Annotated in this window: 54 protein-coding genes (2 of these 54 cut by a window edge); 13 read left to right on the top strand and 41 right to left on the bottom strand. The window is 48.8% G+C overall.

The features are described from left to right. Window positions 1–87 carry the 5' portion of an enoyl-ACP reductase FabI gene (locus AC2YIT_RS28370; protein WP_430850289.1) on the bottom strand. It extends 744 nt beyond the left edge of the window, so only the first 87 of its 831 coding nucleotides appear in the window; the start codon lies at window positions 85–87; its stop codon lies beyond the left edge, outside the window. Between the two features lie 111 nt (window positions 88–198). Further along, the gene (locus AC2YIT_RS28365) at window positions 199–1,218 is read right to left on the bottom strand and encodes an alpha/beta hydrolase (RefSeq protein WP_487281412.1); all 1,020 of its coding nucleotides are present in this window, start codon (window positions 1,216–1,218) and stop codon (window positions 199–201) included. A gap of 174 nt (window positions 1,219–1,392) precedes the next feature. On the opposite strand from AC2YIT_RS28365, the gene AC2YIT_RS28360 reads away from it, so the two are divergent. The 3 genes from AC2YIT_RS28360 (at window position 1,393) to AC2YIT_RS28350 (ending at window position 4,856) form a co-directional block, all read left to right on the top strand. Then, complete coding sequence (locus AC2YIT_RS28360; protein WP_430850293.1) at window positions 1,393–2,079, top strand: response regulator transcription factor; 687 nt, start codon at window positions 1,393–1,395, stop codon at window positions 2,077–2,079. 184 nt (window positions 2,080–2,263) lie between these two features. Next, on the top strand, window positions 2,264–3,247 hold the full coding sequence (gene hemB, locus AC2YIT_RS28355; RefSeq protein ID WP_430850295.1) for a porphobilinogen synthase: 984 nt from the start codon (window positions 2,264–2,266) through the stop codon (window positions 3,245–3,247). 88 nt (window positions 3,248–3,335) lie between these two features. Then, a complete protein-coding gene (locus AC2YIT_RS28350) occupies window positions 3,336–4,856 on the top strand; it encodes a M28 family peptidase (RefSeq protein ID WP_430850297.1) in 1,521 nt (506 codons plus the stop codon). Between the two features lie 72 nt (window positions 4,857–4,928). Here the strand turns inward: AC2YIT_RS28350 and AC2YIT_RS28345 are convergent, their stop codons facing one another. The 4 genes from AC2YIT_RS28345 to AC2YIT_RS28330 all read right to left on the bottom strand — a co-directional run bounded on the left by AC2YIT_RS28345 (window position 4,929) and on the right by AC2YIT_RS28330 (window position 9,821). Beyond that, complete coding sequence (locus AC2YIT_RS28345) at window positions 4,929–7,109, bottom strand: S9 family peptidase (RefSeq protein ID WP_487281411.1); 2,181 nt, start codon at window positions 7,107–7,109, stop codon at window positions 4,929–4,931. A gap of 55 nt (window positions 7,110–7,164) precedes the next feature. Then, a complete protein-coding gene (locus AC2YIT_RS28340; protein WP_487281410.1) occupies window positions 7,165–7,347 on the bottom strand; it encodes a type II toxin-antitoxin system antitoxin in 183 nt (60 codons plus the stop codon). A 1-nt stretch (window position 7,348) separates the two neighbouring features. Next, window positions 7,349–8,212: an SPFH domain-containing protein gene (locus tag AC2YIT_RS28335; protein WP_487281409.1), complete on the bottom strand. Its 864-nt coding sequence runs from the start codon at window positions 8,210–8,212 to the stop codon at window positions 7,349–7,351. A 133-nt stretch (window positions 8,213–8,345) separates the two neighbouring features. Beyond that, window positions 8,346–9,821, bottom strand: a complete 1,476-nt coding sequence (locus tag AC2YIT_RS28330) for an energy transducer TonB (RefSeq protein WP_487281408.1) — start codon at window positions 9,819–9,821, stop codon at window positions 8,346–8,348. Between the two features lie 173 nt (window positions 9,822–9,994). Between AC2YIT_RS28330 and AC2YIT_RS28325 the strand changes: the two genes are divergently transcribed. Together AC2YIT_RS28325 and AC2YIT_RS28320 are read left to right on the top strand one after the other, a co-directional pair. Further along, window positions 9,995–10,861, top strand: a complete 867-nt coding sequence (locus AC2YIT_RS28325) for a UDP-2,3-diacylglucosamine diphosphatase (protein ID WP_487281407.1) — start codon at window positions 9,995–9,997, stop codon at window positions 10,859–10,861. A gap of 2 nt (window positions 10,862–10,863) precedes the next feature. Next, the gene (locus AC2YIT_RS28320; protein WP_487281406.1) at window positions 10,864–11,985 is read left to right on the top strand and encodes a glycosyltransferase family protein; all 1,122 of its coding nucleotides are present in this window, start codon (window positions 10,864–10,866) and stop codon (window positions 11,983–11,985) included. A 19-nt stretch (window positions 11,986–12,004) separates the two neighbouring features. Here AC2YIT_RS28320 and AC2YIT_RS28315 read toward each other — a convergent pair whose 3' ends face one another. From AC2YIT_RS28315 to AC2YIT_RS28290, 6 genes are all read right to left on the bottom strand, one after another. After that, the gene (locus AC2YIT_RS28315; protein ID WP_487281405.1) at window positions 12,005–12,478 is read right to left on the bottom strand and encodes an META domain-containing protein; all 474 of its coding nucleotides are present in this window, start codon (window positions 12,476–12,478) and stop codon (window positions 12,005–12,007) included. A gap of 12 nt (window positions 12,479–12,490) precedes the next feature. Further along, complete coding sequence (locus AC2YIT_RS28310) at window positions 12,491–13,069, bottom strand: hypothetical protein (protein WP_487281404.1); 579 nt, start codon at window positions 13,067–13,069, stop codon at window positions 12,491–12,493. 1 nt (window position 13,070) lies between these two features. Further along, complete coding sequence (locus AC2YIT_RS28305; RefSeq protein WP_430850315.1) at window positions 13,071–14,357, bottom strand: LVIVD repeat-containing protein; 1,287 nt, start codon at window positions 14,355–14,357, stop codon at window positions 13,071–13,073. 192 nt (window positions 14,358–14,549) lie between these two features. Next, complete coding sequence (locus AC2YIT_RS28300) at window positions 14,550–15,782, bottom strand: serpin family protein (RefSeq protein WP_487281403.1); 1,233 nt, start codon at window positions 15,780–15,782, stop codon at window positions 14,550–14,552. A gap of 98 nt (window positions 15,783–15,880) precedes the next feature. After that, window positions 15,881–17,218: an outer membrane beta-barrel protein gene (locus AC2YIT_RS28295; RefSeq protein WP_430850319.1), complete on the bottom strand. Its 1,338-nt coding sequence runs from the start codon at window positions 17,216–17,218 to the stop codon at window positions 15,881–15,883. A gap of 157 nt (window positions 17,219–17,375) precedes the next feature. Then, window positions 17,376–17,945 carry an RNA polymerase sigma factor gene (locus tag AC2YIT_RS28290; RefSeq protein WP_090385172.1) on the bottom strand — a complete coding sequence of 190 codons (570 nt, stop codon included), beginning with the start codon at window positions 17,943–17,945 and terminating at the stop codon, window positions 17,376–17,378. 248 nt (window positions 17,946–18,193) lie between these two features. Between AC2YIT_RS28290 and AC2YIT_RS28285 the strand changes: the two genes are divergently transcribed. Then, on the top strand, window positions 18,194–18,490 hold the full coding sequence (locus AC2YIT_RS28285) for a muconolactone Delta-isomerase family protein (RefSeq protein WP_090149248.1): 297 nt from the start codon (window positions 18,194–18,196) through the stop codon (window positions 18,488–18,490). A gap of 71 nt (window positions 18,491–18,561) precedes the next feature. On the opposite strand, the gene AC2YIT_RS28280 is transcribed toward AC2YIT_RS28285, so the two are convergent. Beyond that, entirely contained in the window at window positions 18,562–19,047 is a 486-nt protein-coding gene (locus AC2YIT_RS28280) for a GAF domain-containing protein (protein ID WP_430850322.1), read from the bottom strand. A 146-nt stretch (window positions 19,048–19,193) separates the two neighbouring features. On the opposite strand from AC2YIT_RS28280, the gene purU reads away from it, so the two are divergent. After that, a complete protein-coding gene (gene purU, locus AC2YIT_RS28275) occupies window positions 19,194–20,027 on the top strand; it encodes a formyltetrahydrofolate deformylase (protein WP_430850324.1) in 834 nt (277 codons plus the stop codon). A 141-nt stretch (window positions 20,028–20,168) separates the two neighbouring features. On the opposite strand, the gene AC2YIT_RS28270 is transcribed toward purU, so the two are convergent. The 17 genes from AC2YIT_RS28270 to ilvD form a co-directional block, all read right to left on the bottom strand. Beyond that, window positions 20,169–21,323 (bottom strand): 2-isopropylmalate synthase, encoded by a 1,155-nt coding sequence (locus AC2YIT_RS28270; protein ID WP_430850326.1) that lies wholly within the window; start codon window positions 21,321–21,323, stop codon window positions 20,169–20,171. A gap of 262 nt (window positions 21,324–21,585) precedes the next feature. Next, window positions 21,586–22,656, bottom strand: a complete 1,071-nt coding sequence (gene leuB, locus AC2YIT_RS28265) for a 3-isopropylmalate dehydrogenase (RefSeq protein WP_430850328.1) — start codon at window positions 22,654–22,656, stop codon at window positions 21,586–21,588. A gap of 51 nt (window positions 22,657–22,707) precedes the next feature. Beyond that, window positions 22,708–24,270 carry an alpha-isopropylmalate synthase regulatory domain-containing protein gene (locus AC2YIT_RS28260; protein ID WP_487281402.1) on the bottom strand — a complete coding sequence of 521 codons (1,563 nt, stop codon included), beginning with the start codon at window positions 24,268–24,270 and terminating at the stop codon, window positions 22,708–22,710. Between the two features lie 76 nt (window positions 24,271–24,346). Continuing rightward, the gene (gene leuD / locus AC2YIT_RS28255) at window positions 24,347–24,943 is read right to left on the bottom strand and encodes a 3-isopropylmalate dehydratase small subunit (protein WP_430850332.1); all 597 of its coding nucleotides are present in this window, start codon (window positions 24,941–24,943) and stop codon (window positions 24,347–24,349) included. Between the two features lie 27 nt (window positions 24,944–24,970). Beyond that, on the bottom strand, window positions 24,971–25,336 hold the full coding sequence (locus tag AC2YIT_RS28250; protein ID WP_430850334.1) for a four helix bundle protein: 366 nt from the start codon (window positions 25,334–25,336) through the stop codon (window positions 24,971–24,973). A gap of 51 nt (window positions 25,337–25,387) precedes the next feature. Next, entirely contained in the window at window positions 25,388–26,791 is a 1,404-nt protein-coding gene (leuC, locus tag AC2YIT_RS28245) for a 3-isopropylmalate dehydratase large subunit (RefSeq protein WP_430850336.1), read from the bottom strand. A gap of 181 nt (window positions 26,792–26,972) precedes the next feature. Continuing rightward, window positions 26,973–27,266 (bottom strand): type II toxin-antitoxin system RelE/ParE family toxin, encoded by a 294-nt coding sequence (locus AC2YIT_RS28240; RefSeq protein WP_487281437.1) that lies wholly within the window; start codon window positions 27,264–27,266, stop codon window positions 26,973–26,975. A 1-nt stretch (window position 27,267) separates the two neighbouring features. Next, window positions 27,268–27,474, bottom strand: coding sequence for a hypothetical protein (locus tag AC2YIT_RS28235; RefSeq protein WP_430850338.1), 207 nt, complete (start codon window positions 27,472–27,474; stop codon window positions 27,268–27,270). A gap of 59 nt (window positions 27,475–27,533) precedes the next feature. Continuing rightward, window positions 27,534–28,382: an AraC family transcriptional regulator gene (locus tag AC2YIT_RS28230; RefSeq protein ID WP_430850340.1), complete on the bottom strand. Its 849-nt coding sequence runs from the start codon at window positions 28,380–28,382 to the stop codon at window positions 27,534–27,536. A gap of 10 nt (window positions 28,383–28,392) precedes the next feature. Next, the gene (locus tag AC2YIT_RS28225) at window positions 28,393–29,559 is read right to left on the bottom strand and encodes a hypothetical protein (protein WP_487281401.1); all 1,167 of its coding nucleotides are present in this window, start codon (window positions 29,557–29,559) and stop codon (window positions 28,393–28,395) included. Between the two features lie 7 nt (window positions 29,560–29,566). Continuing rightward, window positions 29,567–30,823 carry a threonine ammonia-lyase IlvA gene (gene ilvA, locus AC2YIT_RS28220; RefSeq protein WP_487281400.1) on the bottom strand — a complete coding sequence of 419 codons (1,257 nt, stop codon included), beginning with the start codon at window positions 30,821–30,823 and terminating at the stop codon, window positions 29,567–29,569. A gap of 89 nt (window positions 30,824–30,912) precedes the next feature. After that, the gene (gene ilvC / locus AC2YIT_RS28215; RefSeq protein ID WP_430850346.1) at window positions 30,913–31,959 is read right to left on the bottom strand and encodes a ketol-acid reductoisomerase; all 1,047 of its coding nucleotides are present in this window, start codon (window positions 31,957–31,959) and stop codon (window positions 30,913–30,915) included. A 64-nt stretch (window positions 31,960–32,023) separates the two neighbouring features. Continuing rightward, window positions 32,024–32,557 carry an acetolactate synthase small subunit gene (gene ilvN / locus AC2YIT_RS28210; protein WP_430850348.1) on the bottom strand — a complete coding sequence of 178 codons (534 nt, stop codon included), beginning with the start codon at window positions 32,555–32,557 and terminating at the stop codon, window positions 32,024–32,026. Window positions 32,558–32,575: 18 nt separating this feature from the next. Beyond that, window positions 32,576–34,336, bottom strand: a complete 1,761-nt coding sequence (gene ilvB / locus AC2YIT_RS28205) for a biosynthetic-type acetolactate synthase large subunit (protein WP_487281399.1) — start codon at window positions 34,334–34,336, stop codon at window positions 32,576–32,578. A 14-nt stretch (window positions 34,337–34,350) separates the two neighbouring features. Further along, window positions 34,351–34,815: a nucleotidyltransferase gene (locus AC2YIT_RS28200; RefSeq protein ID WP_223405924.1), complete on the bottom strand. Its 465-nt coding sequence runs from the start codon at window positions 34,813–34,815 to the stop codon at window positions 34,351–34,353. Next, window positions 34,815–35,027 (bottom strand): hypothetical protein, encoded by a 213-nt coding sequence (locus AC2YIT_RS28195; RefSeq protein WP_430850353.1) that lies wholly within the window; start codon window positions 35,025–35,027, stop codon window positions 34,815–34,817. The genes AC2YIT_RS28200 and AC2YIT_RS28195 overlap by 1 nt, the downstream gene beginning before the upstream one ends. A 13-nt stretch (window positions 35,028–35,040) precedes the next feature. Continuing rightward, complete coding sequence (gene ilvD, locus AC2YIT_RS28190; RefSeq protein WP_430850355.1) at window positions 35,041–36,726, bottom strand: dihydroxy-acid dehydratase; 1,686 nt, start codon at window positions 36,724–36,726, stop codon at window positions 35,041–35,043. Between the two features lie 327 nt (window positions 36,727–37,053). Here ilvD and murQ point away from each other — a divergent pair, with 327 nt between their 5' ends. Beyond that, the gene (murQ, locus tag AC2YIT_RS28185) at window positions 37,054–37,857 is read left to right on the top strand and encodes an N-acetylmuramic acid 6-phosphate etherase (RefSeq protein ID WP_487281398.1); all 804 of its coding nucleotides are present in this window, start codon (window positions 37,054–37,056) and stop codon (window positions 37,855–37,857) included. Window positions 37,858–37,859: 2 nt separating this feature from the next. Here murQ and AC2YIT_RS28180 read toward each other — a convergent pair whose 3' ends face one another. The 3 genes from AC2YIT_RS28180 to AC2YIT_RS28170 all read right to left on the bottom strand — a co-directional run bounded on the left by AC2YIT_RS28180 (window position 37,860) and on the right by AC2YIT_RS28170 (window position 40,889). Further along, window positions 37,860–38,870: a zinc-binding dehydrogenase gene (locus AC2YIT_RS28180; RefSeq protein WP_487281397.1), complete on the bottom strand. Its 1,011-nt coding sequence runs from the start codon at window positions 38,868–38,870 to the stop codon at window positions 37,860–37,862. A 97-nt stretch (window positions 38,871–38,967) separates the two neighbouring features. Next, window positions 38,968–39,756 carry an NIPSNAP family protein gene (locus tag AC2YIT_RS28175; RefSeq protein WP_487281396.1) on the bottom strand — a complete coding sequence of 263 codons (789 nt, stop codon included), beginning with the start codon at window positions 39,754–39,756 and terminating at the stop codon, window positions 38,968–38,970. A 101-nt stretch (window positions 39,757–39,857) separates the two neighbouring features. Next, the gene (locus AC2YIT_RS28170; protein WP_487281395.1) at window positions 39,858–40,889 is read right to left on the bottom strand and encodes a PorP/SprF family type IX secretion system membrane protein; all 1,032 of its coding nucleotides are present in this window, start codon (window positions 40,887–40,889) and stop codon (window positions 39,858–39,860) included. A gap of 337 nt (window positions 40,890–41,226) precedes the next feature. Between AC2YIT_RS28170 and AC2YIT_RS28165 the strand changes: the two genes are divergently transcribed. From AC2YIT_RS28165 to AC2YIT_RS28155, 3 genes are all read left to right on the top strand, one after another. Beyond that, the gene (locus tag AC2YIT_RS28165) at window positions 41,227–43,983 is read left to right on the top strand and encodes a PKD domain-containing protein (RefSeq protein WP_487281394.1); all 2,757 of its coding nucleotides are present in this window, start codon (window positions 41,227–41,229) and stop codon (window positions 43,981–43,983) included. 100 nt (window positions 43,984–44,083) lie between these two features. Further along, on the top strand, window positions 44,084–45,109 hold the full coding sequence (gene ruvB / locus AC2YIT_RS28160) for a Holliday junction branch migration DNA helicase RuvB (RefSeq protein ID WP_430850367.1): 1,026 nt from the start codon (window positions 44,084–44,086) through the stop codon (window positions 45,107–45,109). 88 nt (window positions 45,110–45,197) lie between these two features. Further along, window positions 45,198–45,623 carry a (deoxy)nucleoside triphosphate pyrophosphohydrolase gene (locus tag AC2YIT_RS28155; protein ID WP_430850369.1) on the top strand — a complete coding sequence of 142 codons (426 nt, stop codon included), beginning with the start codon at window positions 45,198–45,200 and terminating at the stop codon, window positions 45,621–45,623. Here the strand turns inward: AC2YIT_RS28155 and AC2YIT_RS28150 are convergent. Next, window positions 45,606–46,967 carry a dihydroorotase gene (locus AC2YIT_RS28150; protein WP_487281393.1) on the bottom strand — a complete coding sequence of 454 codons (1,362 nt, stop codon included), beginning with the start codon at window positions 46,965–46,967 and terminating at the stop codon, window positions 45,606–45,608. The two genes, AC2YIT_RS28155 and AC2YIT_RS28150, sit on opposite strands and share 18 nt — an antisense overlap. 77 nt (window positions 46,968–47,044) lie before the next feature. On the opposite strand from AC2YIT_RS28150, the gene AC2YIT_RS28145 reads away from it, so the two are divergent. Next, complete coding sequence (locus AC2YIT_RS28145) at window positions 47,045–47,737, top strand: ComF family protein (protein WP_487281392.1); 693 nt, start codon at window positions 47,045–47,047, stop codon at window positions 47,735–47,737. A gap of 54 nt (window positions 47,738–47,791) precedes the next feature. Here the strand turns inward: AC2YIT_RS28145 and gldJ are convergent, their stop codons facing one another. Next, window positions 47,792–49,048, bottom strand: coding sequence for a gliding motility lipoprotein GldJ (gene gldJ / locus AC2YIT_RS28140; protein ID WP_430850375.1), 1,257 nt, complete (start codon window positions 49,046–49,048; stop codon window positions 47,792–47,794). Window positions 49,049–49,170: 122 nt separating this feature from the next. After that, a complete protein-coding gene (gene mfd, locus AC2YIT_RS28135) occupies window positions 49,171–52,518 on the bottom strand; it encodes a transcription-repair coupling factor (RefSeq protein WP_487281391.1) in 3,348 nt (1,115 codons plus the stop codon). A 205-nt stretch (window positions 52,519–52,723) separates the two neighbouring features. Between mfd and pnuC the strand changes: the two genes are divergently transcribed. Further along, a complete protein-coding gene (gene pnuC, locus AC2YIT_RS28130; RefSeq protein ID WP_430850379.1) occupies window positions 52,724–53,338 on the top strand; it encodes a nicotinamide riboside transporter PnuC in 615 nt (204 codons plus the stop codon). Between the two features lie 224 nt (window positions 53,339–53,562). Here pnuC and AC2YIT_RS28125 read toward each other — a convergent pair whose 3' ends face one another. The 5 genes from AC2YIT_RS28125 to AC2YIT_RS28105 all read right to left on the bottom strand — a co-directional run. Next, window positions 53,563–54,009 (bottom strand): barstar family protein, encoded by a 447-nt coding sequence (locus AC2YIT_RS28125; protein WP_430850381.1) that lies wholly within the window; start codon window positions 54,007–54,009, stop codon window positions 53,563–53,565. A 70-nt stretch (window positions 54,010–54,079) separates the two neighbouring features. Further along, entirely contained in the window at window positions 54,080–55,000 is a 921-nt protein-coding gene (locus AC2YIT_RS28120) for a sugar phosphate isomerase/epimerase family protein (protein ID WP_487281390.1), read from the bottom strand. Window positions 55,001–55,136: 136 nt separating this feature from the next. Next, on the bottom strand, window positions 55,137–56,645 hold the full coding sequence (locus AC2YIT_RS28115; RefSeq protein WP_487281389.1) for a c-type cytochrome domain-containing protein: 1,509 nt from the start codon (window positions 56,643–56,645) through the stop codon (window positions 55,137–55,139). Between the two features lie 47 nt (window positions 56,646–56,692). Further along, a complete protein-coding gene (gene rhaM / locus AC2YIT_RS28110) occupies window positions 56,693–57,013 on the bottom strand; it encodes an L-rhamnose mutarotase (protein WP_487281388.1) in 321 nt (106 codons plus the stop codon). A gap of 35 nt (window positions 57,014–57,048) precedes the next feature. Further along, window positions 57,049–57,671, bottom strand: the 3' portion of a protein-coding gene (locus tag AC2YIT_RS28105; protein ID WP_430850389.1) for a DUF1501 domain-containing protein. 859 nt of this gene lie beyond the right edge of the window; 623 of the gene's 1,482 nt are visible here — the last part of the coding sequence; the start codon falls outside the window, past its right edge — the gene reads right to left on this strand; its stop codon occupies window positions 57,049–57,051.

Below are 57,671 nucleotides of genomic sequence, written 5' to 3'. Positions count from 1 at the left end.
TTTCAGCGCTACTTTCCAGGCAATGGAGTTTTCGTCCAATGCACCCGATATAATTCCTCTTTTTCCTTTTAATAAACCGTAAGCCATGTTTCCTTTTATTGTTGATTAATTAGGATGTCCGTTCAAGCCGGCAAAGTAAAGCATTTTTAGCGGCTTTAACCACAATATCCCTCGCCCCGATGCCTTTCCTGTACCCGTTCAAGGCTGGGCGACAGACTTTTCTACTGGTTTCAAATGCAGCTTTTCCTGAAAAAACCGGTCTGTGGCCTCGTACACACTCTTTACGTCCTTCGACCGTAACCGCGAGCCGATGACATGGTCGCCGGTCTCCGGAAATGCCATTTCCTCTTTAAGGTCCGCCGGCGTGCCCAATTCCTCAAACATTTTACGGATCGCCTTCACCGACACGACTTTATCCTGGTGCTCCTCATCTTTATAATAATATCCTACAAAAACCGGCATTTTCACTTCTGCAAAAATCTCCGGCCGGGCAATAGCATCGATCATCTGCTGCAACGTCGTGAGCCCGTTGGTATGGTAGCCCTGTAACCAGAATTGCGCCTGCGCGGGAATGGAATCCTTACCCATATTGTGTGTACCCATCACCTTATGCAGGATTTGCTGGCCCCACGGACCGGTCACGAGCTTCATCGCCGGGTTTGCAATGGCCATACACGGCGAGTAAAGCACCAATCCCTTGATTTCAGGATGGGTGGCCGCCAGGTAAACGGAGAGTAGTCCGCCCGCCGAAGTACCGATCACGATAACCGTATCTCCCAGGACCTTCCCGATCGCCAGCGCGCGCTTCGCTCCGGCCAGGAAATTGGCAGGAGTGAGATCGTCGAATGCGTTGGTATCGGCTATACCGGCGTCGTGCATACGCGAGAGGTAGAGATTGGCCCCATACTTTTTAGCCAGGTCCTTGTGAATGGGGTCACCCTCGGCCCAGCTCGCCCCGAACCCATGAATGTACACGACGCTGTAAGTCGTCTTCTGCTTCAAACTATCGTTTGCCCACACGATCCGCGCCTCGTTGTCGGGCTTCAAAAGCGGTGTGGCCTTTTCGGTGCGGTTTATTTCCTCTTCCAGTTTCACAAGATCGCTGGTAACGGTTGGTAAAACAGGCGTAAGGCGTGCTTCCGGCACTTTTGGCCCGGAAATGTACACGATACCGAGGATCACGAGGATCGCGGCGACCCATAGGATGAACTTTAACATTTTTTATGAATTAAGAAGGTTTCACAGATACGAAAGATCGCTAGTTTTATCGGGTTAATTTACGCAGGATGTAACCATTCAGCAATTTTTACTGAATTCTGTTATTCATGGGTCAACCCACCCCACGCAGGGATGTCGTATCTTGCAAACCTAAACGATTTACCTCTTTTTCAAATGCCCAATCTTTTACTCGTTGAAGACGACGCCAACCTCGGAATGCTTCTTCAGGAATATCTGACGGATAAAGGCTTTCCTACTGACCTTGCTACTGATGGGCAAAAGGGCTGGCAGCACTTTGTGGATAAAGAATATGATTTGTGCATTTTCGATGTGATGATGCCCAAAAAAGACGGCTTTTCGCTGGCAAAAGAGGTACGTATGAGTGGGCGTGATGTGCCTATTATTTTTCTAACGGCGAAGTCGATGAAGGAGGATACGATGCAGGGTTTCCGGGTTGGGGCGGATGATTACGTGACCAAGCCTTTCGACCGTGAAGAACTGCTCATGCGGATCCAGGCCATTCTTAGGCGCTATACCCGGCAGACCGACCAGCCGGAAGAGGTCAAGGCATTCAGGATTGGCCAATATACCTTTGATTATAACCACCAGCAATTAGCCATCGGCGAGACATCCGCACGCCTTACCAGCAAAGAATCGGAGTTGCTCCGGCTATTCTGCCAGAACCTCAACCAGCCTATCAGCCGCAGTTTTGCATTGAAAACCATCTGGGGCGACGACTCCTATTTCAATGCGCGCAGCATGGACGTCTATATTACCAAACTCCGCAAATACCTCCGCGAAGATCCTTCGATCCAGATCATGAATTTGCATGGGGAGGGTTTTAAGTTGATGGTAGGGTAAATGGAGGAGAGGGAGGATGGAGGAAAGGAGAATGGACAAAAGGGCGGCCCGCGTAGAGAGAATGGTTAGGAAAAAAGGGGCGATTGGGAAACTCTGCGTTTCTTTGTGGGGTTTTCTTTAAAGTATTTCAATAAGCCTTTATAAAAGCCGACGGCCGAAAGCCGATCGCCGACTGTCCATTACCATGATCCAATTAGACCGTCGTCCCCGACGCAATAGAAAATCCGCAGGAGTGCGTGACCTGGTCCAGGAAACCAATTTGCAGGTATCCGATTTCATTTTCCCCATGTTTGTCGTAGAAGGAACACAGCAGAAGTCCGAGGTGAAGTCGATGCCCGGCATTTACCGCTATTCGCTGGACAACCTGCTCGAAGAGCTTAAAGAAGTGACTGACCTGGGTATCAGGGCGATCGACCTCTTCCCCAACTATCCCGAAAGCAAAAAGGACCGTTTCGCATCGGAAAGCTATCATGAAGATACTTTTTACCTCAAAGCCATTACCGCGGTAAAGGAGCAGTTTCCCGAGTTGGTGATCATGACCGATGTAGCCATGGACCCGTACAGTTCCGACGGCCACGACGGCCTCGTTGAGAACGGTAAGATATTAAACGACGCTACACTCGAAATCCTCGCTAATATGTCGCTGGCGCAAGCCAAAGCCGGTGCCGACATTCTCGGCCCGAGCGATATGATGGACGGCCGTGTGGGCTACATCCGCCGCCACCTCGATGCACACGGGTTTACCGACGTGAGCATTATGTCCTATTCTGCCAAATATGCGAGTGCGTTCTACGGCCCCTTCCGCGATGCATTGGAATCAGCACCGAAATTTGGCGACAAAAAGACTTACCAGATGAACCCCGCCAACAAGCGCGAGGCATTACTCGAAGCACAGCTGGACTTTGAAGAAGGCGCCGACATGCTGATGGTGAAGCCTGCATTGTCGTATCTCGATATTATCCGGTTGCTTGACGAGAACTTCGACATTCCTATCGCTGCGTACAACGTTTCGGGTGAATATGCGATGGTGAAAGCCGCTGCGCAAAATGGCTGGCTCGATGGCGACCGTGCAATGATGGAAGTGCTTACCAGCATCCGCCGCGCGGGAGCGAAATGCATCCTGACCTATTTCGCGAAAGAAGCGGCCGTGATATTGAACAAACGGTAGCGATTTCCGATTCGGCTAACATACAATGTGGAGATGTCTGATTATCTTACATCTTCACATTCTCTTTTTAAATCATCACAAAACAGTCATGAAACTACCTTTCCTCCTGCTACCGCTCGGGCTGGCTCTTGCAATCCCGGCCGATGCGCAGAAAAAGACATCCTCATTACCTGAATTCCAAATTAAAAAGTCGGAAACCGAAGCGCATATCCGCTTCCTCGCGGGCGACGAGCTTATGGGCAGGCGCACGGGCGAGCAAGGGAACTTCGTAGCAGCCCGCTACATTGCCGAGCAGTTCCGCAAGCTTGGCGTCGTACCCGTGCCAGGCAATTCAGAAACCGGTACTTCGAGCTATTTCCAGCGTGTGCCATTCGAAAAAATGGGCGCTAATGGCCCCGGCGAGATCGCGGCAGACGCCGAGATCATGAAGAGCGGCACCGACTGGCTTTTGATGGCCGGCGATGCGGTAGATTTGAAAGCGCCGATCGTTTACGCGAGCTTTGGTCTGGAAAATGCGGCTAAAAGCTGGGACGACTACAAAGGATTGGACGTGAAAGGTAAAATTGTGCTGGTAGAAAGCGGTACGCCGGAAACGCAGACGCCTTCTGAAATCATCGCTACTTCGACAGAAAAACGCAAAATTGCCCAAGATAAGGGCGCTATTGCGGTTATTGAGCTTTTCAATGCACCTATTCCCTGGAATACAGTAAGCAAGTTTTTTGCAGGAGAGAAAATATCGCTGGCCGAAGCTACCGCTGCCAAAACGATCCCGCATGCCTGGGTGAATGGAAAGGAGGCCAAATTCGCGCGTGCATTGCGTGCGGTGAAAGAAGTCACTTTCAAAACTTCCGGAAGGGTTGCGAAGCCTATTTACAGCTACAATGTGGCCGGCTACATCCCGGGCAGCGATCCTAAATTGAAAGAAGAATACGTCTTGCTTTCGGCGCATTACGACCATGTAGGTGTAGGCAAGCAAGGCGGGCAGTCGTATACGCCCGAGGACAGCATCTTCAACGGCGCACGCGACAATGCATTTGGCGTAACTGCATTGCTCACAGCAGCCGAGGCATTGGCTAAAAACCCACCCAAACGCTCTATCGTCATTGTCGCCTTGACTGGCGAAGAAGTAGGCCTGTTGGGCAGCAAATATTACGCGGCACATCCGATTATGCCTTTGAACAAATGCATTTTCAATATGAATTCCGACGGGGCGGGCTATAATGACACGACCATCGTTTCGGTAATGGGCCTCGACCGTACCGGCGCGCGCGCAGAGATCGAAACAGCCTGTAAGACATTTGGCCTGGGCGTTTATGCTGATCCTTCACCTGAACAAGGTCTTTTCGACCGTTCGGATAATGTGAGTTTTGCCAAAGAAGGTGTTCCTGCACCGACTTTCACACCAGGTTTCAAAGAGTTCAATGGGGATATCATGAAAAACTACCACCAGGTAACCGACCACCCAGAAACAGTGGATTTCAACTACCTGCTGAAATTCAGCCAGGCTTACACATATGCAACCCGCCTCATCGCCGACCGAAAAACGGCGCCGCAATGGAGTGCAGGTGATAAATATGAGCCGGCAGCTAAGAAACTCTACGGTAAATAAGGCTTTTAATACAAAAGAAAAGACCTCCGGAATTGTATTGCTCCGGAGGTCTTTTCTTTTACATATACCACATTATCTGGCTCCCGGAGGGCAATTCTTTCTCAAATAATCCGTAAAGAGCGAACGCAAATGCTGCGTGGTACCTTCACCTTCCGAGATGCTATGCGAACGATTCGGGTAAGGCATAAACTGGAACACCTTGTTGGCCTTGATCAGCTCATTGACGAGCATTTCGGCATTCTGGTAATGCACATTATCATCGCCGGTCCCGTGAATGTAGAGCAGGTTACCACGCAGATTTTTAGCGTAAGTAATCGGAGATCCCTTCACAAAGTCCTCACGATTCTCTTGCGGAATACCCATGTAGCGCTCTTGGTAAATGTTGTCGTAAGTAAGCTGGTTGGCCACAGCCGCTACCGCGATACCAGTTTTGAAATGCTGCGGATATTGGAATAGCAGGTTCAAAGTTGATGAGCCGCCACCGCTCCATCCGTGTACCGCCACACGGCTGGTATCGATGAATGCAAATTGTTTGAACATCGCTGTTGCCGCACCATCCATGTCTTTGATGTTAATGCGGCCAATGTTGCGATAGATCGCTTTGCGCCACTTGGCGCCTTTCGGCGAAGGTGTGCCGCGGTTGTCGATGGAAGCGTAGATATATCCGTCGTCGGCCATACTGCCTGCATATAACCGGTTGCGACCGGTTCCCCAAACGTCCTTAACCGTGCTTCCCGCCGCTTCACCGTACACCATGAATACGATCGGGTATTTTTTGCTGGCGTCAAAGTTGGTCGGTTTCACCATCCAGGCATCAACCTCCACGCCTTCGTCTGTTTTTACCTTAAAGAATTCAATATTGGCTTTCGATGAATTGATCTTGTCTTTGGATTGCGCGATGGAGTTGTTAGGGTCTATCGAAACGTGTTTCGGGAACGAGATCCACTCTACCAGAGGCGACGTTTTTGCATTCGAGAACTGGTGACGTCCGAATTTACCCAGCGGCGAAATGTCATAAGCATGCGTTCCGGCCTGATCAGCCGGGGTAATGCGCACCGGCGTGCCTTTTCCGTCCAGCGAAGTCTTGTACAGATAGCTCTGCGTCGCATTATCGGGCGATGCCATGAAGTAATAGGCATTGTTTTTCTCGTCGATGCGAACCGGGTTAATCATATCGAAATTACCCGCGGTAATGAGCGTTTCTTTCTTCCCGTCGCGGCTCACGCGATAGGTGTGGCGCCAGCCGTCTTTTTCGCTTACCCACAAAAATTCCTTCCCGCCGTTGATCCAATCCCAGCCCATCGGGTCGCTTTCCCAGCGGCTTTTGATATCGATCCAGGCTTCATCCTTTTCACTATAAAATGGTTTCGCGCTGCCGTCGGTGGTATTGATATAGAACAATGTGCTCTCGTTCTGCTTGCGGTTCAACTGCTGGATCACCAACTCATTCGGCATACCCGACCATTCCATGCGCGGAACGTAGGTATTCTGCGGGTCGCCGGGGATATTCATCCATTTCGTCTGTGCAGTAGCAACGTCTACCACCCCGATTTTGTAGGGCGAAGGCGTCTCACCTACCTTGGGATATTCCACCGGCACATTGAACGAGTAGATGGAATCCGTGGTGTTGATCATCAAAAAGTTGCGGATTTTGCGCGCGTCGAGCTGCCAGTAGGCGATGGATTTACTGTCGTCGCTCCAACGGAAACCGTCGCGGCAATCGAATTCTTCTTCGTAAACCCAGTCGAATGTACCGTTAATCACGCGATCGGTGCCGTCGGCAGTAATCTGCTTCACCGTGCTGGTTGCGAGGTCTTCCACATACACATTATGCTTGCTCACGTACCCGACTTTCTTGCCATCGGGCGAAAATTTCGCAAACATCAGCGACGACTCTGGCAATCCTTTTCCGAGTTGTTTCAGCGTTTTGGCAGTGATGTCATACACCCAGTAATCGCCGCGCGTATCGTAGCGCCACACGCGTTTGGTATTGGTATAAACTAAAACCTTATCCCCCGCTTTACTGATCGAATAACTCCGGATGTTCAGCGGCGAACCGCCCTGCGGCGTAAGCTGCGCGGATGATACAATGACTTTTTCCTGGTTGGCGGGCAATGTTACTTCCACGATCTGGCTATCGCTGGCATCGCGGTAGCCGCTGCCGTCGGGCAGCCATTGAAATGTGTCGGGAATCTGCGCAAAAAGCTGAAAGGAAAGGATTGTTAATGAAAGTGTCCTGAATATTTGCTTCATGTGAGCTTTAAAAAATTAGTACGACAACTATATAAGTGCAATGTTAACATTTTAATTAATCTTTTGCACCGTCCCTATCGTTTCCCTTTGATTTTGAGCGCCTTTGTTTTTTCAGCGCCTCGCTCAGTAAAAACTCAATCTGCCCGTTCAAACTGCGGAAATCCTGCTGTGCCCAGGTTTCGAGTTCCTTAAGCACATCAGGATTGATCCGCAAAACAAATGCTTTTTTCTCCGCCATATCATGGATACAAAGTACCGGCGTTCAAAATGGGTGTCGCCGCCTTCTCACCGCACAAAACTACCAACAAATTGCTCACCATCGCGGCCTTGCGCTCCTCGTCGAGCTCCACGATCTGCTTATCGGAAAGCATCGCCAAAGCCATATCCACCATTCCCACGGCCCCGTTCACAATCTGGCGGCGCGCAGCTACCACAGCCGATGCCTGCTGACGTTGCAGCATCGCTCCCGCGATCTCAGGTGCATAGGCAAGGTGACTAATACGCGCTTCCAGGACATCGATACCGGCCCGGCTCAGGCGCTCGGTCAGCTCGGCTTCGAGCATTTCGTTGATCTTTCCACTGCCGTCCCGCAACGTCACCTCCTGGGCGTTCGCCTCTTCATCTTCCATCGAATCGTAAGCATAAATGCCCGCTAAATGCCGCACCGCCGCTTCCGACTGGATTTCTACATATTTTACATAATCATCTACTTCAAAAGAAGCCTTGGCTGTATCGCCCACGCGCCATACCACTACTGCAGCGATTTCAATGGGGTTCCCGAGTTTATCGTTCACTTTCAGCTTCTGACCATTCAGGTTACGGGCACGCAGGCTGATCTTTTTCCTGCGGAAGAGCGGGTTTACCCAACGCAAGCCGTTTTGCTTCATTGTACCCATGTAATCTCCAAAAAAAGTAGTCACCACCGCTTCATTCGGGTTAATGACCGTGAGACCGATGAGAATGATAAATCCGATGACGGCAATGATAATCCCCGTAACCGGACTGCCAGTAGTTACAAAATATACAAAGCCGCCAAAAAGCAGCGCAAGGCCTATCACAAACAGCAGATAGCCTGAGATAGAGCGTAATTCCTTTTCGATCATAGCTGGTTTGGTTTGATATTAAATTGATATCACAATATTATCAAACTCCGCGCAACTTTCTAATGCATTTGGGACAAAAAAAATCCCGGAGCTTGTGACCGGCTCGGGGAAAGGATGGATGGTGGTACACCCATTAATATCTGTGAACGATCACCTGAGTACGGGTTTCCAACTGAAAGTTGACGGGCAGGTTGTACTTAACCCTAACCTTCTGACCACGCATCACGCCAGGCTCCCATTTTCCACTCATTAGCTTGACTACCCTCAGCGCTTCCTCGTCTATTCCATAGCCTACCCTGTTTTCTACTTTATAGTCGCACATCGAACCATCTTCACAAACCACGAACGATAGCATTACACGTCCTGCTACGCCGTTTTTAGCTGCACTAGGCGGATACCGGATATTGGACGCAAGGAATTTGTAAAACTCTTTCATACCTCCCTTAAACTCGGGATTGATCAGAGGCTTGGTATATTCCATTTGTGTTCCATTGACCCATGAAACGCCGGTTTTAAACTGGCCTAAATCGTAAACTTCCTCGTAGTATCGGGTACTATCGGCCAATTTGCCAATCCATTTGCCGTCTTTGATGCCATTCACAACAGTTCCCTCCTCAAACAGCCATTTGCCGTTCGGCGTTTCTCCAACCCCGCGCCAATAGCCTTCCCCGCTTTTTACATATTGCGCACCATCCGGCCCCCAGGCATTCAGCAGTAGCGGTTCTTCTTTAACGCCCATTTTGTTAACGGGAAAATCCCTGTGAGCTCTGATCTGACCGTTTGGATCCCAGTAAACGTCTGTCACCAGCGAGTCTGTCAGCAACTGTTGACGTCTTACCATACCATTCAAGTCATAGTCCTTGATCATCGAAGCCTTTCCATCGACGCCATATTCGACATATGAAAGCATTCGGCCAGCGGAATCGAATGTAACTTCGGCAGCGTGGCTAGCCTCATTGAAATCGCGGGCAGAGATACGATAGGCAGGTATCGAGTCCGCATTGAGATTCACAAAACGCGACTTGTAGCGAATCTCCTTCCTGGTAAATTTCGCCTCGCCCAGCTTCTTCCATTTTTTGCCCTTTGCTTCTTCGTAAGCTACGTCACCAGACACGAAGCCCTGGTCATCGACGGGCAATGTACGCCGGTATTTCGCCCGCGCTGAGTCTACCGGGATGAAATCGTTCGTGAAATAATCGACGAAAGCGTGCCGTGCAACGTCATAACTCGGCTTGGCATCCGCTTTGAATGCTACCGGGAAAAAGACCGTTTGCCGGACCCGTTGTCCACCCAGCATAGCCGGTTTCCAGGCCTTATACATCCCCAAGACTCGCACAGCCGCTGCATTGCACAAGGTGTCTATCCCGCGAGTCACTTCGATATTGCTCATGCTGCCATCCGGCTGCACCACGCCTTTGAGATAAACCCGCCCGTTTACACCTTTTACTGCGTTTGGAAGCGGGATCTGGAGATTGGAAGTGATAAATTGATTGAGTACTGTCAGGCCACCTGCCGGCTCTGCTTGTTTCTCTACTTCATGGGGCAAATACACCTGCTGAGCGAAGGCCTGTACACCTGAAAACAACAATAGAGTGAGTAGTTTTTTCATTAGGGCTGCTGAGTTATGCTAACAGTAAAAATGCTGTTTTTCTTTTAAAGAAACTCATAGTTACTCTGTAAATATTTCAAAAACGATTTGTAGAAGTAGTTTTTAGTACAAACTTAACCTACTGATAACCTGCGAATAATATCCAGGTAATATGAAATGAGAAAATTTGTATCATGGGAGATACAACTCACTTTCGGACTATCATCATTTCTGACGTTCACCTCGGAGCAGGAGGATCGAAAGCAGAAGAGGTCACCAATTTCCTGAAAAGCTACACGTGCAAAAAGCTTATCCTGAATGGCGACATTATCGACGCGTGGCAATTGAAAAAGTATGGCGTGTGGAAACGCAAGCATACACTGTTTTTCAAACGCGTGCTGAAAATGATAGAAGACAATAAGACGAAAGTGATCTACATTCGCGGTAACCACGACGATTTCCTTGATCAGATCATTCCTCTGCGCCTCGGCAAGCATTTCCAGATCCGCAAAGATTACGTATTAGCCTCCGGCGCACAACGGTTTTATGTGACCCACGGTGATGTTTTTGACTCTATCACTACCCATTTAAAATGGCTGGCTTACCTGGGCGATATCGGCTATACGTTCCTGCTTTGGGTTAATAAATTTTACAATAAATATCGCGCATGGCGCGGTCTCTCCTATTACTCTTTATCGCAACGTGTAAAACAGTCGGTGAAAATGGCTGTGAACTACATGACCGACTTTGAAGAGAAACTGACCGAACTTGCCCGCTCTCGTAACTGCGACGGCGTGATCTGCGGGCATATTCATCACCCGGCAATTCGTGAAATCGATGGTATCAAATACATGAATTCCGGCGACTGGGTTGAGACCCTGAGTGCATTGGTAGAAGATTTCGATGGAAACTGGAGCCTGCTTTACTACGACCAGCAGGAGATCATCGAGAAGCCTGTAAAAAAAACGAGTACCAAAAAAGTCGTTGAGAACTTCCCCGGCATCGAGAAGCAGGTGGCGTTCACCAGTTTTCTGACGGGGCGGAATCAGCGCTATCTATAATCATGAGAATCCTTTTTCTGGTTCAGGGAGAGGGCCGGGGGCATTTGACGCAAGCCATTTCGCTCGGCCAGATCCTGCGTAGTGCAGGACACAAGGTGGTGGGTGCGATGGTGGGGACGTCTCCGGGCCGGAATATTCCGTCTTTTTTTCAGGAGCAGATCTTCGCTCCGGTGCATCATTTTGCCGCGCCCAATATCATTTACAAAGCACACGGCGGCGGCATGAATGTGGGCAGGACGATCGCCACGCACCTGGCACATTTACCCAAATACCTCAAAAGCCTGCATCGCATCCACGAAACGGTGAAGCAAATCAACCCCGACCTGATCGTGAGTTTTTACGATACTTATGGCGGGCTTTACAATATGATCTACCGCTCAGGCATACCGATGGTCTGCATCGCGCATCAATACCTTTTGCTCCACCCAAAATTTATTTTTCCTGAAAACAGCCGGATCAACCAATTTCTGATCAATCTCAACTCCAAATCAACCTCCTGGCTTTCGGCGAACCGGCTTGCATTGTCGTTCCGTGAAATGCCCTCAGCGCCCGAGTTGAAAATCACAGTGGTACCACCATTGCTCCGCAAGGAGGTGACACGGCTTGCTCCACAAAAGGGTTCGTTTATACTTGTTTACATGACCCATCACAGCCTGAGCACTCAGGTAATCGACTGGCACCGAAAGCACCCGGATGTGCAATTACATTGCTTTTGGGATAATGCGGATGCTTCGGAAGAGTTTGTGTTTGACAATACACTCACTTTCCACCAGATCAACAGCGAAAAATATCTTCGGATGCTCGCTACCTGCCGCGCATTGGTGACGACAGCCGGTTTCGAATCGGTTTGCGAGGCGATGTATTTGGGAAAACCTGTGATGATGGTGCCGGTACCGAACCATTTCGAGCAGGAATGCAATGCGATCGACGGGGTGATATCCGGCGCTGGTGTAATGTCCAAGTCGTTTGACCTGTCGGTGATTTTCGATTATCTGCCGAAGCACATTGACCAGTCAGAGAAATTCAGAGACTGGTATAACCGCGGGCAACAGATGTTTATACGGGAAATCGCGGAGTTTGAGAAATCAATCAATATCAGGCGGAAAATTCAATCGGAGATCTGACATTCTCCGCCTGATGTACCTACTTCTCTTTTTTAAACACCAGCTGTTCGGGGTTTTGATCAAATTTAAGGATCAGTTTATCGGATTGCACGTGATAGTTCCCTTTGCCGCCCGTTGAATCCGATGGCAGCCAAGCCTTACTGCTCCATTCCGGCTCGGCTACTTTGCTCCCACCAAAGCTGGTAATTTTGAAGGTGCAATTCGGGCCGAGCGTATAAACCCCGGTAACCGTATTCACGAAAGTATAGCCAGCGATCGTCCCATTTTTCTGATCGTCAGAAAAGGTGAAAACCACGCTCTTCCCGCTGATTCCGGGATCCTTGTCTATCACGCCTGTGGTAGTATTTTGAAAATAATCCAGACGCCAGGCACCGGCTATCGAAGCGACTTCCGAACACGGCGGCATAACGCAGCAATCCTTTCTATTTCCGCACTCAAATGCAGTTAAGGCAATAAAAACGAAACAGATAAGCAAATAGACAATTCTTTTCATGGCATATAAATTTTAAAAACTGACTCCCAACCGCAGCGCAAGCCTGTTATAAACCCTGTCTTCGAACCGCTCTTTTTGATCCCATAACGGCGTTTTGGTGACGTGCGCTTCTTGCCGCTTATAGGTTAATGCGAGCGTAAATGCAGCAGTTCCCGGCTTTCCTACTTTGATGCCCAAGCCCGGGTTAATCATCAACCCACCCTTTGTATCAAAGCCTTCGGAATCGTCGTGAAACCAGGTAAATGCGTAACCTGCATCGAGCGTCCCGAAAAGCTGCACGTTTTTCCTTCCGGCCAAATCATAACGCACGCCTCCGGCGACTGGATTCAGTAAGGCAGCTTTATACCAGTCCATTCCGAGCGTTACACCGGCAGACAGCCGCCGGTCCAATTGCAGCCCGTTGAATGTCTGGATGGTAAGACTTGTCTTGCTATCGACCTGCTCTTGGTTGCCTGAATAAGGATTGTTATATTTTACCCTGCCAAACAATCCGCCAAACTCGGTATGATTCACGAACCTGAGACTTTTGCCCGTTTGCGCGTTCGCGGCCGTAGCAGCGAGCAGCAACCATAAGTACGCGATCTTTTTCATATCAAATCGCTTTTCCAACGGGAATTTTGCTCAATAACCTCAAATCTTTCGGGTTGGAAGAGTCATATTGGTAAAACCCGTCCTCCCCGATCAACAGCAGCGTTTTTCCAAGCGAAATCACGTCATATGCATGCATATCCTTGAAATGTGCCAGCTGATTTTTGTCGACCGAGAAGCGATCGCTCACATCAAATACTTTCAGACCCTGCTCGCCTTCGCAGAGGAAGAGCGTCGGGAAATCGACACTCAGGCCATGCGGGCTTTCCATCTGGTAACTTTTGATGAGTTGCGGCGTGGAGGGATTGCTTACATCCACGAGATCGAGCTGGTTCTGGCCTCCTCCGCACGCGGTACCCGTACGTAACGTCACATAGGCAACACCCTCGTGCACGACCACGGGGTCACACGCGCGGCCGTGTTGAAACATCGATAGCTTCTTGGGCTCCGCGGGGTCAATATTGTCGTAGATAAACATGCCTGACGAGGAACCGATGAACAGTTTGTTGTCGTAAGGGAAAATGGTTTCGATGCCCCAGCCTAGGTCTACCGTTTTAAAATCAATCGGTTGCGAAGGCTTGTCGATCTTAAACAAATGCATTTGGCTCTGGCCGACGGCATAGAGAAAATTACGATCGAGGGCGAAACGAGCCATGGAGCCGCCCTGCCCACTAGTGCTACCCGATGATTGCGGCGAAGCCGACGATGCGCTACTGAGAAACGCTCTGTCTGTAAGCAGCCATCCACCCCACCATGATGACGGTGAAATATTGTCTTCGCAGTTCACCGTCACAGTTTCTGTCACCCACTCTACATCCTGATCGGAAATAGCGCCTATGGTTTCATTCAGTGACCAGCTGCCACCATCGAAAGTACCTGTTTTAAAAACATTCTTGACCCGGCCTACTTCTTTGGGCGCCGCAGGGTCGGTAATGTCGATTGAAACGAGGTCCGAATAGCTGTCGGCATAAAGAATATTATCACGTACCGCTATGTCGCCGTTACCAGGGATATTAATGAATGTTACAAATTTCGGACTGGCTGGATTGCCGTTGTCGATAATGTGAATACCCTTCTTTATTTCATTAACATATAAATACTTCCCTTTGACATACATCTTTCCCGGCTGTACCAAAGCCCGAGGCGATTCCGCTTTGACCTGCGTCCTGAGTTCAAGCAGCGAATACGTTGCGTTATGAAAGCGACGCACAACGCGCGTTTCCTTACATTGGTCGTTACACGACCAGCAAAGCCATGCTACGACACATAACAGTAAAAGTTTAGGTTTCATACGGTTAGGCTTTAGAGGCTAGCAAAAATGATATTTCAACTTGGGTAAATGCAGGACAACGTTTTTCTGTAATTGGTTGGAATACAAAACAAAATCGTCCGAAAGCAAGGCCTTCGGACGATAACGCACCCCGAAAATACCGGCGAACCGGTATTTTTTATCTTTGATATTTTTAAATGCTTTTCGGCACTCTTATTTCGATTCCGGATTCTTGATCCTGCCCATAAAAAGAATGGTATTGGAAGTATTTTCGCTGATCACCAGGCCAAACGGACGATCGCAAATGTATCTCGGTGGCTCAGGTTTTGCCGATGTAGCTACAACCCCAATTGAAGCGACTGCTGCCGCCTCCGTGCCTTGCTCATCAATACCCAGGTAGGCGTCCTGTTTCACAAAATCTACCATAAGCCTTCCCGATTTATTGATCTTTCCGAGTTCCGCACCGGCTTTAAATACCTTATCAATGCCCATTTCCTGCAAGGTCGACTTCAATTTTGCTGAGTAATTCAGCGTAAATTTGGGTAGACCTACTGTGACTCCCTGCTGCGTCATTTTTCCCGCATTTAACTGCATCCAGTTGTCACCGGTGATACTTTTCAACACTTCGTCTATTGTAGTTGATCCTCGTGGGATCAACAATGTCATGCTAAACTGCCCATTCGCGTACGGAAGCTGCACGGCTGCATAGTTGCTTCCGCCACCTACTTTGAAATCCGAGGAAGCATACATCATTTTGACCGTCTTGCTCTGCCCGTTTTCAAGCTGGAATGGCGTGTCCTTTGTTTTATTTGATTCAAATTTCGTTTTCCAATCTCCTTTAAAATACAATGCATTCAAAAGGAACATAACCTGATCTTCCTGGATTTGATCCAGAACTTGTTTGATCTTACCTTTCGTTTTATCACTCGCCCATTTGTTAATACGGTCTTTCGCGGCATCGTTGAATGGCAAACCTGTTACTTCTGCTTCAAATGAGTTTTTCAAAACAGATTGAAAATCATTTTCAACTGAAAAATCATTTCTATACCAAACCGAATTTGCTAATCCCAAACTCACTTTGGAGTCGGCAACCGGCAAATCGTTGACCAAAGTTTTATATGCGGCATTCAAGTCGGCCAATGCGACCGTATCCATTTTCAATGTCTTTTGAATCTCAGCGGCGGTTTCCTTTTCGGCGCCATTCAAAAGCATTCCCAAAGCCATGTGCAAGCTGAGCGGGGATACAAAGAAATTTTCATCCGCAGGTTGCGTTTTCTGTAACGCGTGAATGAAGTCAAAAGCAAAAGAAGTGGTCCCGTTCGAAACTGAGGCCGGTATTTCTACCGGATTTACATCATTTCCGGGCGTAACGCTGTCGTTTGTACAACTAAACAGCATTGCTGCTGCCAGCATCGGAAGGGTCGTCGACTTCTTTAAAATTTTCATGGCTAACAGATGCAAGAACATTTTCCTTCTCCACAATCAACCCACAAATCGATAGATTCAAACCAACTGGTAATGGTTGGAATCTTTTTTGAATTATCTCAAAAAGAATAGCGAACAGACCAGGATACGCCGTACAAATAAGGATGTGAATCGAGGCTTTGATTCGATTTAAAACCTGATGAAACAGCCTTTTGATAAGAACCCGTCAGGTTAGCAGCCCAGTTTGAAGAGAGCTTATAATTCAATCTCAACCCAGTTGTTGCCGCCCAGTTCGTACCACGGTAAATATCATCGCTGGCAGTTGTTCGAATAATCTCTCCGGAAGCGGATTCCAGTTCATTCACCAAAAAGAAATTGGCCATCATACCACCGAGCACCGAATAGCTGAATTTCTTATCAGGATTTAAAGTAAAACCTGCCTGTACCGGCAATTGGAGATATTGATAATTGTTACTTACTTTTTTGGCAACGTCAATATATAATGCACCATTATTGAAACCGGCGGCTTTATCGGCAGAAGGGCTACTCAATCCCGCCAATGCATTTTCCAATACATTCGAAGATAGGTTACTGTATGCATTCAGCACATAACCACCTCCTTCATAAGCTGAATTGCCGCGGAGGTAACTGATGCCCGTTTCCACAGACCAATGTTTCGATAACCGCACACCGCCCTGCGTTTGCACCGCATAAGAGGCCCGCGCTTCGCTGGATCCCGTAGTTGCCCGTCTCTGGCTCACCGACTGTCCTGAAAATGCCATAGGTGCCTCTTTCAACTGCACATCCGGGTTAAACGATGCCGGCATGACACCCAGCCCCGCATAATATTCCTTTGGCTTTTTCTCTTTAACAGGCTCCTCTATCTGTATTTGAGGGCGGAAGAAAACATGACGTTTCTGTACATAAACGTCCAGGTCGCTATAAGGCAAAGATGCCAGCAATTGTGCCGAAATCGTTTGGCTTTGATCCGCCAGAGTAGTTGCATGACTGTTTCCGGTCACTTTTGCTACCGCACTTTCTATGGGCTGTATGTTCTCAACAGGTGCGGAGACCGTGCTGATTACTTCATTCAATGAGCTGCTCTCAGCAACCGGTTTCTGAACACGGACAGCAATTGCTACGCCCGGCTGCTCAACCACAGGATTTTTTGTTTTAGCAAATGCGTTCTCGTTTTTTCCAAGTGCATTGCCTTGGCTTGTTGAGCCGATCTTCGATTCAGAAGGCTCTCGCTGTTCTGGTTTTACCGACGAAACTTGGGGCTCGTTTGCAGCCGCCAATTTCTCCGTATTCAAGCTCTCGTTTGCAGAAGTCTTTCTTCCGGTTGCTTCACCTTTTTCACGCTCCGGCGCTCCGGCTGGTTTCGTAGTCACAGCTATTTGTGGCTTATCACTTATTTGGATACCTGATAACCAAAGTCCGCCGCCTACCAGCAGCAATGCGACGATCGACGCGGCAGCGTACCACACTTTCGGAGACTGCCACCACATGGGAACGACCTTTTCCTGCTCCTTATCAAGACTCGCTTCGATACCCTCCCACACAGACGGCGGGGGAGTTTCGGAAGCCGCCTGCAAGGCCTTTCTCCACTGATCCTCAAAATTGTTTATGTTGGACGGATCCATCATCAAATCTTTTTTCTTTGTTCAACTTCTGCTGAAGCAATGTCCTGGCCCGCGAGTATTGCGATTTGGACGTTCCTTCGGAGATACCCAACATCTGGGCGATCTCATTGTGCTGGTAACCTTCAATCGCATAGAGATTGAAGATTGTCTGACACCCGGGCGGCAATTCGCGAATCATCTCCATGAGTTGCTGCATCTGGAAATTCCCCAGCGTGAATTCCCTGTCCGACAAGCCATTATGATGTACATCTATATCGTCGAGCTCTTTCAGGTATTTCTGTTGCCGCAAATGGTTCAGTGCTGTATTCACAACAACCGATCTGAGCCAATATTCCAGCGGGCTGTCGGCCCTGAAAGAATCTATGTTTTCGTAAATTTTGATGAAAGCATCCTGTAACACGTCCTCCGCGTCAGCGCGGTTTTTCGTATAGCGCAGGCAAATAGCGAACAACTTACCCCCAAAAACATCATATAGCTGTTTCTGGGCGATGCGGTTGCGCTGCTTGCAGCCTTTCACCAGTTCTTGTTCGTTAAACGTCATCCGAAGGTTAGGGGTGCTTCGTTCGGTTTGTAATTAAATTCAGCACCTCTATCCATAAGATAGCCGACTACTGCTGCGTTATGATCCGACTTGCGCTTTCGCCTCCGTCGTAAATTGTCTGACACCCTCATTATCAAAATGGTTGGAACACTTGAAAAAACTATTGTCAAATGTTGGGTACTTTACGCCAAGGAACTATTCAGAGGCGCATATCATTTATTAAAGTACAACCTAAAATCTATCGCCCCATGAGCCAATATATGGTTGAAATCCAGCTGCCGGCTGTCATGTCGGAAGATTTCACAGCAAAAATACCTGCTCAGAGAAAAAAGATTAATGAACTGATGGAGCAAGGAAGGCTGATGTCTTATGCTTTGTCCGATGATTATTCCAGACTCTGGTGTGTGGTTCGCGCAGAAACTGAATTTGAAGTAATGTCGCTCGTCTCGGAATTTCCGCTGATCGACTATATGGATCCCAAAATAACCAAACTTATGTTCAACAATGTGGTAGCCCTCCGCTTGCCCATGTTTTCATTGAACTGACACCAATTAAGAGTATTTTGTTGCCTGAAAAAGCCTTGCCTGAATAGACGGCGAGGCTTTTTCATTAATAATCAGAGTTTTCGGGTAATCAGTGCACCAATTCTTTCCAGGGCTGCCTGATCGGTTTCGCTAAAATCATCCAGCTGGTCGCTATCGACGTCCAGTACCATTGCAACGGTTCCATTTCTGTGAAAAACCGGCACGACGATCTCTGAACGCGATGCCGAGCTACATGCAATATGACCCGGAAATTGCTCTACATCCGGGACCAGAATGGTTTCGGCGCGCGTATAACTTGCGCCGCATACACCCTTGTGAAAGGGGATACGCGTACACGCAATCGGCCCCTGAAACGGCCCGAGCACCAACTGTCCTTCCTTAACCAGGTAAAATCCCACCCAAAAGAATCCAAATGCTTCTTTTAACACCGCGGTTATATTCGCAAGGTTAGCTATAAGGTCACTTTCATCGGCAATTAGCGCTTCGATTTGCGGAAAAAGCGCTTCATAAATTTCACCTCGGCTTGTATCTGTCGGTATGAATAAAGTTTCTGCCATAATCTTAAATACTTCTCGATTTCTGGTTAACACACATGCCTTTCGAATAGTTACAAATAATATGAAAATGAACTCTGATTGAGCCACTGGTAGCACGCCTTCTGTTGTATATTTGATGTCCGATTAGTGTTACAAGCAGTCCCCTTATGAGTCAAAGACATATCTTATTAATGGATGGCCCGGATCACAAGGGTTTGATCTATCATGTTACCCGCATTCTTTTTGCCCACAATCAGAATATTATCAGTAACGACGAGTACGTAAGCCCTTCGCGCTATTTCTTTATGCGTACCGAATTCGAAGGGGATACCGATATTCCTGAACTATTAAAAGCACTTCAATCCGAACTACCTGCCGGGCTGAACCTGCGCATTAATCCTAAAAAGAACAAGGATATTGTGCTGATGGTCACCAAGGAGCACCACTGCCTGGGCGAACTGCTAATCCGCTATGCATTCAATGAGCTGGATGCGACGATTATGGCCGTGATCAGCAATTATAATACGCTACAACCACTTGTAGGCAAATTTGGGATACCTTTTCATTTTATTTCGCACGAAAATAAAAGTCGGGAAGAGCATGAGGAGGCGATATTAAGGACATTGGAGATTTACCGACCCGATTATGTAGTACTAGCCAAATACATGCGCATTATCACGCCGCAATTTGTCGAGCGTTTCCCGAATCGGATCGTGAATATCCATCATTCCTTTCTGCCCGCATTTATCGGGGCAAACCCTTACCGCCAGGCTTATGAACGCGGCGTGAAAATCATTGGAGCCACGGCGCATTTCGTGAATAACGACCTAGATGAGGGTCCGATCATCGCACAGGATGTAAAGGAAGTCGACCACAAACTGACCGCTTCGGACATGGCAACTTTGGGAAAAGATACTGAAAAAGCGGTGCTCTCGAAGGCCTTAAAACTGGTTTTTAACGACCGCGTTTTCATTCACCACAACCGCACCATTATCCTGTAAAACAAAGAAAAAGCCCTTAGTCAGAATCACCGAGGGCTTTTTGCAATCTGATGGATGTTATTGAATGTGTAATCTTACAAAAATTTCTTTAAAACATCAAATTCAGATTCAAGCTGTTAACTAATTCTAAGCATATTCTAATTAAACTGCCTCCGCTGTACGTACCAGCTCAACCAGATCTCCGTCGTTTACTTCTTTCTTGATGTCGGCTACTTCGAGGAACCGTGTGTACAGCTCGTCCAACACCGGTTTTTCAAACGAGAAGCCCAGCAATTCGAGGCGATGCTTCAACGCGTGGCGTCCACTGCGGGCAGTCAGTACAATGTCGGATTTATCGACACCCACATCCTGCGGGTTCATGATTTCGTAGTTCAGATTGTTTTTCAGGAAGCCGTCCTGATGAATACCCGACGAATGCGCGAATGCATTGCGCCCAACAATCGCCTTGTTGGCCTGCACCGGCATACGCATCATTTTCGACACCAGCTGGCTGGTCGGATAAATGTGCTGCGTATTGATGCCTGTTTCAAGGCCCAGTTCCTGATGCACTTTCAATGCCATCACTACCTCTTCGAGCGAAGTGTTACCGGCGCGCTCGCCGATCCCGTTGATCGTAACCTCTACCTGACGTGCGCCCTGGTTGATACCCGCGATAGAGTTCGCAGTAGCCAAGCCGAGGTCATTATGGCAGTGGATAGAGATAGTAGCTTTATGAATGTTCGAAACATGTTCGAATATGTATTTGATTTTGTTTCCGTACTCGTCGGGCAGGCAGTAACCTGTTGTATCAGGGATATTTACTACCGTTGCCCCCGCACCGATCACTGCTTCCACCAACTGTGAAAGGAAAACCAAGTCCGCGCGGCCCGCATCTTCGCAGTAAAATTCAACATCCTCCACTTTGGTTTTAGCATATTTCGTAGCCGCTATTGCTCTCTCGATGATTTTTTCACGGGTAGTGTTGAATTTATGCTGGATGTGAATGTCGGAAGAACCGATACCTGTGTGGATCCGTGCCCGTTTGGCATACTGCAGTGCATCTGCAGCTGCATCGATATCGCCTGGCACTGCACGTGAGAGCGCACAAATGATAGGCTCACGCACAGCTTTGGAGATCTCTACCACGGAACGAAAATCTCCGGGACTTGAAACCGGGAAGCCGGCTTCGATGATATCTACCCCCAGCTTTTCGAGTTGTGTGGCAACCACGATTTTTTCTTCTGTGGTCAATTGGCTGCCCGGCACCTGCTCGCCGTCTCGTAAAGTAGTGTCGAAGATCTGAACTCGATTACTCATTGGTGGGTATTAATTTTTTTATGGGACACGAATTTAACAATATTTCAGGCAATATAAAACCCTTTCCTTGTCACGGGAAAGGGTCTGTAACTTATCAAAACATAACCTTTCCCGCCTCACGGTAGCTGTTGAAGATTGAGAATTAGGTTAACTTGCTGGCTCATATTCATGTTGCGAAATTTCGCTCACCGCGATTTTCTTCTGCAAAGAAAGCACAAGTTTTGAATGCAACAAATATTGTTTGGCAAATCTTTGAAATTTTTTAGATTCTTTTCAAAAGCTCTTCGCCAGCCTGTTGGGTATTCAGGATCTTATCAGCAGGAGTACCTGCATCGGCAATGTCGCGAGTTCTGAAACCATCTTTCAGCAACTTATCAACTGCCGAAATAATCGCTTCCGATTCTTCTTTCAAACCAAATGAAATATCGAGGAGCAATGCCGCCGAAAGTACTGATGCCAAGGGGTTTGCAACACCTTTACCGGTGATGTCGTGCGCCGAGCCGTGGATTGGTTCGTAAACGCCGGTGCTATCACCGACAGACGCCGAAGCCAGCATTCCCATCGATCCGGCGATCTGGCTGGCCTCGTCGGTAAGGATATCACCGAACAGGTTAGCGGTCACAACAACATCGAAACGCTTAGGATCTTTGATGAGCATCATTGCTGCTGCATCCACAAATTGGTGCTCAACGGTAATATCAGGGTATTCGGGAGCCAAAGCCTGAACCACTTCACGCCACAGCCGACTCGTTTCGAGAACGTTCGCTTTATCCACAGAGCAGAGACGTTTTCCACGCGTACGGGCAGCTTCGAAGGCTTTGCGGGCAATGCGCTCCACTTCGTACCGGCTGTATTCAGCGAGGTCGTAAGCGGTATTGTTGTCGTTTTTGCGCCCTTTTTCTCCGAAATAAATGTCACCAGTGAGCTCACGGAAGAAAAGGATATCCGAACCTTTCAGGATTTCAGGACGGATAGAAGAAGCACCCAAAAGCTCATCGAACAGCTTGATCGGACGAAGGTTGGCATACAAACCCAGTTCCTTGCGCATTTTCAGCAAGCCTTGCTCAGGGCGAACTTTGGCAGTAGGATCGTTGTCATATTTCGGGTGGCCTACCGCACCGAAAAGGATCGCGTCGGAATTGCGCATCTTTTCCAATGTCTCGTCAGGAAGTGGGTTACCCGTTGCTTCGATGGCGACGTGGCCCATCAACGCCTCGTCGTAAGTGAATTCATGACCGAATTTCTCAGCGATTTTTACCAACACTGCCTTTCCTACCTCTGTAACTTCTTGTCCGATTCCGTCGCCCGGAACGATAAGGATATGCTTTTTCATTAAATATTTAATTGATAATCAATAAATTATAAACAAAATAAATGCATTGTCTTACGACAATGCATCCGCTATTGGTTCAATCTTGGTTTCGGGAACGCCGATCAGGTTGAGCATTTTCTGCGTAGCCTTAATCGCCGAAAACGTCTGGTCCGAGTCCAGACCGCGCGTTTTAACCTCCTTGCCATTGATCTCCCAGGTAATGATCGTTTCGCATAAGGCATCGGTCTTACCACCTGGCGGAATCCGAACGGTATAATCGCTCAGCATCGGCAGCTCAATCCCCTTTTTTGCGTAAATCTTTTTCAAGGCATTCATAAATGCATCGTACTGGCCGTCGCCCTGCGCATTTTCTTCAAAAACCTCTTCGCCGAAAGAAATCTGCAATGTGGCAGAAGGTTTCAGGTTTTTGGAATGCGTAAGCACGTAGTTGGTGATTACCACCTTCTCCTCCACGGCACTGCTGTCGAGAATATCGGAGATAATGTAAGGCAAATCCTCCGGCGTAACCACCTCTTTTTTGTCGCCCAGCTCGATAATGCGCTGCGTTACCTTTTTCAAATCGGCATCCGAAAGCGAAATGCCCAGGTCACGCAGGTTGTTCTCAATATTCGCCTTGCCGGAAGTTTTACCCAATGCATACAACCGCTGCCGACCGAAACGCTCGGGCATCAGTTTACTGAAATAAAGATTGTTCTTCTTATCCCCATCTGCATGAATACCAGCCGTTTGCGTAAACACACTTTCTCCTACAATGGGCTTGTTTGCAGGGATACGGATGCCTGAAAACGTCTCCACCAGCTTGGAGATCGAGTACAGCGACTTCTCATTCACCGCCGTCGTACATTCCGGCATCATGTCGTTGATCACCGCGATCGTGCTCGCGAGCGGCGCATTACCCGTACGCTCACCCATGCCGTTCACGGTCAGGTGCAGGCCTTGTACGCCCGCACGAAGCGCTTCCATTACATTCGCGACACCCAGGTCATAGTCATTATGGCCGTGGAATTCGAAATGCTGGTTAGGATAGCGTTCAACGATTTCCTTAATGAATGTATAAGACTCAAATGGTGTCAGAACGCCCAACGTATCAGGGAGCAGAATTCGCTTGACGGGCAAAGCACTCAGAAAATCAAGCGATTGGAACACATATTCTTTCGAATTACGCATCCCGTTACTCCAGTCTTCGAGGTACACATTGCATTGAATGCCCTTCGTTTCCGCGAGCTCAATTACATTACGAATATCTTCGAAATGCGCTTCCGGTGATTTTTTGAGCTGGTGGGTCAAATGGTTCAGCGATCCTTTGGTGAGAAGGTTCATCACTTTCGCGCCAGCCTGCACCATCCAGTTAATGGACGCATCGCCGTCGACGAACGTGAGTACTTCTATTTTATCCAGAAAACCATTCGCACCGGCCCAATCCGTGATTTTCCTAACCGCCTGAAACTCCCCTTCCGACACACGTGCCGAGGCGACTTCAATGCGGTCGACCTTCACTTCCTGCAACAGGATCTGGGCGATGGTCAGTTTTTCGGATGCGGAAAACGACACCCCGCTGGTTTGCTCACCATCGCGGAGTGTCGTGTCCATAATTTCTATGTAGCGGCTGTTCATGGGCAGTCGGCCGTCGGCTATCGGCTATTGGCTATCAAAAAAAGTTCGACAGCCGATAGCCGATAGCCGACTGCCATTAAAATATTCTCTCTGCTTCAAATTCCTTGATCTCTCCCTTCATCGCTTGCAGATAATCGATGTCGTCGAAGCCGTTCATCAGGTTATGTTTTTTATAACCATTGATGTCGAAAGACTCGCTTTCGCCCGTCGCAACGATCGTGATTTTCTGCTCCGGCAAGTTCACTTCCAGCTCTGCCTTAGGATCAGCCTCGATTGCTTCGAAGATTTTGTTCAAAAACTCAGGGCTCACTTGTACTGGCAAAATACCGATATTCAATGAGTTGCCTTTGAAAATATCCGCAAAGAAGCTGGAAACCACGCAGCGAAAACCGTAATCGTAGATCGCCCACGCGGCGTGCTCGCGGCTCGAACCGCTACCGAAGTTGTGGCCTCCCACAAGGATTTTGCCGGAGTAAATAGGATTGTTCAATACGAAGTCCTGCTTCGGCGTATCGTCGCCGTTGAAGCGCCAGTCACGGAAGAGGTTGTCGCCAAATCCTTCGCGTTTAGTTGCTTTCAGGAAGCGCGCAGGGATAATCTGGTCGGTATCGACGTTTTCGATCGGCAAAGGGACCGCCGAGCTTTTCAGTATGGTGAATTTATCGTAAGCCATTGTTTTGAATGCTTTATGCCGTAAGCTTTAAGCTTTAGGCTTTTTTGTAATGCTCTTTTCTAGATTGTACAGCATTCTCTTTATCAGGTTAATCCTTTCATTAAGTAATGAATAATCCGCATCTGAAAGGTATTCCAAATCTTTTGAAAGCTGTAAGAGATATTCGACTTCATGAGCAGAGCCCAATGAGATATGTATGAATCTTGCGAACTCTAGGTCTGTTGTCCTGCCACACCCCTCTGCCAAATTCGTTGGAATTGAAACAGAAGCCCTCCTAATTTGTGAGGTTACGCCGTATGTTTCATTTGCCGGAAACGTTCGCGTTTTGATGTAAACATCCAGAACAAACTCATGGCTAATTCTCCATACCTCATACTTCCTGAAATCTCTCATAGTGTGTCAATTGCAATCTGCTTATAGCTTAAGGCCTATCGCCTAAAGCCCTCAAAGCAACGTCCGCGGATCCGTAACCACGCCCGTTACTGCTGCTGCTGCGGCTACGAGCGGGCTTGCGAGCAATGTACGCGCACCGGGGCCCTGGCGACCTTCGAAGTTACGGTTTGAGGTACTTACCGCGTATTTGCCGGCAGGGATTTTGTCGTCGTTCATTGCCAAACAAGCTGAGCAGCCTGGCTGACGCAATTCGAAACCAGCTTCGGTCAGGATGTCCAGGATACCTTCTTCTTTAATCTGCGCTTCTACAATGTGCGAGCCAGGAACGATCCATGCCGTTACATTATCAGCCTTCTTACGGCCTTTCACGATCGACGCGAACGCGCGGAAGTCTTCGATACGGCCATTGGTACAGCTACCGATGAAAACATAGTCAATAGGCTTACCGATCATATTTTCATTCTCGTGAAAACCCATGTAATTCAGCGACTTGTCATAAGTAGCCTTACCACCTTCCACCTGATCCGAAGTAGGGATCGCGCGGGTGATGCCCTGACCCATTCCCGGATTGGTACCGTAGGTGATCATCGGCTCGATATCCGCTGCGTCGAAAGTATATTCTTTATCGAAAACAGCGCCTTCGTCTGTTTTCAAAGTTTTCCAGTAAGCCAATGCCTTGTCCCACTTCTCGCCTTTCGGAGCTTGCTCGCGGCCATTGATGTAGGCAAAAGTAGTTTCGTCGGGAGCGATCATACCACCACGGGCTCCCATTTCGATACTCATATTGCAGACCGTCATACGACCTTCCATCGACATATTTTCGAAAACATCTCCCGCGTATTCAACGAAATAACCCGTTGCACCGGCAGTAGTCAGTTTCGAGATGATATAAAGTGTTACGTCTTTCGGCGTTACACCTTTGCCCAGCTTGCCATTTACGTTTACACGCATTTTCTTGGGCTTGGGCTGCATAATGCACTGCGAAGAAAGCACCATTTCCACCTCCGAAGTACCGATACCGAACGCGATCGCGCCGAAAGCACCGTGGGTAGAAGTGTGCGAATCACCGCAAACGATGGTCATGCCGGGGAGCGTGATACCGTTTTCCGGTCCAACCACGTGCACGATACCATTACGGGCATGGCCCAGTCCCCAGTGTGAAATGCCGTATTTCGCAGCATTCGCTTCGAGGGCTTTCAGCTGATTCGCCGAGAGCGGGTCCTGAACCGGAAGGTGCTGGTTGATGGTAGGAGTGTTGTGATCCGCCGTTGCGAAAGTACGCTCGGGATACATCACGCCAATGCCTCTGGTTTCGAGTCCCAGGAATGCAACAGGGCTTGTTACTTCGTGGATAAAATGGCGGTCGATGAAGAAAACATCCGGACCGTCCTCGATTTTACGAACAACGTGGGCATCCCACACTTTGTCGAAAAGGGTACTCGCTTGATTACTCATTTTGATTAAAATTAGAATTTCGCCTCGTCGTTCAGGCTTCAAAGAAAGAGCTGATAATCAACGCCTTTCTCAGAAGGAGAATCGACATTACAAATTACCGCATAATTAAAGGAATATATATAACGGTAAAGGTTCAAAAAATAGTGATTTTGGTTTAGGGGCAGGGTTTGAGCGGAAATCTTTATTCCAATGCATCCGGCTCCATCAATGGCTGCTGTCGGTTGTCCCAAAAGAACAATACGTGTATCTGGCTGCCTGCGACTTCGTAGAAAACAGAACAGTTCTTATGAATCCATCCCTTGCGGATGTTCGGATTTTCGCGGGTGCCCTTGAAGATGAAAGGAGTGCTACTTATCGTGTCTAAGATATGAATTACCCTGCGGTGAAATTGGCTAGCTATGCTTTTACCAAACCTGGATTCAATTTGGTCATAAATGGCGTCGAATGTTTCGACCGCCGTAGGAGCCAGGATCACCTCATAATTCACTATCCCGTTTTCTGCTTTTAAATTCGTCCAAAGTCATGTAACGACCAGCCTTTATCTCCTCTCTACCAGCCTGAATGCCTTTCAGCACATGTTCCGGCAGCGCTTCATCCCTTTCAAATTCCACTTCCATTGCTTCCAGAAAAGCAATTACAGCCTCTTCCTGATCTTTGGTTGGATAAACATGAATCGCCTCCATTGTCCATTCAAGTATTAGTGTAAACAAATATAATGATTTGCCTGCATAAGCACAGCCCGTCACCCCTGCCGCTTCGGCGTAGTCCCGTACTTCTCTTTGTATGTCTTGATAAAATGCGAAACGCTCTCATACCCAATTTCCGTACTGATCTCCGAAACGTTCTTCGTACTATTCCTCAACAGAAAATCCGCATAATCCAGCCGCTTGTTTTTCAGCCACAGGGCAGGTGAAGTGTTAAATTCATCCTGAAAATCTCGCTTGAATGCCGAAAGGCTCCGGCCGGAAAGCCGCGCCAGCTCATTCAATGTCAGAGGCTTCAAGTAGTAGCTGTTCATCAAAAACGAAAGATCGACCTTTTCACCTTTATAGAGACTGTACAAAATACCCCGCAACTGGTTTGAATGATCCAGCTCCATCAAATGCAGCAGCAGCTCCTGGAATTTCAAACGCAGAAAGTGATTCTTCAACTCCGTTCGCGAGCGGAAATAGGGAAATACGGATTGGATGAACTTCTCGAAATTGTCATCCGACTTTAAAAGCAAAATCGGATATTCGACGGCTTCGGCGTTTTTTTGAGCATCAAAAAGCTCCGGGTGCAAGCCTACGAATTCCTTCAGTAACTTTTCGTCAAAAAAGAACACCAAGCTTTTATATGCCTCGTGAATGGATTCCGACATCAAGTAAAAGCCCCGCTGAATGAACAAAATATCCCCTTTTTCGACATGCACTTCCTGCGTCGGACTGGTAAATTTCTTTTCACCTTCCAGCACCACAATCACCGCGTGCTCCTCGAAAAACACGTCGTATTTCGAAGGATATACTTCATTCCGGTAAGCCACGAAGGTCATGTCCTGGATTTTCAGGGACTCGAATTCCTGGGAGCTGATGTCGGATGGTACGCGTAACATTATCGGGCGGCTATTTCCGGCTTTTGAAGAATTTGTTCAAATTCAAATAGTAGTTCAAACTGATGCGCGGGCGATTAAAAAACGTGACCTCGTCTGATACCAATGTCGATAAATTCGCAAAATGTGAGACTTCGAGGCTTAGCTGCCTTCGGAACGAAATACCAATATGAGGCCCCAAAATGAAAGTTCGCCAGCTATCCATGGGAAAGCTGTATTCGAAACCTATATTAGGCCTGAAATTACCGGAACCGATGTAAGTCCCCGCACCAACCTCCAGGGTGTTTAAACTGATTTTCTCGTCCGGAATGTAGTTGTACACCTTGCTCACAGAAACGCCTGGCATTGTCGCAAATAGAATTTTGAAATACCGGTTGTGAAATCTTCTTGGCAGGTTTATGCGCAATCCCACTCCGAATGTTGGCGTCGTACCCAGGTTGACATCTGTTTCCTCCCATGCTTCGATACCGCCCATCGCATATGCGTCTATCTCCATTTCCGATTCAGCAGCGGCGCCTTTGCTTTGCTTTTCCGAGGTATTCACTCCGTTATACCGGTCGACATAACGCCCCAATTCCCTTGCAGAATAACCCCGAACAGGACCATTATCGGCACCATCGGCGAGCAATACCGGTAGTTGGCGTACATACTCGTCATATTGAATGAGGTATTTCTTTCCGCCGGAGAGTCTGTAAAATGGATAATTGTATAGTTCCTTCAACTTTCCACCCTTTTCCAGAAAGAAATGCGATTGCTCAGCCAGGTCTAGGTATTCCAGCAAAGTTGCTTTCGGGCCTGAGGTTATCTGTCTTAAATAAACGGTTACCGAGTCCTTCGCTTCGAGAGAGGGAGCCTGTTCGTAGGTTTTGCTCAGATCGATATTCAGTATTCCGATTCTTTTGCTCACATAGCGCTCGTTAAGCGGCGCAATGTAAAACTGTGCCGCAGCGTCCGGACCTACTTTTTCCACTATGCCCCTCTTCTCTCTGGCAAAATCAACGGTCATCGGACTGGTGCCCCAGCCGTCGTAACGGATAAATCCCCTGGTCGTGTCACCTTCGAGCGAAACGATGTAACTTTCCAACATTTTCCCCTGACCAAAGCCGCGGGAAGCGGCCATCACGGCAACCAATACGCCAATAAATAAGCAATACGGTTTTCTTCGTAAAACTGAGCTCATATAATATTTAAACCATAAACTGAAACAAATCCGGCTGATCATTCAGATACTCATAAACCACCCGGTTCGCATCCATTCGCTCGATGAGCGGCGCAAAATCTTCGCGGCTTTTCAATTCGATGCCTACCAATGCAGGCCCCTGCTCGCGGTTGGTTTTTTTTACGTATTCGAAACGTGCAATGTCGTCATTAGGCCCGAGCACATTTAAAAACTCACGGAATGCACCTGAACGTTGCGGAAAGCGGATAATAAAGTAATGCTTCAAGCCTTCATAAAGCAACGACCGCTCCTTGATTTCCTCGGTGCGGGTAATATCGTTGTTGCCACCACTGATGAGCACTACGACGTTTTTACCCTTAATATCTTCTTTAATTAAATCCAATGCAGCTACCGTCAATGCGCCGGCGGGTTCGGCGACGATCGCTTCCTCATTATAAAGCTGTAAGATCGAAGAGCATACCTTTCCTTCCGGAACGAGCAGGATTTGATTCAAACTCTTACTGCAAATATCAAATGTAATATCGCCGGCACGTTTTACTGCTGCACCATCTACAAACTTGTCAATGTTATCCAGCGTCACGACATGCCCTTCCTGAATGGATTTGTGCATCGTTGGCGAGCCTTCCGGTTCCACGCCAATGAGTTGTGTTTTGGGAGAAAGCTGTTTAAAAACAGTTGAAATGCCGGATGCCAGGCCGCCTCCGCCAATGGCCATCAACAGATAGTCGATTTTGAAATCAGCATCTTTGAAAATTTCCAAACCAACGGTACCCTGACCTTCGATGACCTGTAAATCATCAAATGGGTGCACAAAAACGGCATTGGTACTGTCGCGATAGGCCATTGAGGCGTGGTAGGCGTCGTCGTAAGTATCGCCTACCAAGTGGATTTCGATCCACTCCTGTCCGAAAAGCCGCACTTGTTTTACTTTCTGCGCGGGTGTGGTGGTAGGCATAAAAATGGCACCTTTCACCTGCATTTTCCGGCACGCATATGCTACGCCCTGGGCGTGGTTACCCGCGCTCGCACACACGACTCCTTCTGCGAGGGCTTCGGGTGCGAGGCTCGCCATTTTGTTATATGCTCCCCGAATCTTGTACGAGCGGACAGTTTGAAGATCTTCTCTTTTGAGATAAATATTAGCTCCATACTGCTCCGAAAGGTGTGCATTAAAAAATATCGGTGTGTGATTGATCACCCCGCGCAGGCGTTCGGCGGCGAGGAATATGTTATCGAGAGTCGGAACGGAATGTGAAGTGCTCATAGGATTCTGAAACAAAAGAGCTTTGCAAAAAGCAAAGCTCCATTTTTCTATCTGTTACCCCGGACTTAAGTCCGGGGCAAAGGATTAACTTAGTTTCTTTCCGGACGCAATCCGCGTACAGTAGAACCAGCTTGCCACATTTCTGATTCGCGCAGCTCAGCCAATTCTTCTTCCAGTTTCACGCGGTAGTCAGGTTGTGAGTTACGGGTGATGGAAATTTTAGCTTGCTCGCCGCTTTTTACAGAGTTGTACAATTGCTCGAAAACAGGCTTGGTAGCGTCACGGAAAGGTTTCCACCAATCCAAAGCACCGCGCTGGGCAGTAGTAGAGCAGTTAGCGTACATCCAGTCCATACCGTTTTCAGCCACCAATGGCATCAACGATTGAGTCAATTCTTCGACTGTTTCGTTGAATGCTTCTGACGGCGTGTGACCGTTCGAACGCAACACTTCGTATTGTGCAGCGAAAATACCCTGGATAGCCCCCATCAAAGTACCACGCTCACCGGTAAGGTCAGAAGTAACTTCACGGTAGAAATCAGTTTCGAACAGGTAACCTGAACCTACACCGATACCCATTGCGATACATTTTTCACGCGCTTTGCCAGTAGCATCCTGGAATACCGCGAAAGAAGAGTTCAAGCCTTTTCCTTCTACGAACAGGCGGCGAAGTGAAGTTCCCGATCCTTTTGGAGCAACCAGGTATACATCCACGTCAGCAGGAGGAACGATGCCAGTCTGATCTTTATAAGTTACACCGAAACCGTGTGAGAAATACAGTGATTTGCCGGCAGTAAGGTGTTTTTTAACAGTTGGCCAAAGTTCGATCTGAGCAGCGTCAGAAAGCAAGTAGCAAATGATGGTTCCTTTTGCAAGCGCCTCTTCGATGTCGAAAAGGGTTTCGCCTGGTACCCATCCGTCAGCAACAGCTTTGTCCCAAGACTTACCACCTTTACGCTGACCAACGATTACATTGAAACCGTTGTCACGCATGTTCAAGCTTTGGCCTGGGCCTTGTACGCCGTAACCAATTACAGCGATGGTTTCGTTAGAAAGTACTTCGCGTGCTTTTTCAAGAGGAAATTCTTCACGGGTTACTACTTCTTCTTCGACCCCGCCGAAATTTAATTTTGCCATTGATTATTGATTGGATTATTGATTTACTACGAATTTAAAAGCAATACTACTAAAAACTGGCCGACTATTGGTAATACTCCCACTCAGCTTCGGGCAGATAATCTACCAGTGTCTGAGGCGATTTGCTCACCGCCACGCGTCCCGAGCGAACGAATTCGAGGATTTCGTGGGGTTTGATATAATCGAAAAATTCAAAGATCTCTTCTTCGGTGCCCGTCTTCTGAATGATCACATAAGTGAGGTGCCAGTATACGACCCACGCTTTGTAAACCTTATTAATCGTCTCGATATCGAGCGGTTTAGCACCGATGGGTGTCGAAACCTTGAACAATGCGATCTCGTTGTAGGCGATGTCTTCATTGAGATACCCGAAAACCGCGAGTACTTCGATGATCTTGCGGATCTGGCGGACCAGCTTCTCTACCGCGTCGCGCGACTCGCTACGGATGACGATCGTAAAGCGGGAAATACCCTTACGCTCGGTCTCCGAAACGGTTAAGCTCTCGATATTGATCCGTCGCCGGGTGAATATCGTCGTGATCTTGTTGAGAATACCGATCGAATTCTCAGTAAAAACACAAATGGTGTATGATGTCATAATTTCTTCCTCTTTATATTATTCCAAACGGATATCGGCTACGCAAGCGCCCGTTGGCACCATCGGGAACACGTTTTCTTCTTTCTCTACCAATACTTCCAAAAGATAAGGCTTGTCGGAAGCCAGCATGGTGTCGAGCGACGCATGCAGATCCTCGCGTTTCGCGCAGGTATGCCCGTCGATGCCGAAACCTTTGGCAATCGTGATGAAATCAGGGTTTTGCAGCTCCACGAACGAGTAGCGTTTCTGGTGGAAAAGCTGTTGCCACTGGCGTACCATTCCGAGGAAGTTGTTGTTCAGAATGATGATTTTCACCGGCAAACCGCTCTGCGCAATCGTACCCAGTTCCTGAATCGTCATCTGGAAGCAACCGTCGCCGATAATCGCAACCACTTCGCGGTCCGGCGCGCCCACTTTCGCTCCGAATGACGCAGGCAATGCATAACCCATCGTTCCCAAACCGCCCGAAGTAATGTACGAGCTCGGTTTTTTAAACTGGTAATAACGCGCCGCCATCATCTGGTGCTGGCCTACGTCGGCCACGATCACCGCTTCGCCCTTGGTTTTATCCGAGAGGGTGCGGATCACCTCCGCCATTTTGATTTTCTCCGTAGTAGGAGCCAATTCCGGCTGTGTGATCTTCTTATCTTCGATCGCGTCGTATTTCTTGAATTCAGCTTTCCAGGCTTCGTGATTGTTTTCATTGACTAATGGAAGCAGTTGTTCCAGTGCAATTTTCGCGTCGCCCACTACCGGTGCGTCCGCTTTCACGATTTTGTCGATTTCCGCCGGGTCGATTTCAATGTGAACGACCTTCGCTTGCTTCGCATAGCGGTTCAAATCGCCGGTTACCCGGTCGTCGAAACGCATTCCGACCGCGATAATGAGATCGCATTGGTTGGTCAGGACGTTGGTACCGTAGTTTCCGTGCATTCCCAGCCAGCCCATATAGTTAGGGTGGTCCACCGACATGGAGGAAAGCCCCAGCAATGTCGAAGCGGCTGGAATATCTGTTTTTTCAATAAAACGGATCAATTCCTGCTCCGCACCGGCAATCTGCACGCCGTGACCTACGAACAGGAACGGGCGTTTTGCTTGGTTGATCAGCTTCGCAGCAGCCGCCAGCTGCTCTTCTTTCGGTGCGAGGCGCGGGTGGTAGCTCAGCAATGTCTCTACCTTTTTGTGTACGAAAGGCTTCGTCATCAGTTTCTGCTGCGCATCCTTGGTAATATCGATCAAAACCGGCCCCGGACGACCTGATTTTGCTATATAAAATGCCTTGGCAATGATCTCAGGGATTTCATCCGCATTGGTAACCTGGTAGTTCCATTTGGTAATGGGGATGGTGATACCCATCACGTCGGTCTCCTGGAATGCGTCGGTACCGAGCAAATGCGATGCCACCTGACCGATAATACACACCATCGGCGTAGAGTCGATAATCGCGTCCGCGATACCGGTTACCAGGTTGGTAGCACCCGGCCCCGAAGTAACAAGACAGACCCCTACCTCACCCGTAATGCGCGCAAAGCCTTCCGCCGCGTGTGCAGCCCCCTGCTCGTGACGCACGAGAATGTGGTTGATCTGATCCTGATAGTCATAGATCGCATCATACACCGGCATAATCGCGCCGCCCGGATAGCCGAAAATGGTTTTCACCCCTTCCGCAATCAGCGACTGGATCACCGCATGCGAGCCATTGATCAGCTCCGGCCTGGCTACCGAAACCAGCGGTTCCGAGCCCTGAATTGTTGCAGTTTGATTTTCATTAAATCCCATGACCTCTATTTTATTTAGTCGGATGAATTTTCAAGATTCTCAATGTCATTTATATCTCTCGGCCTTCCTGCCGCCTTCTTTGCCGTGATCAGATCTTTGTAATGTATCAATCTGATTTTTAAACCCTCTACTGCATGATCAGCGGCATTCTTGTACGCTTCTTCGAATTCCAGCCCTTTCAACTTCGTGATTAAATCGATCGAAACGGGCACCCGGCCAAATGTAAATACATCAAATTGCGGGTTATGCAGGAAGTTCGTCTCTGTCATATCAAATAGCGGCATTCCAAACTGTTCGAATGCATTCGCAATCCTCCGATAGTTTTCACTCGTTTTCCTAACCCATATATCCATGTCGCCGGTTGTTCGGGAATAGCCATGCAGGATTACCGAGTAGCCGCCGACCAGAATATATTCCACTTCACATTCATTGAATGACTTCAAGAAATCCTGAAAATCATCATTGAAAATATTTCCCATTACATCGGGTGTTTTCGCATTGAAAAAACACTTCTGTCCATTCGGGGTGGGTTTTGCAAATCAAACTGAAATGCAATGCTGTTCAGGTAATGCGCTGCTTCCAACCTTTCTTTCAAAGTTTTCGGCTGATTTTTCGCGTAGTACTTCTCAGTCTCCGAATGCGTCCCGGCATGGAAGGCCGTTCTATCCAATTTGAATTTCCCTTCCGACATAATGTTTAGTTTTTTACGCCTCGTCAGTCACGCAACCTTCGCTGGCCGACTTCACGGTTCTGATATATCTTCCCAGCATCCCTTTTGTAAATTTCGGCGCGGGTTGTACCCAGGCTGCTTTGCGGGTCGCCATTTCTTCGTCGGAAATGTGCAGGGTCAGTACGCGGGTGTTGGCATCGATAGAAATACGATCACCGTCTTTCACCAATGCGATGGGTCCGCCTTCGAATGCTTCCGGGGTGATGTGGCCTACTACGAAACCGTGCGTACCACCTGAGAAACGGCCGTCAGTGATCAATGCGATCTTATCGCCCAGACCTGCTCCCATCACGGCAGAGGTAGGTTTCAGCATTTCCGACATCCCCGGTCCGCCTTTCGGACCCGCATTGCGGATTACCACCACATGGCCTGGCAGGATTTCACCTTTTGCCAGCATTTCGATGATCTCCGTTTCATGCTCGCACACTTTTGCCGTTCCGTCGAATGTCAAACCTTCCTTACCAGTGATTTTCGCTACCGCGCCGGTTGGAGCCAGGTTACCATAAAGTACCTGAATATGGCCTGTCTGCTTGATTGGCGTTTCAATCGGGAACACCATTTTCTGTGTTTCAAAATTCAAGTCAGGAGCTTCTGCGAGGTTTTCGGCAACAGTTTTACCGGTTACGGTGATGCAATCGCCGTGGATTAGACCTTTGGAATACAAATACTTGGTCACCGCAGGTACACCGCCGATTTCCAGGATATCCTCCATGAAGTACTTACCGCTAGGTTTCAAATCCGCGATGAATGGCGTGCGGTCCGAAATCGCCTGAATGTCATCCAACGTCAATGGAATGCCGGCTGCGCGGGCGATTGCCAGGTAATGCAATGCTGCGTTGGTAGACCCACCCAGCGCCATTACCACTGTCAATGCATTTTCAAGCGATTTTTTGGTAATAATATCTTTCGGAGTAATGTTCAGTTCGAGCAATTTCTTCATGGCCGCACCGATCTTCTTGCATTCTTCCTGCTTGCCCTCGTGCGTAGCCGGGTAAGAGCTGCTGAATGGCAAGCTCAATCCCATTGCCTCGATCGACGACGCCATAGTATTGGCAGTGTACATACCACCGCAAGCACCCTGGCCAGGGATCGAATTCTGAATTACTCCTTTATAATCTTCGTCAGAAATATTGTTGGCGAACTTCTTACCCAGCGCTTCGAATGCCGAAACGATGTCGAGTTTCTGTCCTTTATAATGTCCCGAACGGATCGTTCCACCGTACACCATAATAGCAGGACGGTCGAGGCGCGCCATCGCCATAATAGCGCCAGGCATGTTTTTATCACAACCCACCACCGCGATCACGCCATCGTACCACTGCGCAGCCACTACGGTTTCGATCGAATCCGCGATAATGTCGCGGCTTGGGAGCGAGTAACGCATCCCGTCGTTTCCGTTGGTCATACCATCCGACACGCCGATCGTGTTGAAAATCAGGCCCACCATGTCGTTCGCATTCACGCCCTGTTTCACGTACACCGAAAGGCCGTTCAGGTGCATGTTGCAAGGGTTACCTTCGTAACCTGTGCTGGCAATCCCGATCTGGGGTTTAACAAAGTCTTCTTCTTTCAAACCAATTCCATAAAGCATTGCCTGGGCGGCCGGATTGGTTACTTCCTGGGTAAGGGTCTTCGAAAATCTGTTTAATTCTGTCGCCATTGGTGAATGATTGTATTTAAAATAAAAACACCCCACTCGGTTAGGTGAGTGAGGCGCCAGTTATGTGCTATCATCCCACTCACGCTATTGCGTGACGATAATTAGGACCGGGACGATAAGAGTCAGTTTCATTTTAGCGGAACATTTAAGTCTAGCGAAATTTCGCTGTTTTTTACTTGGTGTTACAAATTAGAAGCCATTCTTTTTATTTTCCAAACATTCAAACCTTTTTTTGTTATTAATCTATGATAAATACCAAATTTCCTCCCGGTGCAACATCCTTATCGGAAAAGATTTAATTTTGAATTCCAAAAAACACGAACCACAATGCTGACTACCGAATCGTCTTCGAACTATAATGATCTCGAAAAAATGAGTGTCCACGACATTCTGACCTCCATTAACCGCGAGGATCAGACCGTGCCGCATGCAGTTCAGAAATCCATTCCGCAGATCGAAGCGTTGGTAGAGCAGATCGTTCCGAGAATGCAAAAGGGCGGCCGCCTCTTCTACATCGGCGCCGGAACGAGCGGACGATTGGGCGTTGTGGACGCATCTGAATGCCCACCGACGTTCGGTGTACCGTTCGATTTGGTAGTCGGCATCATCGCCGGCGGCGACACCGCCATTCGCAGAGCCGTAGAAAACGCGGAAGACGACTGGAACCAGGCATGGAAGGACCTGGCTGCTTACGCACCGAATGCGAACGATACATTAATAGGGATAGCCGCCTCAGGCCGCACGCCGTACGTAATCGGCGGTTTAAACGAAGCGCGAAATGCCGGGTTACTTACCGGCTGCGTAGTTTGCAACGATGGATCCGCGGTGGCCCAAGCCTGTGAATATCCCGTCGAAATCGTCGTAGGACCCGAATTTTTGACCGGAAGCACCCGAATGAAATCCGGAACTGCTCAAAAACTGGCCCTGAACATGATTTCAACCTCGGTCATGATCCGATTGGGCAAAGTGAAGGGAAATAAAATGGTGGATATGCAGCTCACCAATGAAAAACTGGTCAACAGGGCGTTGCGTATGATCATTGATGAGCTGAATATCTCGCCCGACGAAGCGCAATCGCTGCTCGACGAGCACGGAAGTGTCCGCGCCGCCATCGAATCGGTACGGAAATAGGGCTATACTGAAAGCACGATCTTGCCGAACTGCTGCCCGGAATCCATGTATCGGAGGGCTTGTTCGGCTTCTTCGAGCAGAAATACCTTGTCGATAATCGGCACAATCCGTTTTTCGCTTACAAACCGCACCATATCGGTAAATTCCTGCTCGGTACCCATGGTACTGCCGTAAATATTAAGCTGTTTAAAAAATACCTTCGCGGGCACAATGTCGGTGATGTTACCGGTTCCGCCGCCGTAAAAGCAAATCCGGGCGCCGGGAGCAGCGATATCGATCAGTTTGGTAAAACCAGGGCCACCCGCGCTATCGATAATGACATTGAAATAACCCGTCTTGGGTCCGCGTGCCTTCACGAGCAAGTCCCGGAACCAGGTCGGGTTTTTATAGTTAATCCCACCTTTCGCGCCCATTTCGATCGCTTTCTGTATTTTCTGGTCGGAACCGGAGGTTACCCAAACCTCGGCGCCAGCAGCAATGGCGATCTGGATCGCGAAAAGTGCCACGCCTCCACCCGCACCCGTTACGAGCACGCGATCGCCTTCTTTGAACCGGCAGCGCGTCATCAGCGAGCGCCAGGCTGTCAGCCCACCCAACGGTAATGCGGCCGCTTCCTCGAACGACAAATGCGCCGGCTTTTCAGCCAGGTACTTTGCCTCGGTTTTTACATATTCCGCAAATGTGCCATTGTCCGGCAGACCGAGTATTTTATGGTCGTCGCTGTAAAAATCAGGGTTGTCGCCCCAGTTTTGGGAGGGGTTGATAATCACCTCTTTTCCGATCCAGCTTTTGGCAACACCGTCACCTACTTCCGTCACAATGCCCGCGCCGTCGGATCCGGGGATTATCGGGGTTGTAATGCGTGGATAAAGTCCTTTTTGTATCCAGACATCGCGGTGGTTGAGCGATGCGGCTTTTATTTCTATGAGCGCCTCTCCCGGACCGGGATTAGGCTTGTCCGTTTCTTCAATCACCAACGGCTCATGAAGATTTTTTAAAATAGCGGCTTTCATATGTTGGGTTTTTAAACAAAAAAATGATGAACCGGCCTGTCCGAAACGGTACCTGGCCTTGTTCATCATTTCAAAATGATTGGAACCGTTTCAGATGCTATATATCCGAATATTCGGTGGGATACAAGAAGAAGCTGGTGTTTTTTGAAACGTTGTTCTGGTACTCCGGATTTGTTTTCAGCTTGTTCCATTCAGCGTCTTCACTGAATGATTTCCAATGCGCGTCACGCGATGCCTTGTTCTCGAAAGTGGTCATATACATCAGGTTCGGCATGTGACTTCCAACGATCACTTCCCCGTAGAATACCGCATTGAAGCCCAGGCGCTTGAACAATGGGACTTCGCCTCCGACATTGAACATCTTCACTTTATTCTGGTAAATTTTCTCGGTATGCCCTTCATAGCTACGCAGTTCGTACACTCTTTGGCTTTTCGGCCCGGTTAAGTTGGGCTTCATATGCACAGGAGCGTCGGTGAAAGCTTGAAGTACAATCGACTCGAAGCGGGCATACGGCGGATTTTTATAGTTCGCTTCAATGTAATCCTTCCCTGCCGAAACATAGGCGGCGTCCTTGTCCAATGTTTTAGGTAAAGTCAACAATTGATCGAGGGATTTCAGGGGTGTTAATACGTAAATGAGCTTTCCCGCCATGGTGTCAGTTGCGACAGGCTTGAAAACACCCACATTTTTGATACCGGCACGGTGAGCCGCCGGAACGTATGCATCTTTCAGGAAAGCTTCTACGCGCGCTTCCTGATCGGCGTTTTTGAGATGATAGATTTTGATTTCGTAAAATTCGCGCTTCGGAGGTGCGGCTACGGAGCTCAATGCAACCACGAGCAGCAAAAGGGTGAAAATGAAATTAAGGTTTCGGTAGTTGGACATAGTCGTCAAAATGGCATTTAAAAGTGAATTAACCACTAAAAAAGACTTTTGCCATCTAAGTTTACCCTATTTCAATTCCCACTAACTTTTTTCGAAGTACATCAGAATTTCGGGCAAGAAAGCTGCCGTTTCCGGGTTTTCGGGCGCTTCGGTTTTGATTCGAGCGGGGCGAAAACATAGGAAAGTGAAATCTCATGCGCGCCTCCGCTACCGGCGCCTAGTGTAGAAATGGTCAGGTCATAGCTGTAACCGATCGAGAATTTGTCCTGACGGTACCCTGCCAGGAATATCAGCGATTCGTGGTTATTGATATTCTGTTCGTATTTCTTGAAAGGAATTCCGCGATACCACGCGCCGATTACCAAAGGCTCGATGGTCACGTACATACCGGCATCGAACTGGTCGTATTTGCCCTGCTTTTTATACATGATGGCCGGAGAGATCGTCTTTTCCTTATCGATTTCATCGCCAAGAAATGTGTAGCCGGCGAATGGAATACGCAACCCCGCCTGCAAACTGGCTTTCACGGGCAACCGCGCTTCGGTAAGTTCTGAAAACGCCTGATTAGGGCGGTTCAGGTGATGTGCCGAAACCCCCGCCCAATACCAGTCGGAATAAAGCATTGCTCCCGCACCAAAGTCGGCGTAGAATACATTAGGGCCACCTTTTGCGAAGGGATCTTCAGAAGGCTGGCCGGTTAAGCCGCCATTATTATATTGATCACCAAATGTCAATCCGAAGTAATCCAATGTCCGCGAAGCCACACCGCCCTGGATCCCAAGACGCAGCGAAGTCAGTTCATTGAACTGGATTTGATAGGAATATTGCAGCGCCGCCTCGGTCGATTTAAGGTTGCCTAGCCCCTGGCTGTCCATGGTTACCAGCACGCCCAGCCCGCTGTTGAAATTGGGCAGGAATACGTCGGCCCCTATCGAAGTAGTCACGAAGTTGGCCGATAATGAAGGCCATTGGTTACGGTAATTGATGGTTGCACGCGGCGCCAGCGCCCCTCCTGCCAACGCAGGATTTAAGTACAACGGGTTTGCGTAGAACTGCGAAAATTGCGGATCCTGGCTCCAACCTTTCAGGCAAAGCAGTGTCAGTAGGAAGAGAGGAAGTAAACGCTTGATCATAGATTTATTGGCTTGCCGTTTGCCGAAAAACGGACACGTTCCGGGCTCAAAAAAATTACCTGATTAATTTCACAAATTATCCTCAAATTGCGTATTAATATTCAAATTAGAGTGGTTTTTACGACATTACCGCACAAAATTTTAACATTTTATTTTCGTTAGTAATGTCGGGTAACTTGAATATTCTTTGAGAAGGTAGGGGTGTTTGAACAAGTAACGAAACATGGGGCGATTTTATAATAGATACCACCAATTTTTTTATGTCCTCTGCCTGCTCATGCTCCTCCGTGGCGCAAGTGCCATGGCGCAGTCGCCCTTTGTCGTAAAAGGACAGTGTATGCAGAACCCGGATTGCGAGGCAGATTCGACTTCCTTCAGGGACACGGTAAGCACCGCGAGAGCCTGGCGATGGAACTTCGGCGACGGTGCCACAGACACCCGCCGCAATCCTCAGCATTCCTATGCGGCTCCTGGTACGTACACCGTTACGCTTGTTCGTACCTTGCAAAACGGTACTCAGGAAACAGTTCCTCAAACAGTTAAAATCGGCGAGCTTCCCCCTGAGTTCCAGCAATGGAGGATAGATACAACCATTTGTAAGGGTGATACTATCACGCTCGATCCCTATCCTAATGGTGCGCCGGAAGGAGCTACGTACCTATGGTATCCAAAAGGGCAAACTACCCAAACTCTGCGCGTCGACAGTTCCGGTTGCTATTCCGTTGAAGTATTTCTACCCAATGGTTGCAGCATTCAGAACAGAATCAATGTTAAGATTTGTATGGAGCCGCAGGCACAGGAAGGTTCCAAATGGTATTTCGGAGGCAATGCAGGTCTCGATTTTTCCAATACTCCCCCATCTCCGCTAACCGATGGCAAGCTGAGCACTCCCGAGGGAACTTCGTCGATTGCCAATTCGAAAGGACAACTCCTCTTTTATTCCGATGGTATTAAAATATGGAATAAGAACGGGGATGAAATGACGTGTACTTTCGGGGCCTGCGCGCCCATGAAGGGAAGCCCCAATTCGACGCAATCGGTGCTCATTGTGCCCCAGCCGACTTGCAGAGGGTGCGAGTACCTTTATAATGTGTTCACAACTTCTGACATCAATGGCGAGAAGTTACTAACGGTGAGCGTCGTAGATATGCGCCGCAACAATGGCCTGGGTCAGATCATTGAACAAAATACAACTCTTCAAACACCTACTACCGAGCGCATTGCCGCCGTCCGCAACGACCGCGACAGCACCTACTGGGTCGTTTCGCACGATTACGGCACCAACAAGTTCCGCATTTTCCATGCTACCACGGGTGGGCTCGTAGAAGTGGCGGCTCCCGAACTGGGTATGGCACACGACAGTACCAACAAGGCCGAGGGTTATATGAAGTTTTCTTCACCCGACAGTACTACCGGTTATCGCCAGCTAGCCGTGGTAATTCCTGGTCCTGCAAGAAACTATGTAGAGCTATACAGTTTTGACGACTCAACGGGCACATTAACCTACAAAAAAACCATGGACCTCGGTCCCGCTCCGCCCATTGCATATGGTATCGAATTCTCGCCGACGGGAGAAAAAATGTACGTTTCTTTTCAGGGTGAAAACGGTACAAAATCCTATCTGAAACAATACGACCTTACGTTGCCCGATAGCCTCGTTATAGAAACGGCCATTACCATCGACAGTTCTGCCACGCAGAAATTCGGTGCATTGCAGTTCGGGCCGGACGGACGGATTTATATGGCTATTCAGGGAAGTGAATACCTGGCAACGATCGGCGAACCGGAAGGAAATTCGTTGACCGGTGTCGATTATGAGCGCGATGGAGCGAATTTGGGAGGTAAAAAAAGCCAGTTGGGATTGCCTAATATGGTTCAGGACTTCACGCAGGAATCACAAGGCCCGGGATTTGAAGCCGACGGCTTTTGTACCAATGAACCCACGCAGTTCCAGGCCAGCCCGATGTGTGACCCGATCGAGGATACTTATTCATGGGATTTTCTGGGAAATGGCCAATTTTCGACGCCTTCGAAGCAGCAGCAGGCTACTTACACTTATACGCAAGCTGGAACTTACAATGTGACTCTTCGCATCACGAATAAATGCTCCACTGATACAGTTACACAACAAGTCGTCATTTATGACACTCCTGCTCAAATCAATTTGCCAAAAGTTATTGACACTTGCGCCAATTTTGTTCCATTGGATATGAAAGTAGAGGCAGAGGTTTACGCTTGGATGAACCGTGGCAGAATTGTAGGCAGAGGGCGGACTTACAAAGCAACCGCCACAGGAGATTATATAGCGATCGCTTTCAATGGACCGCGAGGAGATTGCTTTTCTGCTGATACAGTCAAAATAACCCTCCGTAAACCGCCTGCTGTCTCCATTGGCCCGGATACCACACTCTGCCGCGACAGTTCCATTGTGCTGGGCGTGGAAAGCCCTAGGTGGATCGAGTTCAATTGGAGCACCGGAGAAACGAGCCGCGAAATCACTGTCAAACAACCAGGTTCATATACGGTTACGGTAAAAGACAGAAACGACTGCTACAATTCCGACACAGTACAGATTGGCGAGCGTCCTTCTCCTATTCTGGGATTGGCCCCCGAGAACTACATCTGTATTCCAGACGGCCAATCCGTCATACTGGATGCCAACGGACGGGAGCCATATGAATATCTCTGGCAGCCTTCGGGAGCGACTACTCAAACAATCACAGTTAACCAGGAAGGGAAATACACCGTGCGGGCAACCAATAAAGAAGGTTGCTCCGTCGAGCAAACCACAGAAGTCATAGACAAATGCGAGCCGCGGCTCTTCATACCGGATGCTTTCACACCCGACGGTGAAGGCCACAATGAGATCCTGCAAGTGTTCGGAGCTTACTATACCAATTTCTCAATGCGTATTTACAACCGTTGGGGCGAAGTTATTTTCGCTACTACCGATATAGAAGCACGTTGGGACGGGACTTACAAAGGTCTGAAAGTGCAGCCGGGAAGTTATCCTTATATCATTTCCTACGAAGCGCTCTATTATCCCGAACGCAATCCGGTCACGAAACGCGGATCGGTGATGGTGATCCGCTAGCCTTTCCTTTGCAGATTAAATCAATTATTTTTGGTTAAATAATATCAAACCAGCCGCCATTAAACCGGACGGCTGGTTTTCACTATCTGATCAACCGACTATGCGCCAGGATTATCTGTCCGGAGATAAAGAAAACCTTTCAAATACCGATAAGGATATCGAACGTGCGTTGCGCCCGTTGTCTTTCGAGGATTTTACCGGGCAGGACAAGATTCTTGAAAACCTGAGGATATTCGTGCAGGCCGCCCGCCAGCGCGGGGATGCACTCGATCACGTGTTGCTGCACGGCCCTCCGGGGCTCGGGAAGACCACCCTATCCAATATCATCGCAAATGAGCTCGGTTCGGGGATTAAGATCACTTCGGGCCCGGTACTCGATAAACCCAGCGATCTGGCCGGCCTGCTAACCAATTTGCAGGAACACGACGTCCTTTTTATCGATGAAATCCACCGCCTTAACCCTATCGTGGAGGAATATCTGTATTCGGCCATGGAGGATTACAAAATCGACATTATGCTCGATAGCGGCCCGAATGCCCGCAGCATTCAAATCGGCCTGAATCCCTTCACGCTCATAGGCGCCACAACGCGCGCGGGCATGCTCACATCCCCGCTACGCGCGAGATTCGGGATCAATGCGAGGCTGGAATATTACGATGCACAATTGCTATCATCCATTCTGAAACGTTCGGCCTCGATCCTGGGAACGCCTTTGGAGGAAGATGCGGCGTATGAAATTGCCCGGCGTAGCCGTGGTACCCCGCGTATTGCGAATAATCTGCTGCGCAGAACCCGCGATTTCGCGCAGGTAAAGGGAAATGGCCGTATTACCGTAGCCATCGCCGAAATGGCTTTGCAGGCATTGGATGTGGATCAAAATGGTCTGGACGAAATGGATAACCGCATTCTAAGCACGATTATCCAAAAGTTCAAAGGCGGGCCGGTAGGCTTATCCACCATTGCAACTGCTTGCGGTGAAGAGGCCGACACCATCGAGGAAGTGTACGAGCCCTTCCTGATTCAGGAAGGTTATATCAAACGGACCTCACGCGGCCGTGAAGTGACGGAAAAAGCATTCAGGCACCTGGGTATTTTACCGCGCCATCGCTCAGGCGAATTGTTCTGAGCGTTAACTTTTTAAGAAGTTTAAACATTCACATACAACATAAACCTGAAAATTGTAATTTTGCGGTAAATTAGCGTAACCGCCTCCTATGATCGAAGTACTGGTTTCCGAAAAGTTGGTAGTGAGAGTGCCCTGTGCTGTAATTGAACATGATGGAAAAGTACTCGCCGGGCAAAGAAGCGCAGCCTTGTCCTTCCCCCTTCAATGGGAGTTCCCTGGCGGAAAGCTTGAAAAAGGCGAGACCGACGAACAGGCATTGTTCCGTGAAATCATGGAAGAGCTCAATGTAACCGTTGAAATCGTCGATAAACTTCCCGAAACTTCCAAAGACCAGGGCTGGCGCGAGATCGTACTCGTACCGTTCGTTTGCAAAGTGGATACAACCGATTTTGTCCTCACCGAACACGAGCAAATCCTCTGGCTGGAACCTGACGATCTTCCTACCCTCGACTGGACAGAGGCCGACCTGAACGTGATCCAGAACTACTACGATTACCTAGCGGCTAAAAGTTAACCGCTTTCCTTTTACCGTTTCATCAAAATTCCCGTTTTCATAAACCAGGTGCCCCGACACGAAAGTGTGGGTAATCCGTGACTGGAACTTTGTGCCGTTAAATGGCGACCAGCTGCATTTGGAGTAAATGTTGGAAGGGTTAACCTCCGTTGTCGCATTCGGATCTACCAGGATCAAATCTGCCCAGTAACCTTCGCGAATATAACCGCGGTCTTTGATATTGAAGAGGTCTGCCACCGCATGGCTCATTTTTTCAGCTACGCGGTCGATCGAGATTTTGCCCGCCTTGCTCAATTCGAGCATCACATTCAGCGTATGCTGCACCAGCGGCAGCCCTGATGGCGCCTGCCAGTAATGTTGTGCTTTTTCTTCAATTGTATGCGGTGCGTGGTCTGTCGCGATCACATCGATGCGGTTATCGAGCACTGCTTGCAGGATCGCCTCCTTGTGGTGCGGCGCCTTAATGGACGGATTGCATTTGATTTCGTTACCCAGTCTTCTGTAATCCTCTGAATCGAACCATAAATGATGTACGCATGCTTCGGCTGTTACGAGCTTCGGTTCTCCGTTCGCGAGCAGGATTTTACCGCCGCTACGGATTCCCGGTTCAAACAAATGAACTTCATCCCCGGTAGAAATGTGCAGGATATGCAGACGTGTCCCGTACTTGTGCGCGAGTGAACTTGCAAAAGTGGATGATTTGAGGCAAGCCTCTTCATTCCGGATCAACGCATGAATGTCGTAAGGCACATCATCGCCGTACTTATCCTTGAAAAAAGCCATCCTGGCCTTCACGGTCGGTTCGTCCTCGCAATGCGTAGCGATAATGCAGGGTGCATTGGCGAAGAGCTTTTCGAGCACTTCGGGCGCGTCTACGAGCATATTACCGGTGGAAGAGCCCATGAATATCTTGATACCGCAAACCTGCGTGGGATCGGTACGCATCACCTCATCATAGTTGTCGTTCGACGCGCCCATGAAGAAAGAATAGTTGGCGAGAGAGGTGTTGCCACCGATTTGGTATTTATCTTCCAGCAACTGCTGCGTCAGCGTATTGGGAACGGTGTTGGGCATTTCCATGAATGAAGTAACCCCGCCGGCAACGGCCGCCTTCGACTCGGTGTAAATGCTGGCCTTGTGCGTAAGTCCCGGCTCGCGGAAATGTACCTGATCATCGATCACCCCGGGCATGAGCAAAAGCCCCCTTGCATCAATCATCTTATCCGCTTGCACATGCTGCAAATCCCGTTCGATTTTTTTTATGTGACCATTTTCAATTAATACGTCTAAATACTGAACCTGGTTTTCATTTACGACCTGGGCATTTAAGATCAGCGTTGTCATATGAGCGGCGGCGATTGGATTGATGTCGTGCAAAGGTATTCAGACCGGTTGAAATTCACTCATTGAATCACACAAAAATGAACCTGAAACAACTCCTCCGTGATTTCGCCGATTTACTGTTTCCACGCTGCTGCGAGAGCTGCGACCGGGTACTACAAGGCAATGAAGCCACCATTTGCACGCTTTGCCGTATTTCGCTGCCACGCGTTGGCGCTGCCGGCCTGAATAGTGAATCGCTTCAATTTAAATTCGTGAGTCTTCCTGAAGTCCTCTCAACCCATTCATTTTTGTTGTTTACCAAAAGAAGCAAGGTCCAAAAGCTGCTGCACGCATTGAAATATAAGGGTAACAGGGACGTGGGGATATTGCTCGGGCAGATGTTCGGTCAGGAATTAAAAGCATCGGGACACTTACCGGAAGCTGAAATTATTCTGAGCATTCCGCTTCATCCCAAAAAGCGAAAGCAGCGAGGTTACAATCAGAGCGACCTCCTCGCAGAAGGTTTTTCGCGGGCTACAAATATCCCGTGGTCGGGCGCTATGCTCGAACGCGTTAAATACACCGCTACGCAGACCGGCAAGACCAAAATAGAAAGAAGGCAAAATGTGCAGGGAGTATTCGCCGTCAAACAGGATTTTTGTCCCAAAAGCGTGATCCTGATCGACGATGTGCTTACTACTGGTGCTACACTGGAAGAGTGTGCGAGGACATTACTGGCATCGGGTTGCAGGCAATTTCACATCCTCACCATCGCATTGGCACAGCATTAAAACAGAAAAGCCGCCATTCGGAGAACAGCGGCCTTTCAATTGATATCTTAAATCTTACTCTTTGTGCGTTCCGGTAGCGATCATCGCGCAACGGAAACCTACCATTGCAGTCGCAGAATCCTGATCCATGTAACGGCGTGTTCCCGGAGACAACCAGTAAGCTACGTCAGCCCATGAGCCACCTTTGTAAACTCTCAGCTTATCGTCAACCATTGAGTTGTTGTTCTTGCTGTCGTAGTTTTTAGCCTCATCCTGGTAACCGTCGCGACGGAAAGAGTTCAGGTCGTTTACATCGCTGTTTGATAGTGGGCGATATACGTCATAAACCCACTCGCTCACATTACCCGCCATGTCGTAAAGGCCGTTGTCGTTGGCCGGATATGACCGGATTTCCTGTGTGATAATCGCTCCGTCATTGGATTTACCTGCGATACCAGCGTAGTCACCAGGGCCGCGTTTGAAGTTCGCAAGCATTGTTCCCTGCTTACGGCCACGTGGGTTACGCATTGTGGAACCATCCCATGGGTAAATTCTTGAGTTAGCCTGGTTTTCGTCAGAATACTGCGTTCCGATCATCGCCATAGCAGCATATTCAAACTCAGCTTCTGTCGGAAGGCGGTACGGAGGCATTACGTAGCCACTTTCGATACGAAGTTGTGGCGCGGGAGCGTCCGCAGCTGCAACAGCCTCGCCTTCTGCTTTCTTCTTCTTGCCGAAAGAGAATCCCTTTTTCTTACCACCAGCGGCAGCTGCACCCTTAGCGTTATTAGCCTGGCTTACAGCAGCGGTACGCCATGCACAATAATCGTTGGCCTGAACCCACGAAACACCTACCACCGGATAAAGGCGGAAACCTGGGTGGCGCAGATACATTGTTACGTAAGAATCGTTGAATGACAGCTCATTATACCAAACTGTTGTGTCAGGAAGCGCCTTGGCATAGAACTCTTCCGAAGAGTCCTTCTGGATTGCATTCAGGTATTCGAGGTAGTGAACGTTCGCCACTTCAGTCTGGTCCATATAGAATGACTGGATACTGACGGTCCGTTTCGGGTTATCCCGGCGCCCCATCACATCTTCTTCCAAAGATCCCATCGTAAAACGTCCTCCTTCGATGTACACTAGGTCAGGACCGGCCGGCAAAGCTTTGTATTGCTTCACTTCAAACCCGTCTTTGCCGTTGTAAGCCAGGCCTGTTTTGGAGCTGGTCTTGCCAGGTTTCAAGCTGGTCGGCTTCTTTTTACTACACGCAGTTGCCGCTAATAACACTATCAGAATCAGCGCGATCGACCGGGTACCCATCTTTTGCATGCAAATCATTGCTTTAAAGTGACTTAAGTGTTTGGTATTTTATAGTATGCGAAACCGCAAATGTATGAAATCAATCGATATTATTTTTAAAAATCAATTATCAGGTAATGCAAGCCTGTTTGCTACCGGGTCATTTCCATTAGCACCTGGCGCGCCTGATCGATGCTTTTAATGTCCTCGCAAATCAGTATCAGCTTGCCTTTCTGATCTTTAAGCGAAATTTGCTTAGGGTGTTTCTTAATGTAATCTATCACCTGCCCGAACTTCGCCGACTGAAAGAATTCGTCATTCTGCGAAGTAACGAAGTAGCCTTTCATCGTATTGCTCTTCAAAGTCAGTTTTTCGAACTGCAAAGCCTCTGCTTCCCAACGCAAACGAACCGTTTTCAACAAATCCTGCACCTCGTGTGGCACCGGGCCGAAGCGGTCGAGGATTTCCTTTTCAAACTTCCCGAGCTCGTCCTCTGTCGCAATATTATCGAGGCGGGTATATAACGACAACCTTTCGGAAATATTTTTAACATAATCATCCGGGATCAGCGTTGCAAAATCGGTTTCAATCTGCGTATCCGGCACCAGGTTTTTCGGCAGACTGAATACCCCCTCGAACAAATCCTTAAATTCATTGCTTTTTAGCTCCTGAACGGCTTCATCAAGCATTTTGTGATACAGTTCGTATCCGAGATCGTTCACAAAACCACTTTGCTCGGCGCCCAGCAGGTTACCCGCGCCACGGATGTCGAGATCGCGCATGGCCACCTTGAAACCATCGCCAAGATCCGAAAACTCTTCCAGGGTCTGTAAACGTTTCCGCGAATCACTCGCCAGCGTCGATACCGACGGTGTGAGCAGATAGCAGAATGCCTTCCGGTTCGAGCGCCCCACGCGGCCGCGCATCTGGTGCAGGTCCGAGAGCCCGAACATATGCGCGGAATTGATGATGATGGTGTTCGCATTGGCAATATCGATCCCGGATTCGATGATATTGGTCGAAACCAGAATGTCGTACTCGCCATCGATAAAGTTCATCATCACTTTTTCCAGCTTGTCGCCGTCCATTTGCCCGTGCGCCACGCCTATGCGCACATCGGGCACGAGGCGGAGGATAATATTCGCGATGGATTCGATGTCATTTACGCGGTTATGTACAAAGAAAACCTGTCCGCCGCGCTGCACCTCGAAACTGATCGCATCGCGGATGAACTCCTCGCTGAATGTATGTACTTCCGTCGTAACCGGCTGGCGGTTAGGTGGCGGGGTCGCGATTACCGAAAGGTCGCGCGCGCCCATGAGCGAGAAATGCAATGTACGCGGGATCGGCGTGGCAGTGAGGGTAAGTACGTCCACATTCACGCGCATTTCTTTCAGACGGTCTTTGGCTTTGACCCCAAACTTCTGTTCCTCATCGACGATCAGCAGGCCGAGGTCCTTGAATTTCACATCCTTGTTTAAAATCCGGTGCGTACCGATGAGAATATCGATCTTGCCTTCTTCGGCTTGTTTCAAGGTATCCTTAATCTCCTTTGCGGATTTGAAGCGGTTGATATAACCCACCCGAGCGGGGAAATCGGCGAGGCGTTCGCTGAATGTCTTATAATGCTGCATTGCAAGGATGGTCGTCGGCACGAGGACCGCCACCTGCTTGCTATCGCAAACAGCCTTGAACGCCGCACGGATCGCGATTTCGGTTTTACCAAAGCCTACATCCCCGCATACCAGCCGGTCCATCGGGTGAGCCTTTTCCATATCCTCTTTCACATTGGCGGTCGCGGTGGCCTGGTCGGGCGTGTCTTCATATATAAAGGAAGATTCGAGCTCCACTTGCAGGTGATTGTCTTTCGAGAATGGAAAGCCCGGTGCCTGGCGACGTTTGGCATACAATGCGATCAGCTCGTGCGCAATGTCTTTCAGTTGCTTTTTAACCTTCGACTTTTTAGCCTCCCATTCGCCCGAGCCGAGCTTACTCATAGCAGGCGGAGTACCTTCCTTACCGGTATATTTGGCGATTTTGTGGAGGTTATGCACACTCACATATAGCAAATCATTGTCACGATAAATAAGCCGCACCGCTTCCTGCTCCTTCCCATTCACATCCTTTCGCTCCATCCCTGCGAAACGGCCGATGCCATAATCGACGTGCGTCACAAAATCGCCCACCTGCAAAGATTTCAGCTCTTTCAAGGTCATAGCCTTCGATTTGCTGAACTTCTCTTTCAAGCGGTACTTATGAAAACGGGCGAAAATCTGGTGATCGGTGTAGCACGCCACCTTCAAATTGTCGTCTACGAAACCCTCCCGAAGCGAAATGTGCATCGGCCGGAATTTCACGAACGGATCGAGGTCTTCAAAGATCCTTTCCAAGCGGTCGAGCTGCTTGGGCTGCTCGGCTACGATGATATTGACATAGCCTTTGTTCTGATTATCCGACAAATCATCCAACAGCCTTTTAAAATCTTTGTTAAATGAAGGCTGCGGTTTCGAAGAGTAAGGCAGCTTTATTTCAGTCTTGAAATACGATTTCTTCCCGAATTCAACCGTTTTAAACTTCTTAACCTGATTCAAAAACCCGCGCCGCGTTTCGAAAAGCTCATTGGGGTTGGAAACAATTTGCACGCCGCCGCCAGTCACTTCTTCCAACGCCTTTTCAGCCCTTTCGAAGCATTTTTCAATTACTTCCAATGTCAATTCCGCATCTTTAAACCAGATAGCGGTGTCATCACTGAAGAAGCTCAGAAACGAATCTCGCGTTTCGTGCGAGAGCTTTTGCTGAATATCCGGTACGATATTGATCTGCTTCGCACTTTCAATGGAAAGCTGCGTATCCGGGTCGAAGGAGCGGATACTTTCCACTTCATCCCCAAAAAGCTCAATCCGGAATGGGTGCTCGTTAGCAAATGAAAACACGTCGAGGATACCTCCACGTACCGAAAATTGCCCCGCTTCGAACACAAAATCGGTGATTTCGAACCCGTAGCTATTCAAAAACTCGGTCAGAAATGCAGGATCAAGCTTTTCACCTACTTTGACTGAAAATGTATTCGCTTTCAGCGATCGCTTGTTGATTACTTTCTCAAATAACGCCTCCGGGTAAGTCACAATTTGTACGGGCGTATTGCGGCCAGCACTGAGCTTGTTCAGGATTTCACCGCGCATGAGCACGTTGGCATTATCCACTTCTTCGTAATGGTAGGGCCTTTTGTAAGAGGTAGGATAAAACAGGACTTCGGTAGTGCCCAGCAGGTTTTGAAGGTCGTTCTGAAAATAGGCCGCTTCCTCACGGTCGCTGAGGATGTATAATGCTGGTGTTTTCTTTTTATGCTGCACTGCGGCGGCGATTACCGCATCGAGGCTTCCTACCAATCCTTTGACCTGCACGTGCGCCGCCTCGGCATCCTTAGAGGCGATCTGCGCGCTCAGCACATCGAGGTAGCTGTCGCCTCCATATAGTGTTAATAAGTCTTTTACTTCCAATTATATTAAATGCTGTGCAGCTCGGCTGCGATGAAATGTAACGCAAAAAGCCGTTTCGGGGAATTTCCCGACCGGCCAGAATTTATAACAACAGTCGTACCAATTTTGTTGCTACGCTGTTCCAATTGCAAAAATAGCCCGAAATGCCCCAGCACGAAAATCCGGAATATCATTTTATTTTTACCTTTCACACCATCATTCCCTCATGACCGACTGGCTCAACCAACCCGTTTCCCTGGCAGGCCTGCCTACCACAATACTCGAAATCCTGGGTTTCATCACCGGCGCGATCTGCGTTTACCTCAACACCCGTCAGAATGTGCTCGGCTGGTTTTTCGGAATTGTCAATGCAGTACTGTATGGGGTGGTTTTCTGGCAGGTTAGATTGTATGCCGATATGGGCTTGCAAGGATATTATTTCCTGACGAGCATTTACGGCTGGTGGATGTGGAAATTCGGCGGGCAAAATCACGACGGCGTGCGTGTCAGCCACACACCTGTGAAGCTATACCCGGTTTTTGGACTGATTTTTATCGCGGTAACGCTTTCCTGGGGATTCCTGCTCGGCAAATTCACCAACGCCAGCCTCACCTACGCCGACTCTGCATTAACGATCGCCAGCTTGATCGGCCAATGGATGATGGCACGCAAATACCTCGAAAACTGGATCATCTGGATCGTCGCCGACGCGGCTTACGTGGTCGTGTATTTCTACAAAGACCTACACCTCACCGCGATTCTCTACGGCGTCTTTCTCATACTTGCGGTCATCGGGTTCGTACAGTGGCGCAGGGATGTTGTCAGGGATGGTCAGATGTAACCAGGAATTGTCATTGGTAGTCAGGTATGGTCTTTTATTGTCATGAGTTGTTAAGTGTGGTCATGAATGATCATTGGTAGTCAGGGATTGATATTGTTTAAATCTCCTCCACTCAGGATATACTTGGCAACAAATGACAATACCTGACCATTTCTGACTATTCTTGACCGCGCGGCGTACCGCAACACATGACAACAACCGACGTCCCAATTATAAGCGACGTATCAGTCGAGCGTATCGAACGGGATTTCTTGGTCTTCGAGCAATGTGCGGATGCGTGGCGAGTCCTGGAAAACGATTTGCAGTTCCTTTTTCGCTACGCCTTCCTCTTCTTCGTCGAGCCATTTCCAGTCTTCGGCCGTAGCGTCGAAGATATCGATGATCGTCAGGAGCTTATCTTCGGATTTTTCCTTCGAAAGCCACTCGCCTGAGCTCCCTATGTAAATAATAACCTTCTTTTCATCGATCCATTCGAGGTCGTTGAGCATTTCGTCGAGCGCGTCGAGGTTTTTGCCGGAATAGTCGGGGAAATGCATCGCGGCGGCGATCGCTTCGTGGAAATCTTTGACGGACGTTGCCTTACTTCCGTCAATATGGGCTACAAATGCACCCAGGAACGTTTTACGGACATCGGATTCTTCCCGGGCCAGCAGGAAGTGTGTGTTTTTCATAGAGTCGTTGATTTAAAACACTGCAAGTTAGAGAAAAATGGACGTGCAAGTCCAACCTTTCAATAGTGTTTTATTTCAAATACCGCTTTCTTAACAAATGCATCATATGTACGTTGATTCCCCACTGATCTGATAGCGGCTGATGTGTAAACGGCACGGTTGGTTGATAATTCGGCGGCCCGAATTCCGTCAGGACGGTCAGCGTTTCACCGCTTTTGACCTTGTATTCTACCACTTTGTCCCACCACGCCAAATGCGCCTTCACGGCCGCCTCCCATTCAGGTGCACGCGGGTCGTTCACCTGCGGCCCTTCCTCATGCCCTACACGCGAGTGTATATGCCCCACGCGTGCAAGTGCAAGCTGAACGGTTTCTTCCTGGTCCTGCAAAAGACTTTCGTGCACATTACACCAATGCGAAATATCGAGCGTAAGCCGCAATGCAGGGTTTTTCTCAATGAAATTCCGGGCCACGTGCGCCGCGAAAAGCATACGTCCGCGGTGGGTCTCGTGGTAGATGGGAATGCCGCTTTTGGTCGACGCCTCGGTGGTATGGTCGATGAATGCCTTATTTTGTTCGTAGGTAAAATGGTCACGACCGCTGTGACAGTTGATGTAAAGCGGCTTCACGGGCCATTGCGTCGTAGCGGCATCGATCTGCGATTTGAATGCATTCAAATGCGTTTTGTAATCCCGCTCGCCGGATCCGCAGAGAAAACCTACTTCGAGATTATGCTTTTCTAATGCGTCAAAAAGCTCTTTCTGCTTGTCTTTCGAGCCCTGCCACCACATTTCGATGCCGTCGTAACCTTCTTTTTTGACGGCTGCACAAAACTGGTCGATAGTACCCTGAAAGCCCCAATTGGTACCGAGTACTTTCAATGACAGTTTATTTTCAAACTGCACGGCAGCTTTGTTCGCGTCGGCGATGGATTCGAAGGTCGCTAATGCTCCTACTGCTGTGGCGGTGTTAATGAAATTCCGGCGGTTCATTTTAATTTTGAATGAGTGAATGGGCGATGTTGGTCATGTGTTGTCATGTGTTGTCATTGGGTCAGATATTGTTCCTGTCATTTAATGCCTTCCTCACCATCCTTGACAATTCCTGACTACACTTGACAATTCCTGACTATTTTTTCGTCGCCGCAACCGGCTTGGTAGCTGTACTATCGCCTGCTTTGAGGAACTGTGCGACCTCCGCTTCGCTGAAACCGTTGACGATCTGCAAACCCGGGGATTGCTTCGCCGCTTGCGCTACCGCACTATCGGTAACCCCTGATTGCCAGACGTAAATGGAACGCAGGCCTTTCATAGAGGCGATATTTTTCAATCCGGCATCCCCCATTTTGGTATCGATTACATTCAGGTATTCAAGGTGCGGCAAACTTTTGATCTGCGCAATGCCCTGGTCGGTAACGCCGGAGTGCTCCAAATGCAGCTTGGTAAGGTTTTTCAATTTGGCAATTTCCTTCAACCCACTGTCGGTGATCTGGGTACCGCCCAGTTTCAGCCAGGTTACCTGCTCCGCTACGGGCAAAAGCAATGCAATATCCTTATCACTGAATTGCGGGGCATTCACCGCGCTCACTTCCAGCAAATTCTGATCTTGCGATAACGTATTAACAATAAGCCCTGCCTTCCGCAAAGCCTGGATATCACTTTCTTTTGCCGGTGAAACTTTCAATGTAGCGATAGCCGATTCTTTCTGCTTTGCACCACCAGACCCGCCGGTCGCCGAACCGCCGCCGAGCGATGCCAGGGCTGGTTTCACCTGATCGGGTACGGTCAGCTCTGACACTTTTTTGTCCGCAGGTGCTCCCTGGTCGATCCACCAGGATAGCAACGCAATCTGCTCGGTACTCAATTGCGGTTTACCCTTCGGAGGCATATGGTTGTCATCGCTTTCGTCCAGCAAACAACGTTTGATCATATCGCTTTCAGCACCTTTTCCCGCCACTAATGCGGGGCCGTTTTCCCCGCCTTTCATGAGCAATGCAAGCTCGTCCATACGCAAATCGCCCTTTTTCTTGCTCGCATTGTGGCATTGGGTACAGCGCGCTTCGAGGATCGGCTGGACAATATCTTTATACACAACCGCCTGCTGCACATCGGTTATGGGCTTGATTTCCTTCGCTTTTTCTTCGATAGGGTCCATCCCCGCGAGGCTGCGAAAGGGCTCGGGTGTGTACTGGGTGAGGTAGCCATCGCCGTGTGTGAGCGAGCCGCCATCGTGACCTGCGGTCATGGTAAGTAACACCGCCACCGCGAATGCAGGGAGATAAACGGCTTTTCCAACGGAAATTTTTCCTGCAAACCGGTCCGATTTCACGAGCCAGGCCACCCATGCAAATACCGCCACGCCAATGCCTTTCCACATGTGCGCGCCCAGCAAGTCCTCGTCATAACCTCCGCCCAGCGACAACAGATAGCCCGCAATACAAGCAAAAGTAGCGCTCACCGCCGACCAGAACAGCACGAAAACCACGGTCGATTCACTTACCGAAATTCTTCCGGTCCTGCGCCCAATCTCGATAAGCGCTGCGATCAACAAAAAACCAATGGGTAAATGCACCAACACAGGGTGAAAACGCCCGATAAAAAGTACCCAGGGCGACGCCTGAAGAAGAGGAATGAGCATACCGGCAATCAATATTAAAGGGTTAGGATTATTCAAAAATCAATGCATTACAACCTGAAAACTTCCGGGCATGGGATCGCCACGGGAGAATTGTCAGAGTTTACTTCCATGATGTCGGCCATATGGTCCCACCACTTCTTCATGATAGGCAGCGCGGGAAGGCTGGCGGTTGTATCGTTAGCATTCAATTTTTGAAATGCGAAAAGCGCAAGCGTGGCTTCGTCGAGGAAAATGTAATATTCCATAATGCCGGCCTCTTTCAAAAGCTGGCTCAGTTCCGGCCATATTTCGTCATGTCTCTTTTTGTATTCCGCTTCAAATCCGGGTTTGAGCTGCATTCTGAATGCCTTAACTGTTTCCTGCGCCATGGTTTGGATTAAATACTGCTAAAAAATGCTGTTACTTATGCGATCACTTGTTTTACAACTTTGCCTTCGGTATCTGTCAGTCTGAAATTCCTTCCCTGGAATGGGTAAGTGAATTTCTCGTGGTCGAAGCCCATCAAATGCAGGATAGTCGCCTGCAAATCGTGGACGTGTACCCGGTCTTTCACGCCATAATAGCCCAATTCATCGGTCTCGCCATGGCTGTAACCTTGCTTCACGCCGCCACCCGCCATCCACATGGTGTATGCTTCCAGGTGATGGTCGCGGCCCATATAAGGCATTACCACGCCATTACGGTTTTCCTGCATGGGCGTCCGGCCGAATTCCGCTCCGAAGACTACTAGCGTTTCTTCCAGTAACCCTCGCATTTTCAAGTCTTTGATCAATGCGGCAATGGGCTTATCGGAAATCTGGCATTTCGCACGCAACCCTCCCTCCACATTATCGGTCGCGTTGGTTCCATGGCCGTCCCAACCCCAGTCGAAAAGCTGCACAAACCGCACATCGTTTTCGATGAGTTTGCGGGCAAGCAGACAGTTCATACCAAAGCTTCCTTCTCCGGCTTTTACTCCATACATATCCAGAATAAATTGCGGCTCCTTGGCCACATCCATCACTTCGGGCACCGACATCTGCATCC

The sequence above is a fragment of the Dyadobacter sp. SRI_021 genome (genome assembly GCF_057586235.1).
This window is presented reverse-complemented; position numbering and strand designations above follow the sequence as displayed.

Coding starts and splice junctions, on each gene's coding strand:
- AC2YIT_RS28350 (WP_430850297.1), top strand. CDS start 3,336: ATGAAACTACCTTTCCTCCTGCTACCGCTCGGGCTGGCTCTTGCAATC.
- AC2YIT_RS28360 (WP_430850293.1), top strand. CDS start 1,393: ATGCCCAATCTTTTACTCGTTGAAGACGACGCCAACCTCGGAATGCTT.
- ilvD (WP_430850355.1), bottom strand. CDS start 36,726: ATGGCGACAGAATTAAACAGATTTTCGAAGACCCTTACCCAGGAAGTA.
- AC2YIT_RS28180 (WP_487281397.1), bottom strand. CDS start 38,870: ATGAAAGCCGCTATTTTAAAAAATCTTCATGAGCCGTTGGTGATTGAA.
- AC2YIT_RS28335 (WP_487281409.1), bottom strand. CDS start 8,212: ATGATCGAAAAGGAATTACGCTCTATCTCAGGCTATCTGCTGTTTGTG.
- AC2YIT_RS28175 (WP_487281396.1), bottom strand. CDS start 39,756: ATGTCCAACTACCGAAACCTTAATTTCATTTTCACCCTTTTGCTGCTC.
- AC2YIT_RS28320 (WP_487281406.1), top strand. CDS start 10,864: ATGAGAATCCTTTTTCTGGTTCAGGGAGAGGGCCGGGGGCATTTGACG.
- ruvB (WP_430850367.1), top strand. CDS start 44,084: ATGCGCCAGGATTATCTGTCCGGAGATAAAGAAAACCTTTCAAATACC.
- ilvA (WP_487281400.1), bottom strand. CDS start 30,823: ATGAGCACTTCACATTCCGTTCCGACTCTCGATAACATATTCCTCGCC.
- leuC (WP_430850336.1), bottom strand. CDS start 26,791: ATGAGTAATCAAGCGAGTACCCTTTTCGACAAAGTGTGGGATGCCCAC.
- AC2YIT_RS28365 (WP_487281412.1), bottom strand. CDS start 1,218: ATGTTAAAGTTCATCCTATGGGTCGCCGCGATCCTCGTGATCCTCGGT.
- AC2YIT_RS28300 (WP_487281403.1), bottom strand. CDS start 15,782: ATGAAAATTTTAAAGAAGTCGACGACCCTTCCGATGCTGGCAGCAGCA.
- hemB (WP_430850295.1), top strand. CDS start 2,264: ATGATCCAATTAGACCGTCGTCCCCGACGCAATAGAAAATCCGCAGGA.
- AC2YIT_RS28330 (WP_487281408.1), bottom strand. CDS start 9,821: ATGAAAAAACTACTCACTCTATTGTTGTTTTCAGGTGTACAGGCCTTC.
- AC2YIT_RS28250 (WP_430850334.1), bottom strand. CDS start 25,336: ATGAGAGATTTCAGGAAGTATGAGGTATGGAGAATTAGCCATGAGTTT.
- AC2YIT_RS28345 (WP_487281411.1), bottom strand. CDS start 7,109: ATGAAGCAAATATTCAGGACACTTTCATTAACAATCCTTTCCTTTCAG.
- purU (WP_430850324.1), top strand. CDS start 19,194: ATGAGTCAAAGACATATCTTATTAATGGATGGCCCGGATCACAAGGGT.
- AC2YIT_RS28260 (WP_487281402.1), bottom strand. CDS start 24,270: ATGAACAGCCGCTACATAGAAATTATGGACACGACACTCCGCGATGGT.
- AC2YIT_RS28315 (WP_487281405.1), bottom strand. CDS start 12,478: ATGAAAAGAATTGTCTATTTGCTTATCTGTTTCGTTTTTATTGCCTTA.
- AC2YIT_RS28165 (WP_487281394.1), top strand. CDS start 41,227: ATGCAGAACCCGGATTGCGAGGCAGATTCGACTTCCTTCAGGGACACG.
- AC2YIT_RS28310 (WP_487281404.1), bottom strand. CDS start 13,069: ATGAAAAAGATCGCGTACTTATGGTTGCTGCTCGCTGCTACGGCCGCG.
- AC2YIT_RS28145 (WP_487281392.1), top strand. CDS start 47,045: ATGAACCTGAAACAACTCCTCCGTGATTTCGCCGATTTACTGTTTCCA.
- ilvB (WP_487281399.1), bottom strand. CDS start 34,336: ATGGGATTTAATGAAAATCAAACTGCAACAATTCAGGGCTCGGAACCG.
- AC2YIT_RS28270 (WP_430850326.1), bottom strand. CDS start 21,323: ATGAGTAATCGAGTTCAGATCTTCGACACTACTTTACGAGACGGCGAG.
- pnuC (WP_430850379.1), top strand. CDS start 52,724: ATGACCGACTGGCTCAACCAACCCGTTTCCCTGGCAGGCCTGCCTACC.
- AC2YIT_RS28340 (WP_487281410.1), bottom strand. CDS start 7,347: ATGGCGGAGAAAAAAGCATTTGTTTTGCGGATCAATCCTGATGTGCTT.
- AC2YIT_RS28120 (WP_487281390.1), bottom strand. CDS start 55,000: ATGAACCGCCGGAATTTCATTAACACCGCCACAGCAGTAGGAGCATTA.
- rhaM (WP_487281388.1), bottom strand. CDS start 57,013: ATGGCGCAGGAAACAGTTAAGGCATTCAGAATGCAGCTCAAACCCGGA.
- gldJ (WP_430850375.1), bottom strand. CDS start 49,048: ATGCAAAAGATGGGTACCCGGTCGATCGCGCTGATTCTGATAGTGTTA.
- murQ (WP_487281398.1), top strand. CDS start 37,054: ATGCTGACTACCGAATCGTCTTCGAACTATAATGATCTCGAAAAAATG.
- leuD (WP_430850332.1), bottom strand. CDS start 24,943: ATGGCTTACGATAAATTCACCATACTGAAAAGCTCGGCGGTCCCTTTG.
- AC2YIT_RS28125 (WP_430850381.1), bottom strand. CDS start 54,009: ATGAAAAACACACACTTCCTGCTGGCCCGGGAAGAATCCGATGTCCGT.
- AC2YIT_RS28200 (WP_223405924.1), bottom strand. CDS start 34,815: ATGGGAAATATTTTCAATGATGATTTTCAGGATTTCTTGAAGTCATTC.
- AC2YIT_RS28290 (WP_090385172.1), bottom strand. CDS start 17,945: ATGACGTTTAACGAACAAGAACTGGTGAAAGGCTGCAAGCAGCGCAAC.
- ilvC (WP_430850346.1), bottom strand. CDS start 31,959: ATGGCAAAATTAAATTTCGGCGGGGTCGAAGAAGAAGTAGTAACCCGT.
- AC2YIT_RS28225 (WP_487281401.1), bottom strand. CDS start 29,559: ATGAGCTCAGTTTTACGAAGAAAACCGTATTGCTTATTTATTGGCGTA.
- AC2YIT_RS28230 (WP_430850340.1), bottom strand. CDS start 28,382: ATGTTACGCGTACCATCCGACATCAGCTCCCAGGAATTCGAGTCCCTG.
- AC2YIT_RS28155 (WP_430850369.1), top strand. CDS start 45,198: ATGATCGAAGTACTGGTTTCCGAAAAGTTGGTAGTGAGAGTGCCCTGT.
- AC2YIT_RS28325 (WP_487281407.1), top strand. CDS start 9,995: ATGGGAGATACAACTCACTTTCGGACTATCATCATTTCTGACGTTCAC.
- AC2YIT_RS28115 (WP_487281389.1), bottom strand. CDS start 56,645: ATGCTCATTCCTCTTCTTCAGGCGTCGCCCTGGGTACTTTTTATCGGG.
- AC2YIT_RS28280 (WP_430850322.1), bottom strand. CDS start 19,047: ATGGCAGAAACTTTATTCATACCGACAGATACAAGCCGAGGTGAAATT.
- AC2YIT_RS28170 (WP_487281395.1), bottom strand. CDS start 40,889: ATGATCAAGCGTTTACTTCCTCTCTTCCTACTGACACTGCTTTGCCTG.
- ilvN (WP_430850348.1), bottom strand. CDS start 32,557: ATGACATCATACACCATTTGTGTTTTTACTGAGAATTCGATCGGTATT.
- AC2YIT_RS28150 (WP_487281393.1), bottom strand. CDS start 46,967: ATGACAACGCTGATCTTAAATGCCCAGGTCGTAAATGAAAACCAGGTT.
- AC2YIT_RS28195 (WP_430850353.1), bottom strand. CDS start 35,027: ATGTCGGAAGGGAAATTCAAATTGGATAGAACGGCCTTCCATGCCGGG.
- AC2YIT_RS28235 (WP_430850338.1), bottom strand. CDS start 27,474: ATGGAGGCGATTCATGTTTATCCAACCAAAGATCAGGAAGAGGCTGTA.
- AC2YIT_RS28305 (WP_430850315.1), bottom strand. CDS start 14,357: ATGAAACCTAAACTTTTACTGTTATGTGTCGTAGCATGGCTTTGCTGG.
- AC2YIT_RS28285 (WP_090149248.1), top strand. CDS start 18,194: ATGAGCCAATATATGGTTGAAATCCAGCTGCCGGCTGTCATGTCGGAA.
- leuB (WP_430850328.1), bottom strand. CDS start 22,656: ATGAAAAAGCATATCCTTATCGTTCCGGGCGACGGAATCGGACAAGAA.